This is a genomic window from Streptomyces clavuligerus (genome assembly GCF_005519465.1).
Taxonomy (GTDB): domain Bacteria; phylum Actinomycetota; class Actinomycetes; order Streptomycetales; family Streptomycetaceae; genus Streptomyces; species Streptomyces clavuligerus.
Genome location: NZ_CP027858.1, coordinates 1611702 through 1669372, shown reverse-complemented (window position 1 = coordinate 1669372; position 57671 = coordinate 1611702). Strand labels below are relative to the sequence as shown.

Annotated in this window: 45 protein-coding genes and 1 riboswitch (2 of these 46 cut by a window edge); of the genes, 32 read left to right on the top strand and 13 right to left on the bottom strand. The window is 71.6% G+C overall.

The features are described from left to right. The 5 genes from CRV15_RS06640 to CRV15_RS06610 form a co-directional block, all read left to right on the top strand. On the top strand, positions 1 to 124 hold the 3' portion of the coding sequence (locus CRV15_RS06640; protein WP_003955817.1) for an FxLD family lanthipeptide. The gene continues 71 nt to the left of window position 1, outside the view; only the last 124 of its 195 coding nucleotides appear in the window; the start codon falls outside the window, past its left edge; the stop codon is at positions 122 to 124. An 87-nt stretch (positions 125 to 211) separates the two neighbouring features. Then, on the top strand, positions 212 to 3268 hold the full coding sequence (locus CRV15_RS06635; protein ID WP_003955818.1) for a lantibiotic dehydratase: 3057 nt from the start codon (positions 212 to 214) through the stop codon (positions 3266 to 3268). Then, a complete protein-coding gene (locus tag CRV15_RS06630; RefSeq protein ID WP_003961918.1) occupies positions 3265 to 4488 on the top strand; it encodes a lanthionine synthetase C family protein in 1224 nt (407 codons plus the stop codon). The genes CRV15_RS06635 and CRV15_RS06630 overlap by 4 nt, the downstream gene beginning before the upstream one ends. Then, positions 4470 to 5498 carry a thiopeptide-type bacteriocin biosynthesis protein gene (locus CRV15_RS06625; RefSeq protein WP_003961919.1) on the top strand — a complete coding sequence of 343 codons (1029 nt, stop codon included), beginning with the start codon at positions 4470 to 4472 and terminating at the stop codon, positions 5496 to 5498. Before CRV15_RS06630 ends, CRV15_RS06625 begins: the two co-directional genes overlap by 19 nt. A gap of 1753 nt (positions 5499 to 7251) precedes the next feature. After that, a complete protein-coding gene (locus CRV15_RS06610; RefSeq protein WP_231405987.1) occupies positions 7252 to 8322 on the top strand; it encodes an SAVED domain-containing protein in 1071 nt (356 codons plus the stop codon). Positions 8323 to 8418: 96 nt separating this feature from the next. On the opposite strand, the gene CRV15_RS06605 is transcribed toward CRV15_RS06610, so the two are convergent. The 8 genes from CRV15_RS06605 to gcvT form a co-directional block, all read right to left on the bottom strand. After that, positions 8419 to 10182, bottom strand: a complete 1764-nt coding sequence (locus CRV15_RS06605) for a ThiF family adenylyltransferase (RefSeq protein ID WP_003955823.1) — start codon at positions 10180 to 10182, stop codon at positions 8419 to 8421. Further along, entirely contained in the window at positions 10179 to 11180 is a 1002-nt protein-coding gene (locus CRV15_RS06600) for an SMODS domain-containing nucleotidyltransferase (protein WP_003955824.1), read from the bottom strand. Before CRV15_RS06600 ends, CRV15_RS06605 begins: the two co-directional genes overlap by 4 nt. Positions 11181 to 11840: 660 nt before the next feature. After that, the gene (locus CRV15_RS06595; RefSeq protein WP_003955825.1) at positions 11841 to 12359 is read right to left on the bottom strand and encodes an ImmA/IrrE family metallo-endopeptidase; all 519 of its coding nucleotides are present in this window, start codon (positions 12357 to 12359) and stop codon (positions 11841 to 11843) included. Next, entirely contained in the window at positions 12346 to 12663 is a 318-nt protein-coding gene (locus CRV15_RS37850; protein ID WP_003955826.1) for a helix-turn-helix domain-containing protein, read from the bottom strand. Before CRV15_RS37850 ends, CRV15_RS06595 begins: the two co-directional genes overlap by 14 nt. Before the next feature lie 244 nt (positions 12664 to 12907). Beyond that, positions 12908 to 14275, bottom strand: coding sequence for an L-serine ammonia-lyase (locus CRV15_RS06585; RefSeq protein WP_003955827.1), 1368 nt, complete (start codon positions 14273 to 14275; stop codon positions 12908 to 12910). A gap of 360 nt (positions 14276 to 14635) precedes the next feature. Further along, positions 14636 to 15895: a serine hydroxymethyltransferase gene (gene glyA / locus CRV15_RS06580; protein WP_003955828.1), complete on the bottom strand. Its 1260-nt coding sequence runs from the start codon at positions 15893 to 15895 to the stop codon at positions 14636 to 14638. A 79-nt stretch (positions 15896 to 15974) separates the two neighbouring features. Further along, positions 15975 to 16352, bottom strand: a complete 378-nt coding sequence (gene gcvH / locus CRV15_RS06575; RefSeq protein WP_003955829.1) for a glycine cleavage system protein GcvH — start codon at positions 16350 to 16352, stop codon at positions 15975 to 15977. A 201-nt stretch (positions 16353 to 16553) separates the two neighbouring features. Continuing rightward, positions 16554 to 17669, bottom strand: a complete 1116-nt coding sequence (gcvT, locus tag CRV15_RS06570) for a glycine cleavage system aminomethyltransferase GcvT (RefSeq protein ID WP_003955830.1) — start codon at positions 17667 to 17669, stop codon at positions 16554 to 16556. A 158-nt stretch (positions 17670 to 17827) separates the two neighbouring features. Next, a riboswitch (glycine riboswitch) is annotated at positions 17828 to 17922 on the bottom strand. 308 nt (positions 17923 to 18230) lie between these two features. On the opposite strand from gcvT, the gene CRV15_RS06565 reads away from it, so the two are divergent. From CRV15_RS06565 to CRV15_RS06505, 12 genes are all read left to right on the top strand, one after another. Then, a complete protein-coding gene (locus CRV15_RS06565) occupies positions 18231 to 18908 on the top strand; it encodes an AAA family ATPase (RefSeq protein WP_003961923.1) in 678 nt (225 codons plus the stop codon). A 154-nt stretch (positions 18909 to 19062) separates the two neighbouring features. Continuing rightward, on the top strand, positions 19063 to 19881 hold the full coding sequence (locus CRV15_RS06560) for an enhanced serine sensitivity protein SseB (RefSeq protein WP_003955833.1): 819 nt from the start codon (positions 19063 to 19065) through the stop codon (positions 19879 to 19881). Between the two features lie 182 nt (positions 19882 to 20063). After that, on the top strand, positions 20064 to 20858 hold the full coding sequence (locus CRV15_RS06555; RefSeq protein WP_003955834.1) for an enhanced serine sensitivity protein SseB C-terminal domain-containing protein: 795 nt from the start codon (positions 20064 to 20066) through the stop codon (positions 20856 to 20858). Between the two features lie 611 nt (positions 20859 to 21469). Next, positions 21470 to 22471: an ABC transporter permease gene (locus CRV15_RS06550; RefSeq protein WP_003955836.1), complete on the top strand. Its 1002-nt coding sequence runs from the start codon at positions 21470 to 21472 to the stop codon at positions 22469 to 22471. Positions 22472 to 22581: 110 nt separating this feature from the next. After that, positions 22582 to 24357, top strand: a complete 1776-nt coding sequence (locus CRV15_RS06545; protein WP_003955837.1) for an ABC transporter substrate-binding protein — start codon at positions 22582 to 22584, stop codon at positions 24355 to 24357. Between the two features lie 210 nt (positions 24358 to 24567). Further along, positions 24568 to 25542, top strand: a complete 975-nt coding sequence (locus CRV15_RS06540) for an ABC transporter permease (RefSeq protein ID WP_009997612.1) — start codon at positions 24568 to 24570, stop codon at positions 25540 to 25542. Continuing rightward, entirely contained in the window at positions 25539 to 26669 is a 1131-nt protein-coding gene (locus tag CRV15_RS06535) for an ABC transporter ATP-binding protein (protein WP_003955839.1), read from the top strand. The genes CRV15_RS06540 and CRV15_RS06535 overlap by 4 nt, the downstream gene beginning before the upstream one ends. Then, positions 26666 to 27967 (top strand): dipeptide ABC transporter ATP-binding protein, encoded by a 1302-nt coding sequence (locus tag CRV15_RS06530; protein ID WP_003955840.1) that lies wholly within the window; start codon positions 26666 to 26668, stop codon positions 27965 to 27967. Before CRV15_RS06535 ends, CRV15_RS06530 begins: the two co-directional genes overlap by 4 nt. A 111-nt stretch (positions 27968 to 28078) precedes the next feature. Continuing rightward, entirely contained in the window at positions 28079 to 28741 is a 663-nt protein-coding gene (locus tag CRV15_RS06525; RefSeq protein ID WP_003961926.1) for a trimeric intracellular cation channel family protein, read from the top strand. 150 nt (positions 28742 to 28891) lie between these two features. After that, positions 28892 to 29734, top strand: a complete 843-nt coding sequence (locus tag CRV15_RS06520) for a thioesterase family protein (protein WP_003961927.1) — start codon at positions 28892 to 28894, stop codon at positions 29732 to 29734. Between the two features lie 155 nt (positions 29735 to 29889). After that, positions 29890 to 30798, top strand: coding sequence for an SRPBCC family protein (locus CRV15_RS06515; protein ID WP_003955843.1), 909 nt, complete (start codon positions 29890 to 29892; stop codon positions 30796 to 30798). 1062 nt (positions 30799 to 31860) lie between these two features. Beyond that, positions 31861 to 33024, top strand: a complete 1164-nt coding sequence (locus CRV15_RS06505; protein ID WP_003961929.1) for a cysteine desulfurase family protein — start codon at positions 31861 to 31863, stop codon at positions 33022 to 33024. A 31-nt stretch (positions 33025 to 33055) separates the two neighbouring features. On the opposite strand, the gene CRV15_RS06500 is transcribed toward CRV15_RS06505, so the two are convergent. Then, a complete protein-coding gene (locus tag CRV15_RS06500) occupies positions 33056 to 33805 on the bottom strand; it encodes an N-acetylmuramoyl-L-alanine amidase (RefSeq protein ID WP_003955846.1) in 750 nt (249 codons plus the stop codon). 59 nt (positions 33806 to 33864) lie between these two features. Between CRV15_RS06500 and mnmA the strand changes: the two genes are divergently transcribed. Then, positions 33865 to 35010: a tRNA 2-thiouridine(34) synthase MnmA gene (gene mnmA, locus CRV15_RS06495; protein WP_003961930.1), complete on the top strand. Its 1146-nt coding sequence runs from the start codon at positions 33865 to 33867 to the stop codon at positions 35008 to 35010. A gap of 91 nt (positions 35011 to 35101) precedes the next feature. On the opposite strand, the gene CRV15_RS06490 is transcribed toward mnmA, so the two are convergent. After that, positions 35102 to 35899 carry an alpha/beta fold hydrolase gene (locus tag CRV15_RS06490; protein ID WP_003961931.1) on the bottom strand — a complete coding sequence of 266 codons (798 nt, stop codon included), beginning with the start codon at positions 35897 to 35899 and terminating at the stop codon, positions 35102 to 35104. 118 nt (positions 35900 to 36017) lie between these two features. On the opposite strand from CRV15_RS06490, the gene CRV15_RS06485 reads away from it, so the two are divergent. From CRV15_RS06485 to gatB, 9 genes are all read left to right on the top strand, one after another. Next, a complete protein-coding gene (locus tag CRV15_RS06485) occupies positions 36018 to 36557 on the top strand; it encodes an LOG family protein (protein ID WP_003955849.1) in 540 nt (179 codons plus the stop codon). A 20-nt stretch (positions 36558 to 36577) separates the two neighbouring features. Further along, positions 36578 to 37285: an SDR family oxidoreductase gene (locus CRV15_RS06480; protein ID WP_003955850.1), complete on the top strand. Its 708-nt coding sequence runs from the start codon at positions 36578 to 36580 to the stop codon at positions 37283 to 37285. A 178-nt stretch (positions 37286 to 37463) separates the two neighbouring features. Further along, complete coding sequence (locus CRV15_RS06475; RefSeq protein WP_003961932.1) at positions 37464 to 38465, top strand: methionine synthase; 1002 nt, start codon at positions 37464 to 37466, stop codon at positions 38463 to 38465. A 153-nt stretch (positions 38466 to 38618) separates the two neighbouring features. After that, positions 38619 to 40811 (top strand): NAD-dependent DNA ligase LigA, encoded by a 2193-nt coding sequence (gene ligA, locus CRV15_RS06470; protein WP_003955852.1) that lies wholly within the window; start codon positions 38619 to 38621, stop codon positions 40809 to 40811. A 316-nt stretch (positions 40812 to 41127) separates the two neighbouring features. Then, the gene (locus CRV15_RS06465; RefSeq protein WP_003961934.1) at positions 41128 to 43299 is read left to right on the top strand and encodes a putative bifunctional diguanylate cyclase/phosphodiesterase; all 2172 of its coding nucleotides are present in this window, start codon (positions 41128 to 41130) and stop codon (positions 43297 to 43299) included. A 237-nt stretch (positions 43300 to 43536) separates the two neighbouring features. Then, on the top strand, positions 43537 to 43833 hold the full coding sequence (gatC, locus tag CRV15_RS06460) for an Asp-tRNA(Asn)/Glu-tRNA(Gln) amidotransferase subunit GatC (protein ID WP_003955854.1): 297 nt from the start codon (positions 43537 to 43539) through the stop codon (positions 43831 to 43833). Positions 43834 to 43841: 8 nt separating this feature from the next. Then, on the top strand, positions 43842 to 45335 hold the full coding sequence (gene gatA, locus CRV15_RS06455; RefSeq protein ID WP_003955855.1) for an Asp-tRNA(Asn)/Glu-tRNA(Gln) amidotransferase subunit GatA: 1494 nt from the start codon (positions 43842 to 43844) through the stop codon (positions 45333 to 45335). Further along, positions 45332 to 45571, top strand: coding sequence for a hypothetical protein (locus tag CRV15_RS06450; protein WP_003961935.1), 240 nt, complete (start codon positions 45332 to 45334; stop codon positions 45569 to 45571). Before gatA ends, CRV15_RS06450 begins: the two co-directional genes overlap by 4 nt. Positions 45572 to 45587: 16 nt before the next feature. Beyond that, entirely contained in the window at positions 45588 to 47099 is a 1512-nt protein-coding gene (gatB, locus tag CRV15_RS06445; protein ID WP_003955857.1) for an Asp-tRNA(Asn)/Glu-tRNA(Gln) amidotransferase subunit GatB, read from the top strand. A 395-nt stretch (positions 47100 to 47494) separates the two neighbouring features. Here gatB and CRV15_RS06440 read toward each other — a convergent pair whose 3' ends face one another. Beyond that, the gene (locus CRV15_RS06440; RefSeq protein ID WP_009997620.1) at positions 47495 to 48394 is read right to left on the bottom strand and encodes a hypothetical protein; all 900 of its coding nucleotides are present in this window, start codon (positions 48392 to 48394) and stop codon (positions 47495 to 47497) included. A gap of 247 nt (positions 48395 to 48641) precedes the next feature. Here CRV15_RS06440 and CRV15_RS06435 point away from each other — a divergent pair, with 247 nt between their 5' ends. The 5 genes from CRV15_RS06435 (at position 48642) to CRV15_RS06420 (ending at position 55937) form a co-directional block, all read left to right on the top strand. Beyond that, positions 48642 to 51014, top strand: a complete 2373-nt coding sequence (locus tag CRV15_RS06435; RefSeq protein ID WP_003961937.1) for an MMPL family transporter — start codon at positions 48642 to 48644, stop codon at positions 51012 to 51014. Between the two features lie 76 nt (positions 51015 to 51090). Then, positions 51091 to 51666, top strand: coding sequence for a GNAT family N-acetyltransferase (locus CRV15_RS06430; protein WP_003961938.1), 576 nt, complete (start codon positions 51091 to 51093; stop codon positions 51664 to 51666). A 97-nt stretch (positions 51667 to 51763) separates the two neighbouring features. Beyond that, complete coding sequence (locus CRV15_RS06425) at positions 51764 to 52414, top strand: hypothetical protein (protein ID WP_003961939.1); 651 nt, start codon at positions 51764 to 51766, stop codon at positions 52412 to 52414. Positions 52415 to 52660: 246 nt separating this feature from the next. After that, complete coding sequence (locus CRV15_RS35850) at positions 52661 to 52828, top strand: hypothetical protein (protein WP_009997621.1); 168 nt, start codon at positions 52661 to 52663, stop codon at positions 52826 to 52828. Positions 52829 to 52886: 58 nt separating this feature from the next. Beyond that, positions 52887 to 55937, top strand: coding sequence for a helix-turn-helix transcriptional regulator (locus CRV15_RS06420; protein WP_009997622.1), 3051 nt, complete (start codon positions 52887 to 52889; stop codon positions 55935 to 55937). Positions 55938 to 56225: 288 nt separating this feature from the next. On the opposite strand, the gene CRV15_RS06415 is transcribed toward CRV15_RS06420, so the two are convergent. Continuing rightward, positions 56226 to 56447, bottom strand: coding sequence for a DUF6191 domain-containing protein (locus CRV15_RS06415; protein WP_009997623.1), 222 nt, complete (start codon positions 56445 to 56447; stop codon positions 56226 to 56228). Positions 56448 to 56585: 138 nt separating this feature from the next. Next, on the bottom strand, positions 56586 to 57671 hold the 3' portion of the coding sequence (locus CRV15_RS06410; protein ID WP_003961943.1) for a PQQ-dependent sugar dehydrogenase. 54 nt of this gene lie beyond the right edge of the window; 1086 of the gene's 1140 nt are visible here — the last part of the coding sequence; the start codon falls outside the window, past its right edge — the gene reads right to left on this strand; it ends in the stop codon at positions 56586 to 56588.

The following is a 57671-nucleotide window of genomic DNA, read 5'->3' as shown; positions in this document are numbered from 1 at the left end:
TGTACGGGTCGTCATCGCGGAACACCCGTACGGCAAGCTCATGTGCTCCACCGGTGACGGCTGCGGACCGACCTGTCAGGGCGGGGCCTCGGCCTGCAACTCGTTCGTGGAGGACTCGGCCTGACCCGGCACCTCCGGTGGACCGGGCCGTCTTCGGTCCGGTCCACCGGACCGTTCCCCGCTCACGCGCCGCCCGAAGGGTTTCCCTTTCATGACCGCCACGACCGGGGCCGGCCACCGGTGGCAGGGCGTGGCCCTGCTTCGCGCCACCACGAGCACGGGCACAGCCGACCTGCCCCGCACACTGGACCTGGACAACACCGTGCTCCTCCAGGGCTGGCTCGCCCGGATCTGGCAGCGCGATGACGTTCGGGAGGCGCTTCGGTTCACCGCGCCAGTGCTGTGCGAGACCGTCGAGGCCGTGATCGAGGGACGGCAGACTCAGGCCCGGAAGATCCGCCGCGCCGTGCTCTCGATCGCTTCCTACCTTCTGCGCTGGCAACACCGCCCGACACCTCTGGGCCTCTTCGCCGGTACGGCCCCGCTCCTCGTCGGGCCGGATCCTTCGGTGAGCTGGGGTACGAAGCCGAAGGCGACGGTCCGAGCCGACGCCGACTGGCTCACCGAGATCATTCAGCGCCTCCAGGCAAGCCCCGGGCTCCGCGACCGGCTGCCCGTGATGGCCAACGCCCCAGTCCGGATACGTGATGACCGGCTCGTCGCTCCTGGCTCGCCCGCCGACGCCTATGCGTCGCACCTGGCGCCGGAAGAGATAGCCGTATGGAACACGCGCTCGCTCGCGGCTGCGATGGAGGCGGCCCGGCTCCCCATCCCGTACCGGGAGCTACGTGAATGCCTCCGCACCCGGTTCCCACGGGCCGCCGCCGGGCAGATCGACACCCTGCTCCAAGAACTCGTCTCGCACCACCTCCTCATCACGAGCCTGTGGGCACCCATGACCACCGTCGACGCCTTCGGCCACCTCTGCACCGAGCTGAGGAAGGCCGACGCGGAGACCGTGGACGAGGTCCGGGAAACGGTGCAGGAGCTATATGCCATTCACGCTGAGCTGTCCAGGCCGCGGTCCGACCGTACGACCCTCGGCGCCACGATCGCGCGGATGCAGACGGTCTCCTCAGTCACCCGGACCCCGGTTCTCCTCGACACAGCCCTCGACTGCGAGGTCCGGATCCCCCAGCTGGTGGTGGACGAAGTCCAGCGCGCCGTCGCGGCGCTCTACCGGATCACCCCGCAGCCGTACGGCTACCAGCACTGGCGCGACTACCACCACGAGTTCCTCGCCGAGTACGGCACCGGAACGCTCGTCCCCGTCCTGGATCTGGTGTCGGACACGGGCCTCGGCCTTCCTGCCGACTACACCGGATCAGTCCGCGAGCGAGCACCGAAGCAACTGACGGACCGGGACGGAATCCTTCTCCGCATGGTCCAGGAGACCGTTATGGCGGGCCGGGACGAACTGGTCCTCACCGATGCCATGACCGAGACTCTGGCCAAGGCCGTGGGTACCGACGACCGGACGCTCGTCCCTCGTGTGGAAGTCGCCTTCGAAATCCACTCCGCCTCCACCACGGCACTCGCCCGGGGCGACTTCCAGCTCCTGGTCACCGGCGTACCGAGACCAGGCAGCAGCATGGCCGGCCGCTTCGCTCACCTGCTCCCCACAGAGCATCGGGAGGCGCTGGCCGCCACGTTCACAGACAACACCGGCGCGGTAGCTACGCAGCTCAGCTTCGCTCCCCGCCGACGGCGCAACGAGAACGTCGCCCGCGTTCCGCACCTGCTCTCCCATGTCATCCCGCTCGCCGAGCACCGCGAGCCGGAGGACGGCTCCATCCCCCTCACTGATCTCGCCGTCACCGCGGATGACCGCAGCTTCCACCTCGTCCAGATCTCCACCGGCAGGCCGATCACCGTCCGGGTCCCGCACGCCCTCGAAGCCGCAGTCCAGACTCCGCCGCTGGCCCGGTTCCTCGCCGAGATCGCCACGGCCCGGCACGCCGTCTACAAGCCGTTCGACTACGGCGCCGCCGCCCGCCTGCCGTATCTGCCCCGGGTGCGCTACCGCCGTACCGTCCTCACTCCGGCCCGCTGGCTGCTCGCCGCCCAGGACCTTCCGAGCCAGACAGCCACGACGAAGGAATGGGACCACGCTTTCGACGCCTGGAGGGAGCGGCTCCGTGTCCCGGAGCACGTCACCATGACCGAACACGACCAGCGCCTCCCCTTGGACCTGACCCACAGCGTCCACCGCCACATCCTCCGCACTCACCTCGACGGAGCCGACCGCCTGGTCCTGCGCGAATCACCCGGCACCGATGCCTATGGCTGGATGGGCCGTGCTCACGAGGTCTGGCTACCGCTCCACACGGTTCCTGGGGAAGACGACAGCGAGCGCCCTGCTCGGATCTCAACCGCCCTGGTCTCCGAGGGGGAAGCTCACTTACCGGGCGCCGGCACCGTCCTGCGCGCCCGGATTTACGCTCACCCCCGGCGCTACGACGCGATCCTCGTCCGGCACCTGCCCCGCCTCGTCGGCCGCTTCGGCTCCGCCCCGCCGATGTGGTGGTTCACCCGCCGCTCCGACGTTACGCCGCACCTGGACCTCGTCCTTCACATCGAACCTGGCACGTACGGGACGGGGGCGGAACACGTCCATGAGTGGGCCCGCTCCCTTCACGACAAGGCCCTGGTCTCCAACCTCACCCTGACCGACTTCCGCCCGCACCCGGGCGAGTACGGTCACGGACCGGCACTGGACGCCGCCCACCAGCTTTTCGCCGCCGACTCGGCGACCGTCCTCGCCCAGATCCGATTCACCGACCAGAACCCCGACCTCTCACCCCAGGCCCTGGCAGCGGCCAGCATCCTCGACCTCGTACAGAAATTCGCTGCCACTCCCGAACATGGGGAGGAATGGTTCATCGAGCACACACCCCAGGGAAGCGGGCGACTGGACCGCAGCCTGCGCGAACAGGCGCTCGGCCTCTCCACCCCGGGAGACCGGGCCGCGCTCAGCGCCCTCCCTGGCGGCACCGAGGTAGTAGAAGCATGGACCACCCGTGCCACCGCCGTACGCGCCTACCGGCGAGCCCTGATCGACCAGCGCGAGCCCCTGACCGCCGCCCGCTCACTGATCCATCAGCACCACGCTCGCGCCCTCGGCCCGGACACCACCACCGAAGCCGCCACATTGCGACTTGCCCGCACCACTGCGCTGCACCACCGACACCGGAGGCAAACGCGATGACGGCCCTCCCCGCCGAACTCCTCCTACGGCTCACCGACCGCTTGACCGACCCCGTTCCGCCGCCTGCGGACGAACCCTGGCGAGCCCAGTCCCTTGCCGAAGGATCAGCGGGAATCGCCTTGCTCCACATCGAACGCGCCCGCCTCGGCCTGGCACTCTGGAAGCACGCTCACCACTGGATCACCGAAGCAGTGGCCGGAGAGGTCAGCGCCGCCGATACCACCGGACTCTTCCTCGGGGCGCCGGCCGTTGCCTTCCTCCTCAGCACAACGCTCCCGTCCGTCGAGCACCTCTACGCCGACGCACGGGCCACCCTGCACCGGCACATCACGGAGCTCGCCCACCGTCGGACCGACGCCGCGTTCGAACGAATCCACCATGGATCACTGCCTTCGTTCGCCGAGTACGACGTCTTCTACGGACTCACCGGAATCGGCGCCTATCTCCTCCGCACCGACCCCGGAGGCAGGGCCCTGGAACGAGTCCTCGGCTACCTGGTCGCTCTGACCCGCCCGCTCGGCGAAGGCCACCGCGGCCTTCCCGGATGGTGGGTCGACCACGGCCCGAACCGCGAGCACTCCGCCGACTTCCCCGGCGGCCACGACAACCTCGGCGTCGCCCACGGCGTCACCGGCCCCCTGCTCCTCCTCGCCCAGGCCCTCCGCAGGGGCATCGCCGTCCCCGGCCAGTCCGAAGCCATCCGTACGATCAGCGACCACCTCGACACCTGGCGACAGCAGAGCGAAACCGGCCCTTGGTGGCCGGAGCACCTCACCCGCCACGACCTCGCCACCGGTCACCCCCACCAGCCCGGCCCCGCCCGCCCGAGCTGGTGCTACGGCACCACCGGCATCGCCCGCGCAGGGCAGCTCGCCGGCATCGCCCTGAACGACACAAAGCTCCAGGTCACCCACGAAGACGCTCTCCACCGGGCACTGACCGACCCCGCTCAGCTCGCGAGCATCACCGACAACGGTCTCTGCCACGGATGGGCGGGCATCTACCAAACTGCCGTCCGGGCCGCCAGCGACGCGCTCGACCCCCGCCTCCGCGCTCTGCCCGCTCTCCTCAGCACCGCCTTCCGGGACCGTACGCACCCTTCCGAAGATCGGAACCTCGGCTTTCTGAACGGCGACGCGGGTACGGCGCTCGCCCTGACCACCCTGACCGCGCAGCACACCCCGACCTCGGGATGGGACGCATGCCTTCTGATCGACTGACCCGGACCGATCCGTCCCAGGCCACGGAAGCCGTCCTCGACGTCCTGGCCGGAACTGGGATCTCGGAGGCCGCCCGCAAGGCAGACATGGACCCGGCCGACCTCACCGACGCCGTCGAGCTCTTCCGGCGCGCGGGCACCGAGGCCCTCCGGAGCAGCTCGGCCGACTCCGAGTGGTGGCAGGTGAACCTCCACTTCGCCGAGTGGAGGATGGCCGAGACCTACTTCCTGGCCGCGATCATGCCGCTCCTGCGTGCCGCGGAGGCCGCGGGGGACATCGACGGCTGGTGGTACACGCGCAAGCACCCCTGCTGGCGCCTCCGTATCCGGCTCACGTCCACGGACCCGGCGGCAAGGGCCACACTGGCCGTCGGCTTCGACCGGCTCACCGCCCCAGGCGGGAGTTTCCTCGAACGGTGGTGGACCGGCATCTACGAACCGGAGACCACGGCCTTCGGCGGCCCGGTCAGCATGACGGCCGCGCACCGACTGTTCGTCGCGGACAGCCGGGAAATCCCCCGTATCGACGACCGCCACGACATTCCCCTCGGACGCCGAGAACTGTCCGTCCTCCTCTGCACCCTGATGATGCGCGCCGCCGGCCTCGAATGGTACGAACAGGCCGACGTCTGGCACCGCGTCATCACCGACGAACACCGCACCCCGGTCAACCCCATGTCCCCGGAGAAGCTCGAAGACATCACCGAGGACATCGGAACCCTTCTCCGAGCTGACCATGACAGCCTGCTGGGCCCCGGCGGGTCACTCGAATCCGTCAAGGAATGGGCCGCGGCTTTCGGGGAGACCGGCAGATCGCTCGCCGAGGCCGTCCGGCTCGGCACGCTCGACCGCGGCCTGCGCCGGGTCCTCAGCCTCCATGTGATCTTCCACTGGAACCGGATGGGGCTGAGCCTGCACTCCCAGGGCGTCCTGGCTCTGACCGCTCGCACCGCGATCCTGGGCCATTCACAGGATTCATCACGGCCTCCGAAGACCTCGTCCGGAGAGTGAGGCTGCCGTCGTCCGGAGCCGGCCATGAGGGCTCACGGAGTATGCGGTGAGGGCTCACTGAACACTCACTGAGGGCTCAGTGAGCCTCACGGAGCAATCAGTGATCCCTCCGTGAATCGTGAAATCGCAGGTCAAGTGGCATTCAGCGAGCCCTCACGGAGTACTCACTGAGCCGTCAGTGAGTACTCCGTGAGGGCTCATGGTCCGGATCTAGGACCTAGGAACCAGGATCTAGGAACTACTACTGCGGGGCGCGAGCGCCCCCACGCCTGCCCAACGTCTGGTTCCCTGCTCAGGGAGACCGTCTGATCGCCGGATGAAGCCTGAAACGTATTGGACCGGCCGGACTTCTCGACTATCGTCCCTGGTCACCGACCTGGCCCACCCGCGCCGTCCCTACCCGTCACCAACACCGAGGAGCTGCGATGCCCGCCCACGACATCCCGCTCATCGGGTTGCCTCGCCCCTATGCCCACCATCCGACCGGACCGACCGGGAGACTGACCGTCCCGCCGGACACCGACTGACCCGGCCACGGCAACCACCAGTACACCAGTGCCCGAAGTAACGGCACTTCGTCCTGACCGCCCGAGCGGCGGTCACCCGCGCACAAGGTCTCCCACCAGATCGTCGCGGACGCCACCCGCTGGCCAACGACCCGCTGACTTCCCTTGCCACACAGCTCCGTGCTGGCAAGCAACAGGCCCGGTCACTGTGACCAGCTGACCGACCGAGGGACAGGGGTGACCTGGCTGTGAACCGACCGGCCCGGTCACCCCACCCGGGACACCCGGAAACCGAACCCAGCCTCTGCCCGTACCGGAGGTCACCCTGGCCGAAGCCGACGCCTGGATCACCACCCTCTACCGTCACGGTTGCCTCCACCGCGCCGAGCGCGGCCCGGACGGGCTCTGGGCCGTCCGCCGCACGGCCAGCGATGAGTCGTGGATCCTGCACCACCCGGCCCTCGCCCTCGACTACGCCGCCGAGATCCTCCGAGACCTCCGGCGAACCGCCCGGAGACCCGTCGATGACCCGACCCGAACCAGCCGACCCCACCACCGTGGAGGGGGAGGCGACTGCCCGGCGCGAGGCCGAGCAAGCTATATCGTCCGAAACTCCTTGGCAGCACGAGGCCGCCAAGGATCCTCGGACGCGCTCGCCCCCACCCCGGACGGGACGGGGAAACCCTTCCGGCACCAGGGTGCACCGGGAGGGAAGGCTGCGACCAGGGCAGAACAACCTGTTGCCTCCGCCGCAGCAGCGTCCGCGCCTGCACCAGACCGTTCACCGTGACCACGTCCGCAGCCGTCCGCCCGCTTCACCACCGTTGGGCACGCGGCCGGTACGGGTTGGCTGACCATTGCCGGGTTCCTCGCCGTCGCCACCCTTATCCGCCTCATAGCTGCATGGATCTGTATGACAGACCAGTGGACACCCGTCGAATGGCGGATGATCGGGACTACCGACCTCGCGTGTAGGTGTGGGGCTTTCATGCATCCCACCTCTGAACACCAACCTGTTCTTGTCAAGTTGGGTCAGTGAGAGAGCAGACATCGCCTAGCGTCTGATGTGATGAACGAGGGTGAGCGGGAGCGGCAGAGTGGGCGGGGACGGCAAGGTGCGCAGAGGGCGTCGATCGGCGGAGCAGGCGGCTCTGGAGGTGTGGGTTCGCAGCGGCGGGCGCTGCGTCCTGTGTAACTCGTACCTACTGGATGGGCCGATGTCTGGCCGCACAGTCCGGCTGGGCGAGATGGCTCATATCGTTGGACGGAGCACTCATGAGCGCTCGCCTAGGGGGTCGGATCCGCTGAGCGAAACTCTGCGGGACGAGGCGGATAATTTGATGCTGTTGTGTGCTCAAGAGCACACTGAGATTGACGCCAAAGCCACGCAGGACATGTTCACCGTCGCGTGGCTGAGAGGGCTGAAGCAGGACCATGAGGACCGCATCAGACATGTGACGGGACTCGGTCCCGATCGAGCCACCACAGTGGTCCGGATGATGGGGCCGGTGCACGGAAATGCAGTGGAACTGTCGCGACAGACGGCCGCGAGTGCAGTGACAGCGCGGCGTCGGTTCCCGCTGTTCTTGGAGTCCTACTCCCGACATGGAGTGGAGATCGATCTTCAGAACACGCCTGGTGAGGGGCAAACGGTCTCCGGGAATGCTCTGTCTGCGGCGGCTGCGAGTCGCAGCTACTACCAGCAGGCAGTGAAGGTCATCGACGGGGTAATCCAGTATCAGCTGCAGCCGGGAATCGAGAGTGGTTCCGTGCAGCACGTGAGCGTGTTCGGGTTTGCGCGCCTGCCGCTGTTGGTCTACTTAGGGTCTCGGCTTGACGATACGGTACCGACGGACGTCTATCAGCGTCATAGGTCCGAGCAGTCCTGGGTCTGGCCGACTGAAAGTGGCGCAGGTGTGGAGTTCAGCGTGCGGTTGACCCAGGCGGAACCGGCCGGCGATGAAGCTGTAGTGATCATGAATGTCTCGGGAGCGATCGCTTCTCGCGAGGTACCAGCAGAGATCGCGGCCTTGCGGCGGTACGAAATCAGCCCAGTGAACGCGGAGATCTATCCGGATATATTGCGTCAACCGGCTTCCCTGTGCCACCTAGAGGCCGCATTTCGAGGCATTTTGGCACGGCTTGAGATCGAGGCCAAGGGTTTGCGACGGCTGCACATGCTGCCTGCTATACCCATGTCTGCTGCTGTGACGCTAGGACGTATCCATCATCCGCAGGTTCATCCGCAGTTAGTGATCTACGAGAGGCTGGCCGGAAGCTACGCGCCGACTCTTGAAGTGGGGCAGAGTATCGATTGACGAAGCGGCGGGCGACTCTGTGCTCGCGCAGATTGCGAGGGCAGAGTCGCCCGCGTTCCTCGTGTTCCCGTTGAGGATGGGGTCGTGTCGGCCCGGCTATTGGTCCGGAGCCGTGTGGGTGATGAAGTGGTGGGCTGGGAGAACGCCGGTGTGGGGTTGAGCGCACAGATGGGTTCCCGATTGGGGGTGGCGCATCTGGATGCCCAGAAGGTTGACTAAGGTCGCGGTTGTTGCCATGAGATCGGCGGCGGAACCGTGGAAGGTGGGGACGGAACAGCCGCGGGTGGGAAGTAGTTCGTCGCCTGGGGCTGGTTCGGCCCACAGTTGGTGGTAGGGTTCAAGGCTTGAGGTGGCCAGGACACGCTGACCACTGATGTGGTCAATCGTGGAGAGGCTTGCGGGGGTGCCGGGGGCGGCTACCGTGAGGATTCCCAGGCTGGCGCTCAGGCTGTCAGTAGCCATCTGAGCGAGAACTGCTTTGCGGTGGGGACGCTGGGCGAGGAGGTCGAGGAAGCGTCCTGCGGGCATGCTGACGGTGGCATCGATGATGAGGTCCGCGTGGTCTGCGGCCTCAATCAGAGCGGAGTCCGGTGGCGGGCTGGCGATTTCGATGGTGACGTCGTCCCGGATAGTGCGCAGACGCTGGGCCAGAGCGACTGCCTTGCTCGTCCCGATGTGGTTCTCTGTGTAGTTCTGCCGTACGAGGAGACCGCCGGTGATAAGACCGGGGTCGCTGAGGGTGATACGTGCGGCTCCTGCTCGGGTTACCAGCTCTGCAGCCCATGAGCCGATTCCGCCGCAGCCCCAGATGTGTATGTGGGTCCCTTGAAAGATATGGACGGGACGCTGGGTGTCTCGACGGATGGTGATTTCAGGGCGTTCATCGGAGAGGTAGCACCATTCGATGGTGGCCTGGAGGAGTTCGTCGGAGAGACGACCCAGTCGGCCTGGTGCTCTGCGGCGCGTAAGCAGGCGCAGCATGTCGCTAAAGGGAGGCTTCAATCGGCCGGCGAGAAGGAAAGGAGCGCTTGCTGGTATGGCAGGGTGGCGGACGGCCAGGATGAAGTACTGGGCAGTTCCCTCGGGGGCGCGTACGCAGCTTGCTGCGAGTGCTGTGAGTAGTGCCTGAGATAGGGCGCCCGACTGGGGCACCACCTTAGGTATGTCTAAGTCGGTTGAGTCGATGAGCGTCATCAGTTCGGCCAAGGTGCTGCCGGCTCCCAGGGGGAGGGAGTGATCTACCGGCAGGATCGGAGCACGGTGGCTGTCCGCGTTCACAGGCCCCGTGGTGAGGTCGAGTCGGTGAGGGCTGCGAGGGGTGAGCCATCCTGTGCTTGGCGTGTGGTACGGGAGTGCTTCTCGCGCGACCACCGTCGGAGCGCCCGCCGTGTAGTGCAGAACGCCACCGACCGGGTGGTAGAGGGCGGTTGTGGGATCGAATTTGTTGGCCGTCGCGTCGGTTATCCATTCCCACAGCCGATTCACGACGGAGGCGATTCCGGCCCTGGGGTCCCATTCACGGGTTGGGTCAAGGTAGATACACAGTCGGTTGCCCTCCAGCACGTGCGGGGTGCCGGCGAACCGGGTGTGCCTGGTCTGCACCCAGGGCGGGGCTGCAGGTGTGGGGGGAAGAATGAGATCGAAGTCCTCGACTTCTTTCACGGGCAGGCCCCCCTGCACCTGTGGTATGTCGGCAGTACGGATGCTGATGGGCACGGTGACCAGGTTGTCGGGACCAGTGCGAGGGCGGCCGGTGACGCGCAGGTCTTGGCGGTGCCCGGCCGCGAGAGCCGTGAGCTGACCCAGTAACTCTTGCTGCCACGAGTTGGGCTGATCCCGAGGCTTCTTGCGCTTACTCATCCGGCGCGCCCGGTGCGGGAGGTGGAGGTAACGAGCAGGGGGCTCGCGAACTTGGCCGCCGAGGCAATTGAGGCGGTGGGGCGCGGAACGTCGGGGAAGGCGTTGCCGAACAGGCTCCTCCACAGTCGCACGCTTCGGTCGTAGTCCGGCTCATCGTATGCTTCGCGGATCTGGCGGGCGTGGGTATGGATGCGGTCGCGGAAGTAGGCGTAGGTGTCCTGGTTCCATCGGTGATCGAAGGTCACACCCGATCCAGAAGGGTCAGGGATGGAGGGCTTGAAAGGGTGGTCCTGCAGCCAGGTGTCGAGATCCTTGATGATGGTGAGCAGAGCGGTGGGCACGTTGCTGTAACAGCCCGGCTCGCTGACGGCCTTGGTCTCGCTCACGAGCTCGCCGAGCAGAGTGGTGAGGATGATAGACCGAGTGCCGGTGAATGATTCTCGGTGGTTCCGCAGGTACTTCATCAGACGGATGACCTTGCGCAGGTTGCCATCAGCGATGCCGTCTTTCTTCTGCATCCAGGCGGTGAAGCCTGCCGGGTTGGTCTCCTCCCACACGTTGTCGTCACGGTTGACGATTACCTCGCGGCCGTCCTTAAGGCGGAGGTAGGGCACGATGTCGACGTGCATGGATTTCGCGTAACTGAGCTGTACGCAACGACACTTACGATGGTGTTCCATGCCACCGTAGACGCTGTGGCGATGAAGTGCGGCGTAGACCATTTCGATGTACGTCTTCGGATTGTCGGCCCACTCCGCGACCTCATCGAGTTGGAGCATGAAGTCCGCGTCGAACTCGCTCTCGCCGACGGGGTTGATGATGGTGCGCTGCGCCCAGGAGCCCTGTCGCTTCTTAGCCAAGACCAAGGGGCCGAGCTCGGGGTCCGCCTTGAGCGCCCTGTAAATAGCCTCGACACAGTTGGCGAGGAGATCGAGCTTGGCCTGGCTGAGATTCACGGTGTCTCGAAGGAAGGCGTCGAAGCCTGTGCTGTGCTGCATGGCGATGATTCCGTTCTGTACTGGGCCAACAGGGGCGCGCAGGTGGTGGTTGTCTGGATATGGCGAGGCCCTATGGATGTTTGGGGCCCACGCCGGTGGGCGCGGCGAAGCAGGTCGCCGCAGGAGTGGTAGGGGAAATGAAGACGCACGGTCATGCCCGCAGGGGCGGGGCGCACTCACCCGTATTAACAGTGTTGCGGGCGCGAGGACCTGGGATCGGACTCCCGAAGGAGCTTGCGCGACGCTTTGAAAGGGGAAGCCGATGAGCGGCATCAGCGAATGACTGTTCGCGAGGGCAAATCAATCGATGGAGATCGGTGCAGTCCGGTCAGTGGTGCCGAAGGCCATCATGGCCGGGCACATGCGCGCGGTACGGCCCGCAGGCGGATTCCCGTCAGGCTCACGCCGAGGAGAGCTCGCCTCATTTCACAAAGAGCCCGTCAGCTCTCTGCGGTAACTAGTGGACCACATAGAGCGACACCGCCGCAAGGCATATTTTGAGTGACAGTTTCGCTGGCGCTGTCGGGGTGGGACGCGCGTGGATTACGAGCCGAGCTTGGTCGGCCGGTGCCGCCGCTGAGAAGGGCCGTCTCTGTGCGGGCGCGAGGCTCGCTGCCCTCCCTGTGGGCAGGTCGTTCCATGCCCGGCTGGAGCTTGCCGTCAGTGGGCTGGACCGGAGACGATGCCGAGATTCATCAGGCGGTACGTCATGGCCATCTCGCTCAAATGGAACTGGCTGGCCAACACCCTGACGAGGTCGTGTGTCGTTCGGAAGCTGATGCGCTGAGCCGCGCGACGGACCATGCTCTCAGGTGCCAGCAACGCTGCGGCGAATCGGTTGGCGTCGATCTCCTCGCGGTCGGTGGCCATGCTCGAGACCGCGTTGCGGTAGTTCACACGTGCGTCGGTATCCAGGATCAGCGGTCGGCCTTCGTGCAGGCGTAGATGTCCCAGTTCGTGCGCCACGGTGAATCGCTGTCGCTCGTGCGAGTGAGACTCGTTGACGCCAATGACGCAGCGGCCGTCCTTGCGCAGGAGCATGCCTGAGACGTCATCATCCATGCGTTGGGGGACGACGATGACGCCGAGGGCTCCAGCCAGCTCGAAGGGGTTCACCGGGGGCGCATCAATGCGAAACTCCAGCAGTAGCGCGCGTGCCGCGATGTCAGCCTTCGCCATGATCGCCCCTCATCTTGGATGCTTGCGCCCAGACTGCGGCGACATCGGCAGCATGCCGAGCCGGAAGGTCAGCGGCTTCGTCGGGTTGCAGAGGGGGAAGCAGCTCGGCTGGCTGCACGTTCAACGCCAGTGCGATAAGAGCGAGCCGATAGAGCGGGGGCACCTGTGTCCCGGCCTCGATGTTTGCGATCGAACCACGGGAAAGCCCAGCTCGGCGTCCCAGGTACACCTGCGTTACCCCTGCCCGCTTCCGTGCCTCTCGGATCAGCCCAGCCACAGCCGTGTTGAACGCCTGTTCCTCCATGCTGCCCCCAAGCGCTGCCAGTCTCCCTGACAACCTAATACCCCACGTGCGGCGCTGCACAGGTCCAAGCTCGACCAGAGCGTGTCCGGGCGTGCATCTCACGGTGGGTGTGGCCCTGTCGGCAGGGACTTTTCAGGGACTTTCACGCTTGCCCCAGGGCTGATCCAGGGACTTTCCACCGCGTAAGCAGGGAACGCCCTGACAGCGCTGAAAGATGTAAACACGCTGGTCAGGGCCTATAGCCTCAGCACTCGATGATGTTCACCGCGAGCCCGCCCCGCGCCGTCTCCTTGTACTTCACCGACATGTCCGCCCCGGTCTCCTTCATCGTCTTGATGACCTTGTCGAGGGAGACCAGATGATTGCCGTCGCCGCGCATCGCCATGCGGGCCGCCGTGACGGCCTTGACCGCCGCCATGCCGTTGCGTTCGATGCAGGGGATCTGGACGAGGCCGCCGACGGGGTCGCAGGTCAGGCCGAGGTTGTGTTCCATGCCGATCTCGGCCGCGTTCTCCACCTGCTCGGGGGTGCCGCCCAGGACCTCGGCGAGGGCGCCCGCGGCCATGGAGCAGGCGGAGCCGACCTCGCCCTGGCAGCCGACCTCGGCGCCGGAGATGGAGGCGTTCTCCTTGAAGAGCATGCCGATCGCGCCCGCCGCCAGCAGGAAGCGGACCACGCCCTCGTCGTCGGCGCCGGGGACGAAGTTCATGTAGTAGTGCAGCACCGCGGGGATGATGCCCGCCGCGCCGTTGGTGGGGGCGGTGACCACCCGGCCGCCGGCCGCGTTCTCCTCGTTGACGGCCATCGCGTAGAGGGTGATCCACTCCATGGCGCGGGCCTGCGGGTCGCCCTCGGCGCGGAGCTGGCGGGCGGAGCCCGCGGCCCTGCGGCGGACCCTCAGGCCGCCCGGGAGGATGCCCTCGCGGGAGAGCCCGCGCGAGACGCACGACTGCATCACCCGCCAGATCTCCAGCAGCCCGGCGCGGATCTCGTCCTCCGTGCGCCAGGCCCGCTCGTTCTCCAGCATCAGGGCGGAGATCGACAGACCGGTCTCCCGGGTGAGCCGCAGCAGCTCGTCACCGGTGCGGAACGGGTACTTCAGCACGGTGTCGTCGAGCTTGATCCGGTCCTCGCCGACCGCGTCCTCGTCCACCACGAAGCCGCCGCCGACCGAGTAGTACGTCTTGGTGAGCAGCGGCTCGCCCCGCTCGTCGTGGGCGGCCATCGTCATGCCGTTGGCGTGGTAGGGCAGGGCCTTGCGGCGGTGGAGCACCAGATCGCGGTCGAAGTCGAAGGCGATCCCGTGCATGCCGAGCACCTCGATCCGCCCGGATTCCTTGATCCGCTCCACCTCCGCGTCGGCGGTCTCGACGTCGACCGTGCGCGGGGAGTTCCCGGCGAGGCCCAGCAGCACGGCCTTCGGGGTGCCGTGGCCGTGGCCGGTCGCGCCCAGGGAGCCGAACAGCTCGGCCCGGACGGAGACGGTGTGGGCGAGCAGGCCCTCCTTCTTCAGCCGCTGGGCGAACATCCGGGCGGCGCGCATCGGGCCGACCGTATGGGAGCTGGAGGGGCCGATACCGATCGAGAAGAGGTCGAAGACCGAGATGGCCACGGGAACTCCTAGAGCGTGGTAGACGCCGTTGTCTGCCAGGTTCCGCGTCGGCGTGGTGCGCCGGGTGCGGGGCGGGCGTGCGGGTGGTGCGACGGTGCGGTGCTGCGGTGGTGCGGACCGTGCCCCTGCGATGGGTGGCACGGGTGGTGCGGTGGCCCGGTTCGGCCGGGACGGGCGATCGGCGGGCGAGCGACGGACGGTGGCCGACATGGGGCGGGGCACCGCGCCCACTGCACTTCTCCAGTGTGCGCGGTGCCCCTGGCTCCGTACGAACCGTACGGGACCACTCCAAGCAGCCTTCAACCGTACGGGACCGCCACAAGCGACCCTTGAACCGTACGGGACCGGCGCAAGCGATCCTTACAGCCCCGGGTACAGCGGGTGCTTCGCCGCGAGCGCCGAGACCCGGTCCCGCAGCGCCCGCGCGTCGTAGGACGGCTTCAGCGCCTCGGCGATGATGTCGGCGACCTCACGGAAGTCCTCCGCGCCGAAGCCTCGGGTGGCGAGCGCCGGGGTGCCGATGCGCAGACCCGAGGTGACCATCGGGGGCCGCGGGTCGTTCGGGATCGCGTTGCGGTTGACGGTGATCCCGACCTCGTGCAGCCGGTCCTCGGCCTGCTGGCCGTCCAGCTCGGAGTCGCGCAGGTCGACCAGGACGAGGTGGACATCGGTGCCGCCGGAGAGCACGGAGACGCCGTACTCCCGGACGTCGCCCTGGACCAGCCGCTCGGCGATGATCCGCGCGCCCTCCAGGGTGCGCTGCTGGCGCTCCTTGAACTCCTCGGACGCCGCGACCTTGAAGGAGACCGCCTTCGCCGCGATCACATGCTCCAGCGGGCCGCCCTGCTGACCGGGGAAGACCGCGGAGTTGATCTTCTTGGCCAGCTCCTGCGTGGAGAGGATCACACCGCCGCGCGGGCCGCCCAGGGTCTTGTGGGTGGTGGTGGTCACCACATGGGCGTGCGGCACCGGGTTGGGGTGCAGCCCCGCCGCGACCAGGCCCGCGAAGTGGGCCATGTCGACCATCAGATAGGCGCCGACCTCGTCCGCGACCCGGCGGAAGGCGGCGAAGTCGAGCTGCCGGGGGTACGCCGACCAGCCCGCCACGATCAGCTTCGGCCGGTGCTCCTTGGCGAGCTGCTCCACCTGCGCCATGTCGACCTGGCCGGTGGCCTCGTCCACGTGGTAGGCGACCACGTTGTAGAGCTTGCCGGAGAAGTTGATCTTCATGCCGTGGGTCAGGTGCCCGCCGTGGGCGAGGTTCAGACCCATGATCGTGTCGCCGGGCTTGAGCAGGGCGAACATCGCCGCCGCGTTCGCCTGCGCGCCGGAGTGCGGCTGGACGTTCGCGTGCTCGGCGCCGAACAGCTCCTTGATGCGGTCGATCGCGATCTGCTCGACCACGTCGACGTGCTCACAGCCGCCGTAGTAGCGGCGGCCGGGGTAGCCCTCGGCGTACTTGTTGGTGAGGACCGAACCCTGGGCCTCCATGACGGCGACCGGAGCGAAGTTCTCCGAGGCGATCATTTCCAGGGTGGACTGCTGACGGTGGAGCTCGGCGTCGACGGCGGCGGCGACATCGGGGTCCAGCTCATGGAGAGGGGTGTTGAGGAGCGACATCTCGGGTCCCTGTCATGTGGTCGTGGGCGGGCGGTGGGGCGGAGCCGGGCCGGCCCCGCCGGGGCCGGCCAAGGGCGCCTCAGCTCGCGGTGAAAGCCTCGTACTCGTCGGCGGTGAGCAGGTCGTCCGGGGTCTCCCCGACCCGCACCTTGAACAGCCAGCCGCCCTCGAACGGGTCGCTGTTCACCAGCGACGGGTCGTCCACCACGTCCTGGTTGGCCTCGACGACCTCACCGGAGACGGGGGAGTAGAGGTCGCTCACGGACTTGGTGGACTCCAGTTCGCCACAGGACTCGCCCGCGGTCACCGTGTCACCGACCGCGGGGAGCTGGGCGAAGACCACGTCACCGAGGGCGGTGGCGGCGAACGCGGTGATCCCGACCGTCGCGACGCCGTCCTCGGTGGCCGACAGCCACTCGTGCTCCTTGCTGTAACGGAGCTGCTGGGGGTTGCTCATGAGCTGAATTCTCCTGTACGCGGGTAGGGGGAAACGACGTGGTGGGGCGGTGTGCGGGGTGCCGCTGGTCACTTTTGCCACAGACCTGTCAAGGACGGTGGCACAGACCCGGCGGCCCGGGACGGGGCGTCCGGCAGGCGGGCACGGCGGACACCCGGTCGGCGCTGCCGCGGCCCGCCGCACGGGCGGACCGCGGAAAGGTCACTTCCGGCGCTTGTAGAACGGGAGCGCCACGACCTGGTACGGCTCATGGCTGCCGCGGATGTCCACACCCACGCCCCCGGTGCCGGGGGCGGCGTGCTCCTGGTCGACATAGGCCATCGCGATCGGCTTCCCCAGCGTGGGGGAGGGGGCGCCCGAGGTCACCGTGCCGATGACCGTGCCGTCCGCCACCACGTCGTACCCGGCCCGGGGGACCCGGCGGCCCTCGGCGACCAGACCGACCAGGACCCGCGGCGGGGCGGTCCGCGCCCGCTCCGCGGCCTGCTCCAGCGCCGCCCGGCCCACGAAGTCGCCCTCCTTCTCGAACTTGACCACCCGGCCGAGCCCGGCGTCGAAGGGGGTGAGCGAGGTGGTCAGCTCATTCCCGTACAGCGGCATGCCCGCCTCCAGGCGCAGGGTGTCCCGGCAGGACAGCCCGCAGGGCGCCAGACCGGCCTCGCGGCCCGCCTCGGTCAGCGCCGACCACAGCTTCTCGGCGTACCGGGGCTCCACGAACAGCTCGAAGCCGTCCTCGCCGGTGTACCCGGTCCGCGCGATCAGCGCGGGCACCCCGGCGACCGTGCCGGGCAGCCCGGCGTAGTACTTCAGCCCGTCCAGATCGGCGTCGGTGAGCTGGGCGAGGATGCCGGGGGACGCGGGTCCCTGCACGGCGAGCAGCGCGTACGCCTCCCGGTCGTCCCGGACCTCCGCGTCGAAACCGGCGGACCGGGCGGTGAGCGCGTCGAGGACCGTCTGCGCGTTGGAGGCGTTGGCGACGACCATGTACTCGGTCTCGCCGAGGCGGTAGACGATCAGGTCGTCCAGGATGCCGCCGTCCTCCTGGCAGATCATGGTGTAGCGCGCGCGGCCGACGGCGACCGAGCCGATGTTGCCGACGAGGGCGAAGTCCAGCAGGGCCGCGGCCTGCGGGCCGAGGACGGTGATCTCCCCCATGTGGGAGAGGTCGAAGAGTCCGGCCCGGGTGCGGACCGCGAGATGCTCGTCGCGCTCGCTGCCGTAGCGCAGCGGCATGTCCCAGCCGGCGAAGTCGGTCATGGTCGCGCCCAGCGAGCGGTGCAGGGCGTCGAGGGCGGTCTGACGAGGGGCATTGCTCATGAAACGGGCTCCCGGGACAGGTCGGGCGAGGACGGTCCTCCCCATCTGTCATCGGAACCTGAGAGGTTCGTCGCGACCCCGCGCTCTCGTCGCTCGCGCGGTCGTGACTTGCACCTTGGGTGGAGCCGCACGGCGGCGGCCCGCTTTTCAGATCTGCCTCGTCACGCGCGGTACGGGGCCTGAGAGATTCAAGGGAGGGACTTGCTCCTTCGGCGCCCGGCACACAGTGCCGGAACTCTCCCGCGCGGATTCAAACGGCCGGTATGCAGTTGGCGGGCACATCATTGCACGCATCCGGGGCGTGTGGGGGATCGCTCCCGCCCGGCTTCAGCGGGCCCGCCGGAGAGCCGGACCCCCGGGGCGCCCGGGGCCCGGCCCCGTCCGGCCGCCCGCCCGGCCCCCGCCCCGCCGGGGGCGCCGGACGCCCGTCCCGGCCGGAGAGGGCGGGCGGCGCCCCGCCACGCGCCGGACGCACTTCCAGGGGAAATCGGTTGTGTCCCATTACCATTTCTTTACGCTTCTTGGGCAAGTGTGTGGTGAGCCGACAAGGGGGAGGGTGTGATGACGTCGCAGTACTCCAGCGCGTACACCACGACGGCCGCGACCAGGGGTGCGCCCACGCGACCACGGGTGGGCCACGCCCGCCGGGGCGCCGCCGCGGCGCCCGTGGTGCGGGACCTCAGAGGCCGAGCGGGGCGCTGCCCCCGGCGGCTGGTCTTCGCGGCGGGGGATCTGGCCGTCGTCTCCGGGCTGCCCGGCAGCGGCAAGTCCACCCTGATCCGGCAGGCGGCACGGGGCAGAGCCCTGGACTCCCAGGACACCCGGGACCGCTGGGACGCGCGGACGCCCTCCTTCCTCCCGTACACCGTCTACCGCCCCCTGGTCCGGCTGGCCCACTACGCCCGGCTGTGGCGCGCCCTCCGCTCGGGGGAGGGCGTCGTCGTCCACGACTGCGGCACCCAGGCATGGGTGCGGCGCTGGCTCGCCCGGGAGGCCCGCCGCCGGGGGACCGCGCTCCATCTGGTGCTGCTCGACGTGGAGCCGGAGGTGGCCCGGCAGGGCCAGCGCGAGCGCGGCCGGGGCGTCTCCCGCCCTGCCTTCGCCCGCCACCGCCGGGGCGTCGGCCGGCTGATCGCCCAGGTGGAGGCGGGCGATGTGCCGGGCGGCTGCGCCTCGGCCGTCCTGCTCGACCGGGACGCCGCGTCCGCGCTCACCCTGCTCGGCTTCGGGCAGGGCTGAGCGGCCATTAGGGTCGGGGGGTCAAGAGGGCCGGAGGGGTGAGGTGTCACGTCGTCACAGACGTCACACCGAGGGGAAACCGGTCCGCCGCGCCGGGAACCCGCACCAGCGGGCCGCCGGGGACCCGCACCGCCGGGGGAGAGGCCAGCACACCATGACCATTCCGGAGCAGGTACGTCCGCACAGCGCGGGCTGGCCCGCCAACGAGCTCGAAGAAGCCCTCGCCGCCTCTCTCGGCGACCCCTCCGCCGGGGCCCGGCTGCTGGAGGTGCTCGGCCGCAGCCCGGTCTGGGTGCCGCTGCCCGAGGGCGGCTCCACGGAGAGCCGCCATCTCGACCTCCCCACGCTGGAGCTGGACGGCGCCCCTTATGTCCCCGTCTTCAGCTCCGAGGGACAGTTCCTCGACTGCGTGGGCACGCACATGTCGTACACGGTGGCCCCCGCCCGGGACTTCGCCCGCGGGCTGCCGCCCCAGCTCGGCATCGCCGTGAACCCGGGCGGGGCCGTCGGCGCGCCGCTGCCCCCGCCCGCCGTCGCCGAGCTGTGCCGGGCCGGGACGCTCTCGCCCGACGCGCCCGGGGCGGGCGGCCGGGTCCGGATGTACGAGCCGGACTGGCAGGAGGAGCCGGTCGACTTCCTCGCCGCCGCGGCGCAGGAGTTCCGCGAGACCGGCGTCGTCCTCAGCGCCCGCCGCGTCCTCGCCTCCGTGGAGGGCGACCCGCCCGCCCTCTTCATCGGCGTCCAGCTCCTGACCCCGCCGGTTCCCGAGCCCTGGGAGGGGCAGGGCCCGGCGGGCGCCGAGCCCTGGGAGAGCCCCGAGCGCACGGCGCCCCTGGACGCGCTCGGCCGGGCGCTCGGCCGGGTCCAGGTGCCCTGGCCGGTCCATCTCGTCCTGCTGGACCTCGCCGGACAGGACCCGGTCGCCCAGGCGATGCTGGAGCGCGTACGCCCCTTCCACCAGCACGGAGACTGACCGCGACGGCCCGGCCCGGCCCGTACGGCGCGGAACGGACAGCGGCGGCGCGCCGCCGCCGTCCCGTCGACATCAAGTCCGCGTAAGGGCGGCCGATTAAGCTGGGGCCGTGGCCCGGCCTCCCGCCGGGCCCGAGATTCGGTTGTGCTGACAGTGGAGTCAGGAGACGAAAGGACCCCAGGGTGAGCCCGTCAGGCACCGCGGCGGCCGGCCAGGTCGAGCACATGCTGCGCCAGGTGACGCCCGGACGCTACGACGCGTACGAGGCACTGCTCACGGCGCTCGCCGACCCGGCCCGGGGCAGGGTCTGGATGCTGCTCTGGCACGGCACCCCGGGCTCCCCCGAGGCCCAGTACGGAAATGTGGAGATCGACGGCCTCGGTTACGCCCCCTGCGCCACCTCCGCCGAGGAGCTGGCCGGCTCCGGCTGGACCCGCGCCCACGAGGTGGTGTCCGGGGTCGACATCGCCCGCACCCTGTTCCCCGAGCGCTGGGGCATCTGGCTCAACCCGCACGCCCCGGGCGGCGGGGTCGGCATCCCCTGGACCGATCTGCGCCGGATCGCCACCGGCCTGGACCGGATGCCCGCGGGACCGCTGCGGCTGTCCGAACCGGCGCTGGAGATCCCGCACTTCTACGCCCTGCTCGCGCAGAACGCCCACCGTACCCCCGCCGTCCGCTCACTGCGCCGGGCCTGGGTGCAGCCCGCCCTGGGCGCCCCCTATCTCGCCGTCGGCCTCGACCTCTACGACACCGGCCCGGCCTCGGTGGACACGGTCCGCGCGATGATGCAGCAGTCCATCGCCGCCGTCCCCGAGGGGCTGCCGGTCTCCACGGTCGCCATGTCCGACGAGTACGACCCGGTGGCGATGTGGATGCGGGCGCTGGCCCGGCCCTTCTACGACCGGGAGGCGCACGGCGGCGGCGCGGAACGCCCCGGCGGCTACGGCTACCCCCCGGCCGCCCCCGCCCACTGAGCCCCGCCCGCCCACCGTCCGCCCACCGGCCAGGGCCCGCCGACCACCGGGCCCTCGCCCGACCGCCGGCCGCCGCCCGCCGGGCCCTCGTCCGGCCACCGGCCACCGGCCGCCGACCGCCGGGCCTCGTCCGGGCCCGCTCCACCGGCCCCCACCCGGGCGCCGCGCCCGCGGCGCCTCTTATCCCTGCGCCGTTCCGCGCCCTCACCGAGGAAAGCCGCTCCCGGACCGGCCCCCACCGGCGAAAACATTCTCGAATTTCCATCCCACCTTCGAAACCGGGAATCGGCCACCTGTCCGCATTGCCGAGACTGTCGCAACTATCCATCGGTAATGGGTACATGGCGTTCCGCTGAGCTTGTGCCGAAGTCCGGATAACGGAACTCATCTACACGCATCACGTTTGGGCAACCATTCCCCGAGGGGGCTGGCGGCTGATCGCGTGACCATTGAAGACTCCCGCAGCAAGGGAAGTTTGGCCGGGTGTGCGTCCCAGTTCATACGGACATCTCGCTCCAAGTGCCCCACGTACGCCAGAAGTTGTGAAAGAAGCCGCTCCAGCGGCGGGTACGGGCCGGTGAATCAGCCGGTCGAGAGGGGTTCCCACCACGATGACGGCACCAACGCACGACACGAGCGCGGACACGGAGAAGTCCACCTCCGGCAGCGCGGAGCCGGCGGTCGCCCGGAAGGTCGAGGGGCGGTCGCTGGGCCGGATCGCCTGGACCCGTCTCAAGCAGGACAAGCTGGCGCTCGCCGGCGGAATCGTCGTGGCCCTCCTCATCCTGGTGGCGGTCTTCGCGCCACTGATCGTCTCGCTCTTCGGACATCCGCCGAACCAGTTCAACCAGGACAAGATCGACCCGCTCTTCGGCACCCCGAAGGGCGCCTTCGGCGGCATCAGCGGCGAGCATCTGCTCGGCGTCGAGCCCAACAACGGCCGCGACGTGTTCAGCCGTATCGTCTACGGCGCCCGGATCTCGCTGCTGGTGGCCTTCCTCGCGGCGCTGCTCGCCGTCGTGCTCGGCACCGTGCTCGGCGTCGTCGCCGGATACTTCGGCGGCTGGGTCGACGCGGTCATCAGCCGGGTGATGGACATGCTGCTCTCGTTCCCGCAGCTCCTGTTCATCATCTCCCTGGTCGCGGTCCTCCCGAACGATCTCTTCGGACTGACCGGAAGCAGCGTCCGAATCACCATCCTCGTCTGTGTCATCGGCTTCTTCGGCTGGCCCAACGTCGGCCGGATCGTCCGGGGCCAGACCCTCTCGCTCCGGGAGAAGGAGTACGTCGAGGCCGCCCGCAGCCTGGGCGCCGGACGGCGCTATGTGCTCTTCAAGGAGCTGCTGCCCAACCTGGTGGCGCCGATCACCGTCTACGCCACCCTGATGATCCCCACCAACATCCTCACCGAGGCGGCCCTCAGCTACCTCGGAGCCGGAGTGCGGCCACCGACCGCCTCCTGGGGCCAGATGCTCTCCACCGCGGTGGACACCTACGAGTCCAATCCGACCTTCATGGTCGTACCCGGTCTGGCGATCTTCGTGACGGTGCTGGCCTTCAACCTCTTCGGCGACGGCGTGCGGGACGCGCTCGACCCCAAGGGCACCCGCTGAACACAGACCCGCTGTCCCTGACCACACCGCCCCGGCCCGGCGCCGGAGGCGGTACCCGAAGGCCCCCCGCCAGGCGGGGAAACCCAGTTCATCCGGAGGTTGCAGCAACCATGACTCCCCAGCGTTCGTCCCGGACCCGGCGCGCCGCCGGAGCGGCACTCGTCGTGGCCGCCCTCACCGCCACCGCGGCGTGCGGTGGCGGAGGTTCCGACAGCAAGGGCGAGAGCGGCAAGGGCGCGGGCTTCAACGCCGCCGTGTCCGGCATCGCCAACGCGTCCACCACGAAGGGCGGGACGCTCAAGTTCATCGGCAAGCAGGATCTCGACTCGGCCGACCCGCAGCGCCAGTACTACGGCATGGCCTGGGACTTCTCCCGCTTCTACGCCCGTCAGCTCGTCAGCTACGCCCCCAAGCCGGGCACCGGGGGCACCGAGCTGGTGCCGGACCTGGCCAAGGCCAACGGTGTGGTCTCCGACGGCGGCAAGACCTACACCTACCAGCTCCGGGACGGGATCACCTGGGAGGACGGCTCGCCGATCACCTCCAAGGACATCAAGTACGGCATCGAGCGCATCTGGGCCAAGGAGGTCATCACCGGCGGCCCGGTCTACCTCCAGCAGGTCCTCGACCCCGAGGGCACCTACCCCGGCCCGTACAAGGACAAGTCCCCGGACAAGCTGGGTCTGAAGGCGATCGAGACGCCCGACGACAAGACCATCGTCTTCAAGCTCCCCAAGCCCAACGGCGACTTCGAGCAGATGCTCGCCATGCCCGCCGGCTCGCCCGTCAAGCAGGACAAGGACACCGGGGCCAAGTACCAGCTGAAGCCCTTCTCCTCCGGGCCGTACAAGTTCAAGACGTATGAGCCGAAGAAGCGGATCGTCCTCATCCGCAACGAGAACTGGAAGAAGGAGACCGACCCGATCCGCGCCGCGCTGCCGGACGAGGTCACCGTCACCATCAACACCAACCTCGAAGCGATCGACGAGCTGCTGATCAAGGGCGAGTACGACCTCGACCTGAACGCCACGGGCATGACCCAGGCGGGTCGCACCAAGGCGCTCAAGCAGCACAAGGGCAACGTCGACAACATCGAGACCAGCTTCGTCCGCTATGTCGACATCGCCACCAAGGTGGCGCCGTTCAACAACATCGAGTGCCGCAAGGCCGTGATCTACGCCACCGACTACAAGTCCATCCAGTCGGTCCGCGGCGGCCCGGACGCCGGTGGCAACATCGCCCCCAACATGCTGCCCAAGTCCATCAAGGGCTCGGACGGCTACGACCCGTACGGCGTCCTCGCCCGCGAGGGCAAGCCGGACGCCGCCAAGGCCAAGGACGCGCTGAAGAAGTGCGGCAAGCCGGAGGGCTTCTCCACCAACATCAGCGCGCGCACCAACCAGCCGGGTGAGGTCCAGGCCGCCGAGGCGCTCCAGGAGGCCCTGGGCAAGGTCGGCATCAAGACCCAGGTCGAGACCCTGGACGGCGCCGAGTCGGCGAGCATCACCGGCTCCCCGTCCGTGGTCAAGAAGCGCAACCTCGGTCTGGTCATGACCGGGTGGGGCCCGGACTTCCCGACCGGCCAGGGCTTCTCCCAGCCGCTGGTCGACGGCCGCTTCATCCAGCCGAACGGCAACTACAACGTCTCCGAGACCAATGACCCGAAGATCAACAAGCTCTTCGACGACGCGCTCGCGGAGACCGACCCGGACAAGGCCGGGAAGATCTACCAGCAGATGAACCACGCCGTGAGCGACCTCGCCGTCCAGATGCCGTTCCTGTACGACAAGAACTTCACCTGGCGCAGCTCGCGGCTGACGAACGTCTACTCCACCCACGCCTACAACGGCCGCTACGACTACGTCTCCCTGGGCGTCGTCAAGTAGCCGTGAAGACGGCGGCTGTCCGGCATCCCTGCCGGGCCGCCGCCGGGAGTAGCCCGCCCCCGGTGCCGCTTCACACCCCACCATCGCCCAACCCGCCAGTCCCGAAGGGCAGGTGATGGCCTCGGGCGGCGGCCCGTCCGACCACCGTCAGCGCTGGTCGGACGGGCCGCCGCCGGGCCGAGCACAGTGCTTGCTTATCTCATCCGGCGCTTGTTCGCCGTCGCCATGATGCTGATGGTCGTGCTGCTGACGACCTTCTGCATCTTCTTCGTCCTGCCCAAGTGGGCGGGCCAGGACCCGGCGTACCTCTTCGCCGGAAAGCAGACCGACGAGGCCGCGATCGAGGGCATCCGGGAGAAGCTCGGACTCGCCGACCCCGTGCTGGTGCAGTTCTGGCACTTCGTCCAGGGCCTGGTCATGGGCCGGGAGTACAGCAGCGGTACGGATGTCACCCAGTGCCCCGCACCCTGCTTCGGCTACTCGTTCCGCACCGAGCAGGAGGTGTGGCCGCTGCTGACCGAGGCGATCCCGGTGACGCTCTCGCTCGCCGCCGGGGCCTGTCTGCTCTGGGTCACCGGCGGGGTCGCGGCCGGTGTGGTCTCCGCGCTGCGCCGGGGCACCGTCTGGGACCGGGCCGCGATGACCGTCGCGCTCGCCGGTGTCTCGCTCCCCATCTACTTCACCGGCCTGATCTCGCTGGCGGTCTTCAGCTACCAGCTCGACTGGGTCAGCGGGGAGTACACCCCCATCGAGGAGAACCCGGCCCAGTGGTTCCAGACGCTGATCCTGCCCTGGATCACCCTCGCCTTCCTCTACGCGGCGATGTACGCCCGGCTCACCCGCGCCACCATGCTGGAGATCATGGGTGAGGACTACATCCGCACGGCCCGCGCCAAGGGCCTGACCGAACGGGTGGTCATCGGACGGCACGCCATGCGCTCCACCTGGACGCCGGTCCTGACCCTGCTCGGCCTGGACCTCGGGGCGCTGCTCGGCGGCGCCGTGCTCACCGAGTCCACCTACAACCTGCCCGGCCTGGGGCGGCTCGCGATCGACGCGATCAGCAGCAAGGACCTGCCGCTGATCCTCGGGGTCACCCTCTTCGCCGCGCTCTTCATCTGTGTCGCGAACCTCCTCGTGGACCTTCTGTACGCCGTTGTCGACCCGCGAGTGAGGATCGGATGACCAGCCCCGACCCGTCCGACACGTCCGGCGCGGCCGGGCCCGCCGCCGGGCTCGCGCCCGGAGAGGTCGCCCCGGCAGGTGCCGCGGCGCCCACCGCCTTTCTCGAAGTGCGCGACCTCAGGGTGCACTTCCCCACCGACGACGGTCTGGTGAAGTCCGTCGACGGCCTCAGCTTCCGGCTGGAGAAGGGGAAGACCCTCGGGATCGTCGGCGAGTCCGGCTCCGGCAAGTCCGTCACCTCGCTGGGCATCATGGGACTGCACACGGCCGGTCAGTACGGCCGCCGCAAGGCCAGGATCTCCGGGGAGATCTGGCTCGACGGCCAGGAGCTGCTGGGCGCCGACCCCGACGAGGTGCGCAAGCTGCGCGGCCGGAACATGGCCATGATCTTCCAGGACCCGCTCTCCGCGCTCCACCCGTACTACACGATCGGCAAGCAGATCGTGGAGGCGTACCGCGTCCACCACCCCGTGGACAAGAAGACCGCGCGGACCCGGGCGGTCGAACTCCTCGACCGGGTGGGCATCCCCCAGCCCGACAAGCGGGTGGACAGCTATCCGCACGAGTTCTCCGGCGGGATGCGCCAGCGGGCGATGATCGCCATGTCGCTGGTGAACAACCCCGAGCTGCTGATCGCGGACGAGCCGACCACCGCGCTCGACGTGACCGTGCAGGCGCAGATCCTCGATCTGATCCGCGATCTCCAGAAGGAGTTCGGCTCGGCCGTCATCGTCATCACCCACGATCTGGGGGTCGTCGCCGAGCTGGCCGACGACATCCTGGTGATGTACGGGGGCCGGTGTGTCGAACGCGGCCCCGCCGAGGAGGTCTTCCACGCCCCGCAGCACCCCTACACCTGGGGTCTGCTGGGCTCGATGCCCCGGATCGACCGGGACCAGACCGAGCGGCTGATCCCGGTCAAGGGCTCGCCGCCCAGCCTGATCGACATCCCCGACGGCTGTGCCTTCCACCCCCGGTGCCCGTACGCCGACCTCCCCAAGGGGAATGTGACGCGCACCGAGCGGCCCGAGCTGCGGACCGTCGGCGAGCGGCACTTCTCCGCCTGCCACCTGGAGCCGCAGGAGCGGACGCGGATCTGGACCGAAGAGATTGCGCCCAAGCTGTGAATGACAACGTGAAGATTCCCGGGCAGAAGTCGGCGCCGTCTTCGTCGTCGTCGCGTGAGGACGCGCCCTCGTCATCGGCGGCCTCGGCCTCGGCGGCCTCGCCCTCGTCCTCGGCGGAGGCGCTGCTCACCGTGGAGGGGCTGGTCAAGCACTTCCCCATCCGGACGGGGATGCTGCGCCGGCAGACCGGTGCGGTGCAGGCGGTCGACGGGCTGAGCTTCGACGTGCGCCCGGGGGAGACGCTGGGCGTGGTGGGCGAGTCAGGCTGCGGCAAGTCCACCATGGGACGGCTGATCACCCGGCTGCTGGAGCCCACCGGCGGGAAGATCGTCTTCCAGGGCCATGACATCACCCATCTGAACACCGCCGGGATGCGTCCGCTGCGCCGCGATGTGCAGATGATCTTCCAGGACCCGTACTCCTCGCTGAACCCCCGGCACACGATCGGCACGATCGTCTCGGCCCCGTTCCAGCTCCAGGGGATCACCCCCGAGGGCGGGGTGAAGCGGGAGGTCCAGCGGCTGCTGGAGCTGGTCGGCCTCAACCCCGAGCACTACAACCGCTATCCGCACGAGTTCTCCGGCGGACAGCGTCAGCGCGTCGGCATCGCCCGGGCGCTCGCGCTCAAGCCCAAGCTGGTGGTGGCGGACGAGCCGGTCTCCGCGCTGGACGTCTCCATCCAGGCCCAGGTCGTCAATCTGCTGGACGACCTCCAGGACGAGCTGGGACTCACCTATGTGATCATCGCGCACGATCTCTCGGTGATCCGGCATGTCTCGGACCGGATCGCGGTGATGTACCTCGGCAAGATCGTCGAGCTGGCGGACCGCGCCTCCCTCTACTCGGCGCCGATGCACCCGTACACCCGGGCGCTGCTCTCCGCCGTGCCGGTGCCGGACCCCCGGCGGCGCGGCGGGAAGAGCGAGCGGATTCTGCTGAAGGGCGATGTGCCCTCGCCGATCGCGCCGCCGCCGGGGTGCCGTTTCCACACCCGGTGCTGGAAGGCGACGGAGCGCTGCCGGACGGAGGAGCCGCCGCTGATCGAGCTGCGGCCGGGGCAGCGGGTGGCCTGCCACCACCCGGAGAACGCACCGGACCAGGCGCCGGACGATCCGGCTCTGGGGTCGGCGCGGGAGGCCGTCGAGATCGTGACGGCGGTGCCGAAGGCGGCGGAGCCCGCGCCGGAGCCCGTACCGGAGGCGGACCCGGAGTCCGCTGCCGGAGAGCCGGAGGGCACGGACGGCGCGGAGGGGACGGACGGGACAGAGGGCGCGGACGGGGAGCGGCGGAAGCAGTAGGCCGCGGAAGGCTGGCGGACGAAGGCCGCGGGCGGGCGGCGGACCGGGTTCCGGGCCGCTCCCGCCCCCGCGTGGCCGGGTGCACCGGCACAAAGGGGGCACAATCGTTCGGTGCTCCAAGAATTGTTCACCCCCTCCGTCCAGCATGCGCTCGACCTCGCCGGGATCTTCGTCTTCGCGATATCGGGCGCGCTCCTCGCCGTCCGCAAGAACTTCGATGTCTTCGGCATCGCGGTGCTCGCCGAGGTGACCGCGCTGGGCGGGGGGCTCTTCCGCGACCTGATCATCGGGGCGGTCCCCCCGGCCGCGTTCACCGATCTCGGCTACTTCCTGATGCCCCTGGTGGCCACGGCCATGGTCTTCTTCCTCCACCCGGAGGTCGAGCGGATCCAGGTGGGTGTCAATGTCTTCGACGCGGCGGGCCTCGGACTGTTCTGTGTGACGGGCACGGTCAAGGCGTACGAGTACGGCCTGGGGCTGACGATGTCCGCCGTGCTCGGGCTCGCCACGGCGGTGGGCGGCGGTGTGCTGCGGGACGTCCTCGCCAACGAGGTGCCCTCGCTGCTGCGCTGGGACCGCGACCTCTACGCCGTACCCGCGATCGTCGGCGCGACCATCGTGGCGCTCTGCATCCGCTTCGACACGCTGAACGCGGCCACCGCCGGAGCCGCCGCGCTGACGGCGTTCACCCTGCGGCTGCTGGCGATGCGCTTCCACTGGCGGGCGCCGCGCGCGTGGAACCGCCGCTCGGCGACGGCGGACGACGGCCAGTGAGCCGCCGGGCCGGGTGCGCCGCCGGTCCGGCGCGGGTGCCGACGGTCGCCGTGCGGCGGGTGGTGACTCCCGGTGAGCGCCGGGTGCGGCCCCCTGGAGAGTGACTCGATTAAGCTACCGCTCAGTAGTGGACTGTTGTACGGTGCGGCCATGGCACAGGCAGTTCAGGCATCCATCGGGGACAGCGAGTTCGACCGCGACACCGCCGTCACCCTCCGCGCGCCCGGCGTCCACGAGGCGCGCCTCTCGGCGGGCTGGACCATCTTCGGGGCCGTCAACGGCGGCTATCTGCTGGCCCTGACCGGCCGCGCGCTCAGCGGGACGCTGCCCCACCCCGACCCGTTCACCGTCTCCGCCCACTACCTCAGCGCCTCCCGCCCCGGCCCGGCGGTGATCCGCACCGAGACGGTCCGCACCGGCCGGACCCTCTCCACCGGACAGGCGTCCCTCGTGCAGTACGAGGAGGACGGCACCGAGGTCGAACGCATCCGCGTGCTGGCCACCCACGGCGACCTCGACGGGCTCGCCCCCGAGGTGCGCACCTCGGCCCGGCCGCCCGCGATCCCCCCGTACGAGCGGTGCCCCGGACCCGCCGACGCGCCGGTGTCCCTCCCCGGCGGCGCGGAGATCATGGACCGGCTCGCCGTCCGGCTGGACCCTGCGACCGCCGGATGGGTACTCGGCGCCCCCTCCGGCCGGGGCGAGATGCGCGGCTGGTTCGGTCTCGCCGACGGCCGCGACCCCGACCCCCTGGCCCTGCTGCTCGCCGTCGACGCGCTGCCGCCGACCTCCTTCGACCTGGGGCTGAAGGGCTGGACCCCGACCGTCGAGCTGACCGTCCACATCCGCTGCCGCCCCGCGCCGGGACCGCTGCGGGTCGCGATCTCCACCCGCAACCTCGCGGGCGGCTTCCTGGAGGAGGACGCGGAGATCTGGGACAGCGCGGACCGGCTGGTCGCCCAGTCCCGCCAGCTCGCCAAGGCGCCGCTGTGACCCCTGCCGGGGCGCCCGGCCCCTGACCGGCCCCGCCCGGCGCGGCGGGGGAGCCCGGCGGGCGGCTGCCGGTTAGGGTCGGCCGTGCCCCGGCCGGTCCCGCCTCTGGCTGCCCACGCCGCCCACCGCCGGGGCGCGAGGGAGGACCGCTCCTCATGGACGCGCACCCCGACGCCATCGCCCCGGCCGGTGCGGGACGCACCGCGCTGCGGCTGGAGCGCCGTGTCGACGAGCCGCCCGCCCGGGTCTGGGCGGCCCTGACCGAACCGGAGCTGCTCGCCCGCTGGTTCCCCGCCCGGGTGGCCCTGGAGCCGCGCGCCGGGGGGACGATCGGCTTCCTCGTCTCCGGCGCGTCCGGTGGGTCCGCCGGCGAGTCCGCCGATGGGCCACGCGGCGAGGAGGAGCCGACGTCGACCGGGACGGTCACCGCCTGGGACGAGCCCCGGCTGTTCGCCTTCACCTGGGGCGAGGACGAACTGCGCTGGGAGACGGCCCCGGACGGGGACGGCACCCTGCTCACCCTGACGCACACCTTCGGCGACCCCTGGGGCGCGGCGAGCTTCGCCTCCGGGTGGCACCTCTGCCTCACCGCGCTCTCCCAACTGCTCGCCGGGCAGGAGATCACCGCGGGCCGGGACAGTGCCGGGACGCTGCACGAGGAGTACGTCCACCGCCTCGGCCTGGACCGGGGAACGGTCGAACCCACCGGCGACGGCGGGCGGCGCATCCGTTACGAACGCCAGCTCGTCCGGCCCGCCACGACGGTCTGGGACGAGCTGACCGGGCCCACCACCCCGCTGCTGAGCGGCCCGGTGCCGCCCGGGTTCACCGTCCCCGGGGCCCGGCCGGGCCGGATCACCGAACTGCGCCCGCCCCGGCTGCTGGCGTACGAGCCGCCGTCCGGGGGAGAGGTCCGCTGGCGGCTCCAGGAGGGCACCGGCCACGGCGCCCGGCTGATCCTGACCGCGACCGTCCCCGGGGAGGCCGAGGACACGGCCGAGGCGACCCTGGAGTCCTGGCGGACCCGGATCGAACGGCTGGCGGCGGAGCTGACGCGCCGCTAGGGGGTTGCTGTCGGCGTCCTGCCCGCGCCGTGGCTGTTCGTCGGCTGCCCGTGTGCCGCGGGGAGTTCGGGGGAGCGTCCCGGCGGGCTCGGGAGGCGTCCCTCCGCGGGCGGATTCCTTCCGCCGCTGTGCGGTGCTTCTCCGCACGCGGGAGGTGCCCTCGGCCGGGTGGGCGGCGGTCCTGCGGCGGTGCTTCCTGGTCAGGTGGTGCGGTGGGCGTTCTGTTCGCGCCGCGACGGCTCGCGCGCTCCCTGTGTGCCGGGGGCTCGGGAGGCGTCCCGGCGGGCCTGGGAGGTGTTCCTTCCGTTGTGCCCCTCCGTGGGTGGATTGCTTCCGCCGCCGTGCGGTGTTTCCCCGTACGCGGGAGGTGTGCCCTCGGCCGGGTGGACGGCGGTCCAGCGACGGTGCTCCCCGGCCAGGTGGTGCGGTGGGTGTCCTGTCCGCGCTGCGACGGCTCGCGCGCTCCCTGTGTGCCGGGGGCTCGGGAGGTGTCCCGGCGGGCCTGGGAGGTGTTCCTTCCGTTGTGCCCCTCCGTGGGTGGATTCCTTCCGCCGCCGTGCGGTGCTTCCCCGCACGCGGGAGGTGTGCCCCCGGCCGGGTGGACGGCGGTCCAGCGACGGTGCTCCCCGGCCAGGTGGTGCTGTGGGCGTCCCGTCCGCGCCGCGACCGCTCGCAGGCTGCCCGTGTGCCTGGCGGCATGGGGGAGGTGCCCCGGCCGCACGCGGATTCCTGCCTCCGTACCGGCCCCGCAGGCCGCACCGCCTCCCGGCGGACGGCGTTCCTCCGGCGGTGCTCCCCGGCCGGACGCGGCGTGCCGCCACCGCCGTGGCGTCCGGGCCGGTGGCCGGGCGGGCCGACGGCGCGACCGGGGGTACGGGGGCCGCTTCGGACCGCCTCCCCGGGCCGGGCCGTCGGCGGCGGGCGGCCCGGGCGGGCGTCGTGGACGGCGCCTTCCGGCCCGGCCGAGGAGGTGCCGCGGCCGGGGTGCGGGCGGGTGCGCACCGGCGTACACCCCTGCGCCTCGTCCGTGCTCCAGGGGCGCCTCGTAGAATCGTGGCCACCATGGCTTACCTCGACCACGCCGCGACCACTCCGATGCTGCCGGAGGCCGTCGCGGCGATGACCGCGCAGCTCACCGTCACCGGCAATGCCTCGGCACTGCACGCAGCCGGGCGCCGGGCCCGCCGGACCGTCGAGGAGGCCCGCGAGACCCTGGCCGACGCCCTCGGCGCCCGCCCCAGCGAGGTGGTCTTCACCTCCGGCGGCACCGAGGCCGACAACCTCGCCGTCAAGGGCCTCTACTGGCAGCGCCGCGACGCCGACCCCGCCAGGACCCGCGTCCTCGCCAGCCCCGTCGAGCACCACGCCGTCCTCGACGCCGTCGACTGGCTCGGCGGGCACGAGGGCGCGACCGTCGAGTATCTGCCGGTGGACCGCTACGGCCGGGTGCGCCCGGAGGCGCTGCGGGAGGCCATCGAGCGCGACCCCGACGATGTGGCGCTGGCCACCGCGATGTGGGCCAACAACGAGATCGGCACCGTCACACCGGTCGGCGAGCTGGCCGCCGTGGCCGCCGAGTTCGGGGTGCCGCTGCACTCCGACGCCGTCCAGGCGTTCGGACAGGTCGAGGTCGGCTTCGCCGGGTCCGGGCTCGCGGCCATGACGGTCTCCAGCCACAAGATCGGCGGCCCGTACGGCATCGGCGCGCTGCTGCTCGGCCGCGAGTACACCCCCGTCCCCGTGCTGCACGGCGGCGGACAGGAGCGCCATGTCCGCTCCGGCACCCTCGACGTCCCCGCGATCGCCGGTTTCGCGGTGGCCGCGCGGCTCGCCGCCGAGCGCCGCGCCGACTTCGCCCGGGAGGTCGGGGCGCTCCGCGACGAACTGGTCGCGGCCGTCCGCGCGGCGGTCCCGGACGCGATCCTCGGCGGCGACCCCGTGGACCGGCTCCCGGCCAACGCCCACTTCACCTTCCCCGGCTGCGAGGGCGACTCGCTGCTCCTCCTCCTCGACGCCCAGGGCATCGAGTGCTCCACCGGCTCCGCCTGCACGGCGGGGATCGCGCAGCCCAGCCATGTGCTGCTCGCCACCGGGACCGATCCCGACCTGGCCCGGGGCACCCTCCGCTTCAGCCTGGGGCACACCTCCACGCGCGAGGACGTGGCCGCCCTCGCCGCCGCGATCGGCCCCGCCGTGGAACGGGCGCGCACCGCAGGACTGAGCTGACCCGCCCGCCCGGCCCGCGCGGCGCCCGCCCTCAGCCCCGGTGCGCCGTACGGGCCGCGGGCAGTGCCGCCCGCACCAGCCGCAGATAGCGGTCCCAGTCCCAGTGCGGCCCGGGGTCCGTGTGGTCGGTCCCCGGCACCTCCACATGCCCGATGATGTGCTCGCGGTCCGCCGGCAGCCCGTAGCGGACGCAGATCCCCGCCGTGAGCCGCGCCGAGCCCTCGTACATCGCCGCCGTGAAGTCCTCGGGCCGGTCCACGAACCCCTCGTGCTCTATCCCGACACTGCGTTCGTTGAACGGGCGGTTGCCCGCGTGGAAGGCCACGTCCAGCTCGCGGATCATCTGGGCGACATGGCCGTCCTTGCGGACGACATAGTGGGTCGCCGCCCCGTGCCCCGGGTTCTTGAAGACCCTCAGGGCCGTCGGATAGCTGCCCTGGACCACATGGATGATCACCCGGTCGATGCGGTAGTCGTCGGGGCGGTCGGCCAGCCGCCAGTTGGCCCGGGACGCCGGGGTCCACTCGGCGCCCTTGTGGTCCAGCGTGCCCTCCTCGCGGGGCTTCGTCACCCCCGGTATCTGCCACCACAGCCGCCGCAGCTCGTCCTGGGCGAGCACCGCGCCCGTGCCCACCGCCGCCGCGGCGCCGCCCAGCAGCAGCCCGCGCCGGCTGACCCGGGGCGCGGGCCGTCCCGCGCTCCGCCCGCCCGCACCGCCACGGCGTCCGCCGCCGTGCCCGCCGTCACCGCTCGTGCCGCCACGGGCCGTATCGCTGTCCATGCGCTGTACAACGCGGACACGCGCTGCCGCGGTTCCCGGCCCCGTACCCTGGTAGGGCTATGACTCAGACACCCCCGCGCCCTCTCCGTGTGCTCGCCGCCATGTCCGGCGGTGTGGACTCCGCCGTCGCCGCCGCCCGTGCCGCGGAGGCCGGCCATGATGTGACCGGTGTGCACCTGGCGCTCTCCGCGAACCCGCAGTCGTTCCGCACCGGCGCGCGCGGCTGCTGCACCATCGAGGACTCGCGCGACGCCCGCCGCGCCGCCGATGTCATCGGTATCCCCTTCTACGTCTGGGATCTCGCCGAACGCTTCCGTGAGGACGTCGTCGAGGACTTCGTCGCGGAGTACGAGGCGGGCCGCACCCCCAACCCCTGTCTGCGCTGCAACGAGAAGATCAAGTTCGCCGCGCTGCTGGACAAGGCCCTCGCGCTCGGGTTCGACGCCGTCTGCACCGGCCACTACGCGACCGTGGTGACCCTCCCGGACGGCGGCCGGGAGCTGCACCGCGCCAGCGACATGGCGAAGGACCAGTCGTATGTCCTCGGGGTGCTGGACGAGCGCCAGCTCGCCCACGCGATGTTCCCCCTCGGGGACACCCTCACCACCAAGGACGAGATCCGCGCGGAGGCCGAGCGGCGCGGTCTGGCCGTCGCGAAGAAGCCGGACAGCCATGACATCTGCTTCATCGCGGACGGCGACACCCAGGGCTTCCTCGCCTCCCGCCTGGGCCGCGCCGAGGGCGACATCGTGGACGAGTCCGGTACCCGGCTGGGCACCCACGAGGGCGCCTACGGCTTCACCATCGGCCAGCGCAAGGGGCTGCGCATCGGCCACCCCGCCGCCGACGGCAAGCCGCGCTATGTCCTGGACATCTCCCCGGTGGACAACCGGGTGACGGTGGGCCCCGCCGAGGCGCTGGACGTGGTCGGGCTGACCGCGATCAGGCCCCGCTGGTGCGGGACCGCCCCGGCCGGAGCGGGCGCGTACACCGCGCAGCTCCGTGCCCACGGCGGTGAGACGCCGGTCACGGCCGAGCCGGTCGGCGACGGGCTGAGGGTGGAGTTCGCGGAGCCCGTGCGCGGGGTCGCGCCCGGGCAGGCGATCGTGCTCTACGACGGCACCCGGGTGGTCGGCTCCGCGACGATCGCCTCGACCCGGCGGCGCACGGCGGCCCCGGCGGAACCGTCCGCCTCGGCGGTCTGAACGGCCCGTGACGACGGGCGGGGCCGACGGGCGGGGCCGACGGGCGGGCCCGCTCCCCGTCGCCCCGGCCCGTCCGGTCGGGCCCCGGCCCCTACGCCGCGAAGAAGTCCCCCACCAGCGGCGCCAGCACATGGGGGGCGACCTCGTGGGTCTGCCCCGTCAGCGTCCGATGGCGGCCCCGGGGCAGCGCCAGGGCCACCAGCCGGGCCGCCTCCCGGGTCGCGGTCGGGCTGGCGCCCCCGTCGACGACCATCACCCGGATGCCGACCCGGCGCAGCAGCGCGGTGGGCACCGACCCGTTGCCCGTCACCCGGTGGTCGTAGGGCAGGGTGTGCGCCACGGACTCCAGGACCTCCCAGTGGGCCGAGCCCCGCACCCGGGCCACGGTCTGCTCCGGCATCCCCGCCCCGTTCAGGAAGACCGCGAGCGCGTCGCCGCGCCGCCCCGACGCCAGCAGTCCGAGGATGCGCCGCACCTGCTCCGGGGGGCGCTGCCCCGCCCGTACCGAGGGCAGGAACGGGGGCTCGTACAGCGAGAGCTGGGCGATCGGCACCCCGGCCGCCGCCGCCCGCAGCGCGAGCGCGCCGCCCGACGAGGTGCCGTGGACGCAGACCGCTTCGCCCGCCTCCTCGATCACCGCCGCCAGGTCCTCGATCTCCCGTTCCACGGTGTGGCCGGAGCGGTCGCCGCTGGCGGCCCGGCCCCGCCGGTCGTAGGTGAGCACCCGGAAGCGGTCCGAGAGCAGCCCGGCGAGCGGCGCGTCCGTCGCCGCCGTGCTCAGCGGGCCGCCCACCAGGACCACCGGGGGGCCGTCCCCCCACTGTTCGTACGCGATCAGCGTGCCGTCCGTCGACCGTGCCTTGGCGAGCGTGCGGCTCATGTTCTCCATGGAAGTGCTGACCGGACCCCGGCACGGAACTCATCGTCCCCGGTCAAGATTTTTTCTGGAACTTCCGTTGAAGAGATGACAGTTCACACCTGAATCGCGCGCCGCGTACGGTGGCTCCGTGAACATCTGTGTCTTTCTCTCCGCGGCCGATCTGGACGAGCGTTATACCCGCCCCGCCCGGGAATTCGCCGAACTCCTCGGAAAGGGCGGCCATACGCTCGTCTGGGGAGGCTCCGAAAGCGGTCTGATGAAAGTGGTGGCCGACGGGGTGCGGCGGTCCGGCGGCCGGCTGGTCGGGGTCTCCGTCGACTTTCTCGCCCAGGTCGCGCGGGCGGACGCCGACGAGATGGTGGTCACCCGGGATCTCGCGGAGCGCAAGGCCGAGCTGCTGGCCCGGGCGGACGCCGTGGTGATCATGGTCGGGGGCGCCGGGACGCTGGACGAGGCCACCGAGATCCTGGAGCTGAAGAAGCACGGCAAGCACACCAAGCCGGTGGTCCTGCTGAACACCGAGGGCTTCTACGACGGTCTGAAGCAGCAGTTCCGCCGGATGGAGGCCGAGGGATTCCTCCCCGTCCCCCTCGCCGACCTGGTCTTCTTCGCCGAGGACGGGGCCGGGGCCCTGGAGTATCTCCTCGGCCCGGCCGGTTCCCGGTAGGGCGATCCCGGGGTGCGACCATGGTCCGCATGGCAACTCATGTGATCACCGGGGCGGGCTCGGGCATCGGCGCGGCCGTCGCCCGGCGGCTCCACGCCCGGGGCGACGACCTCGTCCTGCTGGCGCGGAACGCGGCCCGCGCCAAGGAACTGGCGGGCCGCTTCCCGGGCGCCCGCACCCTCGTGGCCGATCTGGCCGAACCCGAGCGGATCTCCTGGGCCTTCTCCCACCAGGAGCTGCCCGACCGGGTCGACTCGCTGCTGCACAGCGCGGGCATCGTCGACCTCGGCCCGGTGGGCGAGCTGCGGCCCCGGACCTGGCTCCAGCAGCTCGGCACCAATCTGGTGGCCCCCGCCGAGCTGACCCGGCTGCTGCTGCCGCAGCTCCGGGTCGCGCGCGGCCAGGTGATCTTCATCAACTCGGGGGCGGGGCTCGACGCCCGCGCCGAGTGGGGCGCGTACGCCGCGTCCAAGCACGGACTGAAGGCGCTCGCGGACGCGCTCCGCGCCGAGGAGCGCGCCCAGGGCGTGCGGGTGACCACGGTGTACCCGGGGCGCACCGCCGGTCCCATGCAGGCGAAGGTGCACTCCCAGGAGGGCCGGGAGTACGACCCGTCCCGCTGGATCGACCCGGAGTCCGTGGCGACGGCGGTCGTCACCGCGATGGACCTGCCGCGGGACGCGGTGATCGAGAACGTGACGGTCCGCCCGGGGCCCGACGCGGGCTGAGCCCCCGGGCACCCGGACGCGGGCCCGGTGACCCGGCCCCGGTCCTCGGCGCGGGCACCCCGGGCGCGGGCCGGCGGGCCCGCCGTGTGTCCGCCCGGCCGCGCGGCCCGGACGCCCGGCTGCCCGGCCACCCGGAGGCCGGGCCGTCCGGTGCGCCGGGGGCACGTACCCTTCCCGGGTGAGCGACGAGAAGAGAGCGTTTGACTGGGGCCCCGCGACCGGTGTCGGGTCCATGCCCGGCGGCGACGCGCGGGAGGCCGCGAAGACCGTCACCGGGTCCTTCGAGGACTTCCCCCATCTGCCCGAGCTGCCCGCGCGCGGCCCCGGGGCCGACATGATCGGGCGGACCATCGGACTGCTGGTCGAGATGTACGCCCATGTCGAGCCCAGCGGCTGGCGGATCAGCGACCGGCCGGGCCGCGACACCCGGCGGGCCCGCTCCTGGCTCGGTGAGGACCTCGACGCCCTGGAGGAGTTCACCCAGGGGTACGCGGGCCCGCTCAAGGTCCAGGCCGTGGGGCCGTGGACGCTCGCCGCCGCGCTGGAGCTGCGCGGGGGCGAGGCGGCCCTCTCCGACCTCGGGGCCTGCCGCGACCTGGCCGCCTCGCTCGCGGAGGGGCTGCGCGCCCATCTGGCCGAGGTGCGCCGCCGGGTGCCCGGCGCCCGGATCGCGCTCCAGCTCGACGAGCCCTCGCTCACCGCCGTGCTGCGCGGGCAGATCCGTTCCGCCAGCGGCTACCGCACCCACCGGGCCGTCGACCGGCAGCTCGTCGAGGCCACCCTCCGCGAGGTGATCGGCGCGGAGACGGCCGTCGTGCACTCCTGCGCCCCGGACGTCCCCTTCGCCCTGCTCCGCCGGGCCGGGGCGGCGGCGATCTCCTTCGATCACACCCTCCTCACCGAGCGTGACGACGACGCCATCGGGGAGGCCGTGGAGGCCGGGACGAAGCTCTTCGCCGGGGTGGTGCCGTCCACGGACACGGCATTGTCCGACCCGGCAGGTAGCGTCATGGGGGTACGGACGCTGTGGCGCAGGCTGGGGCTGAATCCGGGGACTCTGGCGGAGTCCGTGACAGTTACCCCGACCTGCGGTCTGGCGGGCGCCTCACCGGCGTACGCCCGGGCCGCGCTCGCCCACTGCGCCCGTGCCGCGAGATCGCTCGCAGACAACCCTGAGTGAGGGGTGCCCGGAAGCGGGCCGGGAAACGGGAGGACGAGAACGGTGGCTGGCGAAGAGCTGACGGAGCCGACGGAGCCGAGGGAACGGACGGAGCCGCAGGCGCCGTCCGACGAGGGGACCGGGGCGGCGGGGGAGCGGGCGCGGGGCGCGGAGCTGCCCGCGCAGGACACCCCCGGGCTGCCCGCGCGGGCACGGGAGCGCCACGCGGAGCTGGCCGAGCAGATCGAGGAGCACCGCTTCCGCTACTACGTCAAGGACCAGCCGGTCATCAGCGACAGCGAGTTCGACCGGCTGCTGCGCTCGCTGGAGGAGCTGGAGGAGCGCCACCCCGCGCTGTGCACGCCCGACTCGCCGACCCAGAAGGTCGCCGGGCAGTACGAGACGGACCTGGCGAAGGTCGAGCACCGCGAGCGGATGCTCTCGCTGGACAACGCCTTCGACGAGGAGGAGCTGACCGCCTGGGCCGAGCGGGTCGAGCGCGAGGTCGGCAGCCCGGACTTCCACTTCCTGTGCGAGCTGAAGGTCGACGGCCTCGCCGTCAACCTGACCTATGAGAAGGGGCGGCTCACCCGCGCGGCGACCCGGGGCGACGGCCGGATCGGCGAGGACATCACACCGAACATCCGCACCATCGCCGATGTGCCCGACCGGCTGCGCGGGGACCGGATTCCGGAGCTGGTGGAGATCCGGGGCGAGGTCTACTTCCCGATGGACCAGTTCCAGCAGTTGAACGAGAGACGGATCGCGGCCGGGGAGCAGCCCTACGCCAATCCGCGCAACTCCGCCTCGGGCTCGCTGCGGCAGAAGGACCCCAAGGTCACCGCGACGCTCCCGCTGCACATGGTGGTCCACGGCATCGGCGCCCGGGAGGGCTTCGACATCGACTGTCTCTCCCACGCCTACGACCTGCTGCGCGAGTGGGGGCTGCCCACCGCCCGGCACAACAGGGTCGTGGACTCCCTGGAGGGTGTGCGGGAGTTCATCGCCCACTACGGCGAGAACCGTCACTCGATGGAGCACGAGATCGACGGCGTGGTCGTCAAGCTGGACGAGATCCCGCTCCAGGGGCGGCTCGGCTCCACCGCGCGGGCCCCGCGCTGGGCCATCGCCTGGAAGTACCCGCCCGAGGAGGTCAACACCCGGCTGGTGGACATCCTGGTCGGCGTCGGCCGCACCGGCCGGGTCACGCCGTACGCCCAGGTGGAGCCGGTGCAGGTGGCGGGGTCCGAGGTCGAGTTCGCCACCCTGCACAACCAGGACGTGGTGAAGGCGAAGGGCGTCCTCATCGGGGACACGGTGGTGCTGCGCAAGGCCGGTGATGTCATCCCCGAGATCCTGGGCCCGGTGGTGGAGCTGCGGGACGGGACCGAGCGGGAGTTCGTGATGCCCGCCGAGTGCCCCGAGTGCGGCACGGAGCTGCGGCCGATGAAGGAGGGCGACGTCGATCTGCGCTGCCCCAACGCCCGGTCCTGCCCGGCACAGCTGAGGGAGCGCCTGTTCTATCTCGCGGGCCGCAGATCCCTGGACATCGAGCACTTCGGCTATGTCGCCGCCGCCGCCCTCACCCGGCCGCTGGAGCCCGCCGAGCCGCCGCTCAAGGACGAGGGCGACCTCTTCTCCCTCACCGTCGAACAACTGCTGCCCATCCGGGCGTATGTCCTGGACCCGGACAGCAAGCTGCCCAAGCGGGACCCGAAGACCGGCGAGGAGAAGATCGCCACCGTCTTCGCCAACCAGGAGGGCGAGCCCCGTAAGAACGCCCTCGCGATGCTGCGGAACATCGAGGCGGCGAAGACCCGTCCGCTGGCCCGTGTCCTGACAGGGCTGTCCATCCGCCATGTGGGCCCGGTGGCGGCCGAGGCGCTGGCCCGGGAGTTCCGTTCGGTCCAGCGGATCCAGGAGGCCACGGAGGAGGAGCTGGCGGCGACGGAGGGCGTCGGCGCCATCATCGCGGCCTCGCTCAAGCAGTGGTTCGCGGAGGAGTGGCACCAGGAGATCCTGCGCAAGTGGGAGGCCGCCGGGGTGCGGATGGCGGAGGAGGGGGCCGACGAGGAGCAGGGCCCCCGGCCGCTGGAAGGAGTCACCGTCGTGGTGACGGGAACGCTCCAGGACTACACAAGGGATGGCGCAAAAGAGGCCCTTCAGAGCCTTGGCGCGAAAGTGACCGGTTCTGTTTCCAAGAAAACCGCTTTTGTGGTTGTCGGTGACAACCCTGGTTCCAAGTTCGACAAAGCCATGCAGTTGAAGGTGCCGGTTCTCCGTGAGGACGGCTTTACCCTTCTGCTGGAACAAGGGCCTGATGCGGCACGTGAGGCTGCTGTGAAGGAAGAGCCGGAAGAGGAATGACCCGGGGGGCGTGCGCGGGGGGCGGACAGGGCCTGCCCCCGGAGCCGAAGGGCGCACGCACGACGGGAACAAGACGCCCCCAGAGGATGCGGAACGACCGGTACAGGTCACCCGTTCAGCGCATAGCAGATGGATAAGGGTGGTCGGGTCGCATTCGGGCAAGAGCTGTAGAGCGCTGCCCGTCGGAGCCCAACGCCGCCTACTGTTGAGATGTGCGCCTGTCGTGCACGGCTGCGTGGTGGGAATTCAGTCGTGGTGGCATGACGAAACGAACCATCGCCAGGCCTCGGCACCGCCGGCTGTGAGAGGGACGGGAATGGAACCGACCGAGAGCGCCGCCCCGGTCCCACGGCCGCGCGGATTCGCGGCCCTGGCGGGTCTCGCTGGCATGACACCCGGGCTGCCCGCCGCCGTCGTCGCCGGGGCCGTGCTCGTCCTCGTCACCGGGATCGCCGGGGCGGTGCGGGACGAGCGCGCCCTCTTCCCCGGCTCCACCGAGGGCTGGGGCTTCGCCATCCTCACCGGGATCGTCGTGGGACATCTGGTCGCGCTCGGCCGCGACCGCTGGTGGGGCGGGACGGGCTCCGGCGCCGCCCTCACCCTCGCCGTCCTCCTCCTCTACGGCTGGGTGCCCGCCGGACTGGTCTCGCTGGCCGTCGTCACCCTCGTCGGCACCGTCCGCAGACAGCGCCGCAGGCATGGCGTCCTGCACGGCTCCGCCGACCTCCTCGGCATCGGGGCCGCCGCGCTCGTCCTCGACGCGTTCGGCGTCCGGCCCACCGTCGAGACCCCCTGGGAACCACTCGACTGGGGCATCGGGGCCGCGCCCGAAGTACTGCTCGCCGCCGCGGCGTATCTCGGGGTGAGCCGGCTGCTCCTGTGGTATGCGCTCGCCCCGCAGGGCGGCGGCCTGCCCACCATCGCGCGTACGGCCCTGCTGCGGCAGGGCCTTGTCGCGGTCGCGCTCCTCGGCATCGCCCCGCTGATCTGCGTGGTCGCCGTCGCCCTGCCGCTGCTGCTGCCCCTGTTCGCGGTCCCGCTCATCGCCCTGGACTCCACCCTGTGGATCGCCCGGGCCCGCGCCGAGGAACAGCTCCGCGACCCCCTGACGGGGCTGCCCAACCGGCAGTGGCTGCTGGAGCGGACCTGGGCCGCGCTGGAGGAGGCCGAGAGCAACGGCACCCGCTCCGCGCTCGTCCTCATCGACCTCGACCGCTTCCGCTCCGTCAACGACACCCTCGGGCATCTCGCGGGCGACCGGCTGCTGTTGCAGATAGCCCACCGGCTGCGGCACGCCCTGCCGCGCGGCGCGGAGGCGGCGCGCCTCGGGGGCGACGAGTTCGCCGTCCTGCTGCCCGCCGCCGACTCCATCACCAGCGCCCAGCGGGTGGCCCGGCAGCTCGCCGGGGAGCTGTCCTCACCGCTCGACCTCGACGGGCTCACCCTCGTCCTGGAGGCCAGCGCCGGGGTCGCCGTCTTCCCGGAGCACGCCCTCGACGCGGAGGGGCTGCTGCGCCGCGCCGACGTGGCGATGTACCAGGCGAAGCGGGACCGCACCGGCGTGGAGGTCTACGAGTCCAAGCGGGACAGCAACACCCCCGACCGGCTCGGCCTCCTCGGCGATCTGCGCCGGGCGCTGGACGCCCACGAGGTGGAGCTGCACTACCAGCCGAAGGTCCGCTTCGACGGCCATGTGGCCGGGCTCGAAGCCCTGGTCCGCTGGGTCCACCCGGACCGGGGACGGGTGCCCCCGGACGAGTTCATCGCCATCGCCGAGTCCTCGGGGCTGATGCCCCACCTCACCGAGTACGTCCTCGACACGGCCCTGGCGCAGGTCGCGAAGTGGCGCGCCCAGGGGCTCAAGGTCCCCGTCGCCGTCAATGTCTCGCCGCGCGACGTCCACACCCCCGGCTTCGCCGGTTCCGTCGCCGCCCGGCTCGCCCGGCACGGGGTCCCGGCGGGCGCGCTCCAGCTGGAGATAACCGAACACGTCCTGCTGGAGGACCCGCAGCGGGCCGCCGACACCCTCGCCGGGCTCACCGACCACGGCGTGCGGATGTCCCTGGACGACTTCGGCACCGGCTACTCCTCCCTGGTGCATCTGCGGCGGCTCCCGGTGAGCGAGCTGAAGATCGACCGCTCCTTCGTGGCGCGCCTCGCCGTGGACACCGAGGACGCCGAGATCGTCCGCTGCACCGTCGACCTGGCCCACTCGCTGGGGCTGCTCGTGGTCGCGGAGGGCGTCGAGGACGACGAGACCTGGGAGCGCCTGCGGGACCTGGGCTGCGACGCGGTCCAGGGCTGGCTGGTGGCCGCCGCGATGCCGCCGCAGGAGGCCACGGCCTGGCTCCGGGCCCGGGGCGAGCGCGGCTGGCACCGCACCCGCCCGGCCGACCCCGCCCCGCCGCCGCCTCCGCACCCCCCGCCGCCCGCCGCCGCCGGGGCGGACACACCCTCCGGCCAGTCCTCCGGCCAAGTGGTGCCCTGACCGCGACCGGCAGGGCGGGCGGGAGCGGCCGGGCACGGACAAGAGCGGCCGGGAACGGGCAGACGGGCGCGTTCGGGCGGAGCGGCGGGAGCGGGTCGGGAAGGGGGCGCGGGAACGCGTCCGGGGGGAGCGGCGGGGAGGTCCCGGGAGGGCCGGGGCGAACCGTTTCGTGGTCCGGGGCACCTGCCCCATAGGATTGGCCCCAAACCACACACACTCACCCCTGAGGATCGCTGCATGCCTGGCATCACGCGCGAGGAGGTCGCCCACCTCGCCCGGCTGGCACGCCTGGAACTCTCCGGCGATGAACTCGACCACTTCGCCGGTCAGCTCGACGACATCATCGGCGCGGTCGCCCGCGTCGCCGAGGTCGCCGACCAAGACGTGCCCCCGACCTCCCACCCGCTGCCGCTGACCAATGTCATGCGCGCGGACGAGGTCCGTCCGTCGCTCACTCCCGAGCAGGCGCTCTCCGGAGCCCCCGCCCAGGAGCAGCAGCGTTTCAAGGTGCCGCAGATCCTCGGGGAGGACTGATCATCACCATGACGGACATCATCAAGCTCACCGCGGCCGAGATCGCCGCCCGGATCGCCGCGGGCGATCTGACCGCCGTCGAGGTCACCGAGGCGCACCTCGCACGCATCGAGGCCGTGGACGAGAAGGTCCACGCCTTCCTCCACGTCGACCGTGAGGGCGCGCTCGCGCAGGCCCGCGCCGTCGACGCCAAGCGCGCCGCTGGCGGGAAGCTGGGCCCCCTCGCGGGTGTCCCGCTCGCGCTGAAGGACATCTTCACCACCGAGGGCGTGCCCACCACCGTGGGCTCCAAGATCCTCGAAGGCTGGATTCCGCCGTACGACGCCACCCTGGTGCGCAAGCTGAAGGAAGCGGACGTCGTCATCCTCGGCAAGACCAACATGGACGAGTTCGCCATGGGGTCCTCCACCGAGAACAGCGCCTTCGGCCCGACCGGCAACCCCTGGGACCTGACCCGGATCCCCGGCGGCTCCGGCGGCGGCTCCAGCGCCGCGCTGGCCGCCTACGAGGCGCCGCTCGCGATCGGCACGGACACCGGCGGCTCGATCCGCCAGCCCGCCGCCGTCACCGGCACCGTCGGCGTCAAGCCCACCTACGGCGGGGTCTCCCGCTACGGCATGGTCGCCTTCTCGTCCTCCCTGGACCAGGGCGGCCCCTGTGCCCGTACGGTCCTGGACGCGGCCCTGCTGCACGAGGTCATCGCCGGTCACGACCCGCTGGACTCCACCTCCGTCGACGCCCCGGTCCCCCCGGTGGTCGAGGCCGCCCGCAACGGCAGCGTCGCGGGGATGCGCGTCGGTGTCGTCCAGCAGTTCCGCGGCGAGCACTACCAGGCCGGTGTGATGCAGCGCTTCGACGAGTCCGTCGCCCTGCTCCGGGAGCTGGGCGCCGAGATCGTCGAGCTGGACTGCCCCTCGTTCGACCTGGCCCTGTCGGCGTACTACCTGATCGCGCCCTCCGAGTGCTCCTCGAACCTGGCCCGCTTCGACGCCATGCGCTACGGCCTGCGGGTCGGCGACGACGGCAGCCGCTCCGCCGAGGAGGTCACCGCGCTCACCCGTGAGGCGGGCTTCGGCGACGAGGTCAAGCGCCGGGTCATCCTCGGCACGTACGCCCTCAGCTCCGGCTACTACGACGCCTACTACGGCAGCGCGCAGAAGGTCCGCACGCTGATCAAGCAGGACTTCGACGCGGCGTTCGAGCAGGTCGACGTGATCGTCTCCCCGACGACCCCGACCACCGCCTTCCCGATCGGCGAGCGCGCCGACGACCCGATGGCGATGTACCTCGCGGACCTGTGCACCATCCCGACCAACCTGGCGGGCAACGCGGCGATGTCCCTGCCGTGCGGCCTGGCCCCGGAGGACAACCTCCCGGTCGGACTTCAGATCATCGCCCCCGCGATGCAGGACGACCGGCTGTACACGGTCGGTGCCGCGGTCGAGGCCGCCTTCGTGGAAAGGTGGGGGCACCCGCTGCTGGAGGAGGCTCAGTCCCTGTGAGTGCACTGACGAAGGCCAAGAGCTTCAAGAAGTCCAAGGCCGGTACCTATCTGTCGATCGGCACCACCGCGTTCGGCGCGCTCGGTGTCGCCAAGCAGATCAAGGCCGCCCGTAGCGAGCACGACACGCTCCGGCTGATCGACGCCGCGATCACCGGTGCCGCCATCGTCACGGGTATCGCCCTGCTGGTGCGCGAGCTCAAGCGCCTCGGCGACGACGACGTCCTGCTGGGCTGAGAGGGAAAGTTTCACCGTGACCGTCACTGAACTGGTGTCGTACGAAGCGGCCCTCGCCGGCTACGACCCTGTCATGGGCCTGGAGGTCCATGTCGAACTCGGCACCAGGACCAAGATGTTCTGCGGCTGCTCCACCGAGCTGGGTGCCGAGCCCAATACGCAGACCTGCCCGACCTGTCTGGGTCTGCCCGGCTCCCTCCCGGTCGTCAACGCGACCGGCGTGGAGTCGGCCATCACGATCGGCCTCGCGCTGAACTGCGAGATCGCCGAGTGGTGCCGCTTCGCCCGGAAGAACTACTTCTATCCGGACATGCCGAAGAACTTCCAGACCTCGCAGTACGACGAGCCGATCGCCTTCAACGGCTATCTGGACGTCCAGCTGGAGGACGGCGAGATCTTCCGCGTGGAGATCGAGCGCGCCCACATGGAGGAGGACACCGGCAAGTCGACGCACGTCGGCGGTGCCACGGGCCGTATCCACGGCGCGTCCCACTCCCTGCTGGACTACAACCGCGCGGGCATCCCGCTGATCGAGATCGTCACCAAGCCGATCACCGGCGCGGGCGAGCGCGCTCCCGAGGTCGCCAAGGCGTACGTCGCGGAGCTGCGCGAGCTGATCCGGGCGCTGGGCGTCTCCGAGGCCCGGATGGAGATGGGCCAGATGCGCTGCGACGTGAACCTCTCGCTGATGCCCAAGGGCAGCGAGGTGTTCGGCACCCGCAGCGAGACCAAGAACGTCAACTCGCTGCGCTCGGTCGAGCGGGCCGCCCGGTTCGAGATCCAGCGGCACGCCGCGGTGCTGGAGTCCGGCGGGACGATCGTCCAGGAGACCCGTCACTTCCACGAGGACGACGGCTCCACCACCTCCGGCCGGATCAAGGACAACGCCGAGGACTACCGGTACTTCCCGGAGCCGGACCTGGTGCCGGTGGCCCCCGCCCGCGCGTGGGTCGAGGAGCTGCGGGCGGGCCTGCCGGAGCTGCCCCGGGTGCGCCGCAACCGGCTCCGTGAGGAGTGGGGCGTCTCCGAGCAGGACATGCAGTCCATCCTCAACGCGGGCGCGGTCGATCTGATCGTCGCCACGACCGAGGCGGGCGCCCCGGCCGAGGCGGCCCGCAAGTGGTGGACGGGCGAGCTGGCGCGCAACGCCAATGAGTCCGGCCGCGCCCTGGAGGAGCTGCCCATCACCCCGGCGCAGGTCGCCCGGGTGGCCGAGCTGGTCTCCTCCGGCGACCTCAACGACAAGCTGGCCCGTCAGGTCATCGAGGGTGTCCTCGCGGGCGAGGGCGAGCCGGACGCCGTGGTCGAGCGGCGCGGACTGAAGGTCGTCTCGGACGACGGCGCGCTCGGCACCGCCGTGGACGAGGCCATCGCGCAGAACGCGGCCGTCGCGGAGAAGATCCGCGGTGGCAAGGTGGCGGCCGTGGGCGCGCTGGTCGGCGCGGTCATGAAGGCCACCCGGGGTCAGGCCGACGCGGCCCGCGTCAAGGAACTGATCCTGGAGAAGCTGGGTGTGACGGAGGGCTGAGCCCTTCCGCCGCGCACCTCCCGGGGGCGATCGCACCACATCGGCGCGGTCGCCCCCGGGTGTGTCTCCGTGTGCCTCGGGGGCGTGTCCCGCGCCCGGCCCAAGGTGCGCGCCCGGGCCCCGGGTGTGCGCGCTGCGGCGCCGGGGGATTCCGCCCTCCCGCGCGGGCACGCCTTGCCCGCGCCGCAGGCGGTCCCCGGGCCGGTCCTGACACGGCGCCCGGCACATCCGGGACGCGTGGGCCGTGTCCCCGGTACCCACGTGTGCGCTCCGCCCGTGTCCCACAGCAGCGCCGGACTGTTCGCCGACACGGCTCCGCACAGGCTGTGTCCGCGTCCCGGATGTGTGCCGGGCCGGGATGCCGCCCCTGCCCTCTGTCCGCCCGCCGCGGGCGGTCAGTTGCGTATGCCCAGGCCCGGCAGAAGCAGTTCGCCCCGGTCCTTGCAGCTCGCGTCCCGGGCACGCAGCTCCTTGGGGTCGGTGGTGCCCCGGGCGCGCAGCTCCGTCAGGGCGAGCCGGGCCGCCCGAGCCGTCTCGGGGCGCTCGGGGTGCGGGAACTCCGTCTGCCACCAGCCCCGGTCGCGGGAGTGCCAGCCGCGGGCCCGCATCAGCGCGGCGCGCTCCGGGGTGTCCTCGCCGTCCCGGTCGTCGACCCCGACATGCAGCCCGTCCGCGAGGGCGTAGGAGAGCTGCACCTCGCGGCCCCGGTCGGCCCCGCTGGTCAGCGCGAACCCGGCCCAGTCCGTGCCCACCTGCGCCGGAAGCTGCTCCACCCAGGCGGTGAGCATCAGCTCCAGCGCGTGCCCGAAGTGCTCCAGCGAGGACGCCATCCGCCCGGCGGTGCGCTCGGCCGGGCGCTCACCGGGCCCGCCGCGGTCGAGCTGCCAGATGTACGGCAGCAGGTCGAAGTCGTGCGGCTCCTCCGCCGACCAGGCCCCGCCCCAGGCGAAGACCCTCAGCTCGTCCGCCTCCAGCGCCTCCGTCCCGTGGACGGAGAGCCGGGCCCCGGCGCGGTCCCCGGCGAGCAGCACGGTCCGGTGGGCGTCCCGCCAGCGGACGCTGGGCCCGTGCGCCGAACCCCCGTACAGCGTGGGCTCGCCGATCCGGGCGACGATCGCCCCGTACACCTCCCGGAAGGACTCCCGGCGCTCCCGCAGCGAGGCCCCCGGCTCATGCGCGAGAACGGGCACCGGGGCGCGGCCGATATGGGCTCCGGGGGTGTCGTGCAGCGTCAGAGCGAACGCCGCGGCGGCGCCGGGCGCGGGAATCTGCTGGTCGTTCCCTGTCGTCTCCATGCCGCCCATCGTGCCAGCCGGCACGGACAACGTCCGTGCCCCGAAGGGCCGTTGCCCCGCTCCGGCGGGGTCCGCCGGCCCTGGGCCCGTATCCCCCGCACACCCTCCCGCATGTGATCAATCCCACGAAAAGCGGCTCAAGGGGCAAATGATCTCTTTTCACTGACAGAGTTCTCCTCGGTCAGTCATATGTTCTTCCGGGCCATGCCCGTTCGAAGATCTACAAGGTACCCAGGGAGCAGGTCCGTTGGCAGCCCTCGCCCGGTGGTGCGTCACCCACCGACTCGTCGTCGTCCTGCTCTGGCTGGCCGTCTGCGCGGGTACCGCCCTCGCGGCGGGAGTCGCCAAGACCGCTTACTCCAACGACTACGACGTCCCCGGCACCGAGTCCGGCCGGGCCGCCGCCCTGCTGTCGGAGGGCTTCCCCGGGCTGGACGGCGACAGCGACACCGTCGTCTGGCACACCGAACGGGGCACGGTCGGCGCCCCCGGGGTGCGTGAGCCGATGACCCGGATGCTCGAAGCGGTCGGCCGCCTCCCCGAGGTGGCGTCCGTGAGCGGCCCGTACGGCCCCGGCCCCGGCGGCGGCGAGCGGATCAGCCCCGACGGACGGACCGCCTACGCCACCGTCACCTATGAGCGGCGCGCGGCCGACCTCCCCGCGGAACGGATCGACGCGGTCGTCGACACCGCCCGCGCGGCGGCGACCGAACAGATCCGGGTCGAGGTGGGCGGGCCCGCCGCCGGGCGGATGCAGACCCCCGGCGGCTTCACGGCCGAAGCGGTCGGCGTCGCCGTGGCCGCCGTCGTCCTCTTCCTCGCCTTCGGCTCGCTCGCCGCCAGCCTGCTCCCGCTCATCACCGCGGTGATCTCCGTCGGCACCGCCTACGCGGGGACCGTCCTGCTCGGCCACACCATGACCGTCGCCGACTTCGCCCCGATGCTCGGCGTTCTCATCGGTCTCGGCGTGGGCATCGACTACGCCCTCTTCATCGTCACCCGGCACCGCCGCGGGCTGCGCGCCGGGCTCCCCGTCGCCGACGCCGCCCGCGAGGCCGTCGTCACCACCGGCCGGGCCGTCGTCTTCGCCGGGGCCACCGTCTGCATCGCCCTCCTCGGCATGCTGGTGCTGCGGCTCGACTTCCTCGACGGGGTGGCGATCTCCGCCTCGCTCACGGTCGTCCTCACCGTCGCCGCCTCCGTCACCCTGCTGCCCGCGCTGCTCTCGTTCATCGGAACGCGCGCGCTCAGCGGGCGCGAACGGCGGGCGCTCGCGGAGCACGGGCCCCTGGCCGAGCCCGTCCCGGGGCTGGCCGCCCGCTGGGCCCGGCTGGTGGAGCGGCGACCCCGGCTGCTGGGGGCGGTCGCGACCGTACTGGTCGCGGTGCTCGCGCTGCCCGCGCTCTCGCTCCGGCTCGGCACCTCCGACCAGGGCAACCACCCGGCGGGCTCCACCACCCGCGCCGCCTACGACCTGCTGGCCCACGGCGGCTCCGCGCCGGACGGCGCCGGGGCGGCGGGCGGCTTCGGCCCCGGGGTCAACGGCCCGCTGACCCTGGTCGCCCGGATCGACGGGCCCGCCGAGCGCCGCGCCATGGACCGGCTGCCCGCCGTCCTCGACGGTGCCCGGGGCGTCGCGTCCACCGGCCCCGTCGTGGTCAACGCCGCCGGTGACACGGCCCTGCTCAGCGTCGTCCCGGACTCCTCGCCGCAGTCGGAGGAGACCAGCGAACTCGTGGACCGGCTGCGGCGGACCGTGCTGCCCGCCGCGGCCGACGGCACCGGGCTGCGGGTGTACGTGGGCGGCGTGACCGCCGGTTACGACGACTTCGCCGCCCTGATCATCGGCAAGCTGCCGCCGTTCGTCGGGGTGGTGATCGGGCTCGGCTCTCTGCTGCTGCTGCTCGCCTTCCGCTCCTTCGCGATACCCCTCAAGGCCGCCGCCATGAACATCGCCGCCGTCGCCGGTGCCTTCGGCGTCGTGGTCGCGATCTTCCAGTGGGGCTGGGGCAGCGAGCTGATGGGGCTGGGCGCCGCGGGGCCGATCGAGCCCTTCCTGCCGGTCATCATGGTCTCGGTGCTCTTCGGCCTCTCCATGGACTACCAGGTCTTCCTGGTGGGCCGGATGTACGAGGAGTGGCTGGCGACGGGGGACAACCGCAGGGCGGTACGGGTCGGGCTCGCCGAGACCGGACGGGTGATCAACTCCGCCGCGGTCATCATGATCTCGGTCTTTCTCGCCTTCGTCCTCACCGGCGACCGGATCATCGCCATGTTCGGCATCGCGCTGGCCGCCGCCGTCGCCCTCGACGCCTTTGTCCTGCGCACCCTGCTGGTCCCGGCCCTGATGCATCTGCTCGGCGGCGCCAACTGGTGGCTGCCGCGCCGGGTGGACCGGCTGCTGCCCCGCATCACGATTGAGCCGCCCTCGGACGGCGGGCATGCGAAGATCGTGGAACAGCGCACCGGTGACCACACACATCACACAGGATGCACTGACCACATAGATCACACAGGTCACACAGATCGCGTGGATCACATGGGGCGTACGGACCACGCCGAACGCGGGGGCCGTGAGGAGTGCGAGGGCCGGGAGGACCAGGTCCGGACCGCGCCCTGATCGACGTGCCGCGCACCCGTGGCACGAGCAGGCGGGAAGCGAGCGGCGCGAGACAGCGCGAGAAGGAAAGAGCACCATGTTTGCGATACCCCTGGGGTCGGACGCCGACGGAACCGGCGCGGAGCTGCGTCCCCTGGAGCCCTGGCAGGCCGAGGAGTTCTTCGCCCACATCGAGCGGGGCCGTGAGCACATCGGCCGCCATGTCCCGCTCCCGGACGTCAACCGCACCGTCGAGGAGTCGCGGGCCTTCCTGGAGCGGTACGCGGAGAAGCAGGCCGCCGACGGCGGCCGGATCTACGGCATCTGGCAGGGGGGCACCCTCGTCGGCGGGGTGCTGTTCCGGCTCTTCGACGCCGGGCAGGGCACCTGCGAGGTGGGCTGCTGGCTGGAGCCCGCCGCCGTCGGCCAGGGGCTGGTGACCCGGGCCCTGCGGCTGCTGATCGACTGGGCCGTCGACGTCCGCGGCATCCACCGGGTCGAGTGGGTCGCCTCCGCCGAGAACGCGCCGAGCCTCCGGACCGCCGAACGGCTCGGCATGCGGTGCGACGGTGTGCTCCGCGACGGCGACCTCCACCGGGGGAAGCGGACCGACCTGGAGATCTGGTCGGTCCTGGCCCCCGAGTGGCGACAGGCGCGCGCGTCCGCCTCCTGACGCGCGCCGCCCTCCGGCACGCACCGGCCCCGGTCCTGGGCCGCTCCCGGGCCGGGTTCTCAGCCCGCTCTCAGACGGGCCGCCTAGCGTGCGCACCATGGACCTGACGAAGACCGAGAAGAACGACGGCATGCCGGACGGCGCCGGAACGGACCCGGCCCCGGAGGCCGCGGGCACACGGACGGCCGCCCCGGCCGAGGACACGGGGGCGGCGGGCCCTGAGGCCGCGGCGCACGAGGACGGCGGGCCCGGGGCCGGGAACGGTGCCGAGGCGGAGGCCGAGGACGGGACCGAGGACGGAACCGACGATCAGGGCGAGGACCAGGGCGACGGGGAGACCGAGGGGGAGACCGAGGAGGAGGCCCCTGTCTCCTCCGGGGTGCTCTCCGCCGCCGCCGCGGTGGTCGCCGCCGGGCTCGCCGTCGTCGGGCTCAGCGGCAGTTGGGTCGGCCGGATCGCCGCCGAACGCCAGACCCTGCTGGGCCAGATCGAGACCGCCCAGGGCGGCTCGGCCGCCACCCAGATCTCCGCCATCTACGGCGACGCCTGGCACACCACCGCCCTCGTCAACGGCATCTTCGCGCTGATCGCCCTCATCGTCGGCATCGCCGTCCTCACCCGCCCCGGCAAGCCGGGCTGGGTCCGCGCCTGCGCGACCGGCGGGGCCGTCCTCGGCGGCATCGGCGTCTTCCTGGCCACGGGCATGTACTTCGATCTCTTCCTGGCCCTCCCCGAAGCGGGCTCCTGACCCTGCCCGTCCGAGACATCCGAAACATCCGAGACGGCTGAGACAGCTGAGATGACCGAGGAGGTCCGAGGCGTCTGAGGTGTCTTAGGCCGTGAGGGGCGCACCGGCCGCCCCGCGCGGGCGCGCCTAAGGACCCTGCCCCGGTGCACATGCGGAACTCTCCCGATGTGCCGCACCCCCCTGGGCGGCCAGAGTGGACGAGCACGGCAGCACACCGCTCCGTCCCGACACCCAGGGGAGAAACCGATGTCCGGTCACCGCCGCCAGCCGCACCAGGACCGCCACGCCGACCTGATCCAGGAGGCCGAGGCCCACCGGCTCGCCCGGTGGGTGCGCCAGGCCCGCCGGGAGGGCGCCGGCGATACCGGCGACCCCGTGCCCGAGGACCCCGGGCACTACGCGCCCGCCGCCTGACCAGATGGCTCTTGAGCTGGTACGGAGCCCCCGGATCAGCACGGCGGACCGCTGTGCGATGCTCGGCACCGTGGAGACCAGGTCCGTCAGTCCGGTATTCGTCGGCCGCGCCGGTGAGCTGTCCACGCTCACCGGCGCGCTCGCCCGAGCGGGCACCCGCGGCCCGGGCGAGCCGCAGGCACTGCTCATCGGCGGCGAGGCGGGCGTCGGCAAGACCCGGCTCGTCGAGGAGACACTCGCCGAGGCCCGGCGCCGCGGCGCCGTCGTCGCGGTCGGCGGCTGTCTGGAGATCGGCGCGGACGGACTGCCCTTCGCCCCTTTCGCGGGCGCCCTGCGCGCCCTCGACCGCGCCCTGCCCGGGGAACTGGCCTCCGCCGCCGCCGGACAGGAGGACGAACTCGCCCGGCTCCTGCCCGAACGGGGACGGCGTCCCCGCGGCGAGAGCCCCGGGCGCGGCGAGGAGGACCGGGCCCGCCTCTTCGAACTGACCGCCCGGCTGCTGGAGCGGATCGCCGCCGAACGCACCGTCGTCCTCGTCCTGGAGGATCTGCACTGGGCGGACGCCTCCACCCGTCAGCTCCTCGCCTATCTCTTCCGCACCCTGCGCCGGGGACGGCTCGTCCTCGTCGCCACCTACCGCTCCGACGACGTCCACCGCCGCCACCCGCTGCGGCCCTTCCTCGCCGAACTCGACCGGATGCGCACCGTCCAGCGCATCGAGCTGACCCGCTTCACCCGCGGTGAGGTCCACCGCCAGCTCACTGGCATCCTCGCCGGTGAACCCGGCGCCACCCTCGTGGACCGCGTCTTCGAACGCTCCGACGGCAACGCCTTCTTCGTCGAGGAACTGGCCCGCAGCATCGCCGACGGCGGCAGCCCCCACGGCCTGCCCGACTCCCTCCGCGACATCCTCCTCGTCCGGGTCGAAGCCCTCTCCGACGACGCCCAGCGCGTCGCCAGGACCGTCGCCGAGGGCGGCTCCACCGTCGAGTACGGACTGCTGCGCGCCGTCGCCCGGCTCCCCGAGGACGACCTCATCGAGGCGCTGCGCTCCGCCGTCGGCGCCCACCTCCTGCTCGCCACCCCGGACGGCGACGGCTACCGCTTCCGGCACTCGCTGGCCCGGGAGGCCGTCGCCGACGACCTGCTGCCCGGCGAGCGCTCCCGGATCAACCGCCGCTACGCGCAGGCGCTGGAGGACGACCCCCTGCTTGTCCGGGAGGACGAACGGGCCACCCGGCTCGCCAGCTACTGGTACCACGCGCAGGCCCCCGCCAAGGCGCTCCCCGCCGTTCTGCGCGCCTCCGTCGAGGCCCGGCTCCGGCACGCCTACGCCGAACAGCTGAGCCTCCTGGAACGGGCCATGGAGCTGTGGGACGCCGTCCCCGACGACATCCGCGCGGAGCTGCGCCCCCTCGACTACGCCGAGGTCTACCCGGCCTGCGGGGACCCCGCCCAGCCGCTGCGCTTCCTCGATCTCATGGCGGAGGCCGCCGTCGCGGGCCGCCTCAGCAGCGAGCGGGAGCGCGCGCTCAAGATCACCAGACGGGGGCAGCGGATGGCCGCGGCCGAGGGCGACCCGCTGCGCGCGGCCTGGTTCGCCGTGGAGAGCTCCCGGCTGGTCCCGGCCCTCGGCCGGGGCGACGGCTGGACCGAACTCGCCGAGGCCCAGAACCTGGTGCGCGGCCTGCCGCCGTCCGCCGTCCACGCCGAGGTCCTGGCGGAGGTGGTCGGCTGGCAGCGGCTGCACACCCCCGGCCCCGACAGCGTGGAGACCGCCGAACGCGCCGTCGCCTACGCCCGGATGGTCGGCGAGGAGGAGATCGAGCTCAAGGCCCGCTTCGTCCTCGGTGTCCTGCTGACCGACTCCGGCGACGTCACCGGCGGCCTCGCCGAGATGTACGCCGTCCGGGAACGCGTCGTCCGCCTCGGACTGCCCGCCCTCATCGGACGCGTCCATGTGAACCTCCCCGCCGTGCTCGAAGGACTCGGCCGCTCCCAGGAGGCCGTGGACCTGATGGCCGAGGGCATCGAGCTGATGCACCACTACGGCCTGCTGGACTCCGAGGCGTGGATTCTCGGCAACCTCGCCGAGTCCCACTACTCCCTCGGCCGCTGGGACGACGCCGTCACCGCCGCCGAGGACGCCCTGCGCAAGGCCCTCAGCCCCCGGCCCCGCGGCTACGCCTCCCTCCAACTCGGCCTGGTGGACCTGGCCCGCGGCGACACCGCCGCCGCGGGCCGCCGACTGGAGGCCGCCCACGGCCACTTCGGCGCCCACAACGCCATGCCCCAGAACATCCTTCCGCTGGCCTGCATCGCCCTCGGGGTCGCGGCGGCCGAGGGCCGGATCGACGAGGCCCGGGAGATCTTCGCCCGTGCCGTACGGGCCGGTCTGTCGGCCTGCACCCTCCGCTACGCCTGGCCGCTGGTCCGGGCCGCCGCCTCGCTGGAGGCCGACACCCGGGCGCTGCCCGCCGCCGAGCCCGGCCGGGCCGGGGCCCTGGACCTCATCGGCCGCACCATGCGCCCGCTCGCCGCGGCGCTCCCGGTCTGGCGGGCCCATGAACGCTGGGTCCGCGCCGAACTGCGCCGGGCCTCGGGCGAGGACACCGCCGCCGACTGGGCCGAGGCGGACGCCGCCTTCGAGACCGTGGGCTTCCCCCGGGAGCGGGCCATGGTCCGCACCCGCTGGGCCCGGGCGCTGCTGCCGTCGGACCGCTCACACGCCCGCGAACTGCTGCGCTCCGCCGCCGACACGGCCCGCCGGGTGGGCGACCGGCCCCTCACCGAGGAGATCGCGCTGACCGCCCGCGGCGCCCGGCTCGCGCTCCCCGCCTCCGCGTCCGGCCCGGACGGCCCCCACGGGCCCGCCGCCGCGCCCGAGCCGGGCCCCGGTCTGGGGCTCACCCCGCGCGAGGAGGACGTCCTCCGGCTGGTCTCGGCGGGCCGCAGCAACCGCCAGATCGCGCAGACGCTCTCCATCTCACCGAAGACCGCCAGCGTCCATGTCTCGAACATCCTTGCCAAACTGGGCGTCTCCGGGCGCGGCGAGGCAGCCGCCCTCGCCCATCGGCTGCGCCTCTTCCCCCCGGCCCCGGAGGGCTAGGGAGTGTCGTCAAAATAGCTTCGTCCGTCCGGAGGACGGGCGGTGCGGCGCATGGTGCGTGCAGATGCAAGGCGGAGGAGGGAGTCCATGCGGTGGGGGTCCCTCCCGGGCCGCCAGGCCCAGGGGGCCATCGGCGACCGACGACAACGCAGCAGATGTGCGTGCAAGGCGTCGCGACGCAGACGGGATTTTGACGACACGACTTAGGCCCCAAAGCGCCGGTCCCGGGCGTCGGCAGCCCGCCCGACCGGCCCTGGTCCCGGGAGCCGGGGGTCGGCGGACGGGGGATCAGGGCCCGGGTATTCCGGTGCCCTCGGTGTCCTCGGGCTCCGGCGGGCCCTCGTGCGGCTCCTCCGCGCGGCGGACGAGGACCAGGCCCGAGCCGAGGTCGACGGGGCCCCGGCACGGGTCACCCGTCCCGGCGTCCTCCCGGGTCAGCTCCAGCCGGTTGCGCTCCTCCGTGAGATGTCTGGTGCCCGGGACGAAGAACTCGTCGAATGTCTGGAACATCGGCCCAACCCCCTGTCGCCCGCCCTGTCCTGCCCGCTCGTCCCGCCCGTTCGCCGCCTGCGCGGCCACCCGCCCCGCCCGGACGGCCCCCGCCGCACGGGACACCGGCCCGGCCCGCCGTCCGCCGGGGCGCCCCGGCTAGCTCACCGTCAGCCGGAGCACCCGGTCGTCACCCGCCCCGGGCGTTCCCCGTCCGTCGGTCTCGCTCGTCAGCAGCCAGAGCGTGGAGCCGCCCGCGGCCACCACCGTGCGCAGCCGTCCGTACTTCTCCTCCAGGAACGCCTGGGGTTCCGCGGAAGGTTCCGCACCGGCGAGGGGAATCCGCCAGAGCCGTTCACCCCCGAGCCCGGCCATCCAGATCGACCCGCGGGCGTGGGCGATCCCGCTCGGTGACGCCTCGTCCGTCCGCCACTGGGCCACCGGGTCCACGAAGCGGGAGCCGCCGCCCCTGCCCTCGGCCTCCGGCCAGCCGTAGTTCTTCCCCGGCTCGATCAGATTCAGTTCGTCCCAGGTCTTCTGCCCGAACTCCGCGGCCCAGAGCCTGCCTTCGGCGTCCCAGGCCAGGCCCTGCACATTGCGGTGCCCCAGGGAGTAGACGGGGGAGGACGGGTCCGGGTTGTCCGGCGCGGGGCGCCCCTCCGGGGTGATCCGCAGGATCTTGCCGCCCAGCGACTCCGGGTCCTGGGAGAGCCCGGTCTCGCCCGCCTCGCCCGTGCCCGCGTACAGCATCCGGTCGGGGCCGAAGGCGATCCGCCCGCCGTTGTGGACGCTGCCCTTGGGGATGCCCCGCAGAACGACGTCGGGGGCGCCGAGCCGGCGGCCCGCGGGCTTGCTCGCGTCGTAGCGCAGCCGGGCCACACGGTTGTCCGACGAGGTGGTGAAGTAGGCGTAGAGCCGGTGGTCCGAGGCGAAGTCGGGGGAGAGGGCGAGCCCCAGCAGACCGCCCTCGCCCCCGGGGGAGACGCCCGGGACCGTGCCGACCTCGGTCTGCTTGCCGTCCTTCGCGGAGACCCGGGTGACCGTGCCCTCGTCGCGCGAGGACACCAGCAGGTCCCCGTCGGGCAGGACGGCCACGCCCCACGGCGAGGCCAGCCCCTCGGTGAGCGTGGCCGCGACCGTGACCGAGCCCTTCGCGGGGACCCCGGACGCCGACGGCCCGCCGGAGGAGGGGGCGGCCCGCGCCGGGCCCGGGGGCCCGTCGCCGCCGTTCGGCGAGCACCCCGT

Bases quoted from the DNA above. Each gene is read 5' to 3' on its own strand.
- CRV15_RS06610 (WP_231405987.1), top strand. From the start codon at position 7,252: ATGGCTCATATCGTTGGACGGAGCACTCATGAGCGCTCGCCTAGGGGG.
- CRV15_RS06625 (WP_003961919.1), top strand. From the start codon at position 4,470: ATGCCTTCTGATCGACTGACCCGGACCGATCCGTCCCAGGCCACGGAA.
- gcvH (WP_003955829.1), bottom strand. From the start codon at position 16,352: ATGAGCAACCCCCAGCAGCTCCGTTACAGCAAGGAGCACGAGTGGCTG.
- CRV15_RS06560 (WP_003955833.1), top strand. From the start codon at position 19,063: ATGACCATTCCGGAGCAGGTACGTCCGCACAGCGCGGGCTGGCCCGCC.
- CRV15_RS06415 (WP_009997623.1), bottom strand. From the start codon at position 56,447: ATGTTCCAGACATTCGACGAGTTCTTCGTCCCGGGCACCAGACATCTC.
- CRV15_RS37850 (WP_003955826.1), bottom strand. From the start codon at position 12,663: ATGGAGGAACAGGCGTTCAACACGGCTGTGGCTGGGCTGATCCGAGAG.
- gcvT (WP_003955830.1), bottom strand. From the start codon at position 17,669: ATGAGCAATGCCCCTCGTCAGACCGCCCTCGACGCCCTGCACCGCTCG.
- CRV15_RS06490 (WP_003961931.1), bottom strand. From the start codon at position 35,899: ATGGAGAACATGAGCCGCACGCTCGCCAAGGCACGGTCGACGGACGGC.
- CRV15_RS06535 (WP_003955839.1), top strand. From the start codon at position 25,539: ATGACCAGCCCCGACCCGTCCGACACGTCCGGCGCGGCCGGGCCCGCC.
- CRV15_RS06545 (WP_003955837.1), top strand. From the start codon at position 22,582: ATGACTCCCCAGCGTTCGTCCCGGACCCGGCGCGCCGCCGGAGCGGCA.
- CRV15_RS06600 (WP_003955824.1), bottom strand. From the start codon at position 11,180: ATGCAGCACAGCACAGGCTTCGACGCCTTCCTTCGAGACACCGTGAAT.
- CRV15_RS06520 (WP_003961927.1), top strand. From the start codon at position 28,892: ATGGCACAGGCAGTTCAGGCATCCATCGGGGACAGCGAGTTCGACCGC.
- glyA (WP_003955828.1), bottom strand. From the start codon at position 15,895: ATGTCGCTCCTCAACACCCCTCTCCATGAGCTGGACCCCGATGTCGCC.
- CRV15_RS06500 (WP_003955846.1), bottom strand. From the start codon at position 33,805: ATGGACAGCGATACGGCCCGTGGCGGCACGAGCGGTGACGGCGGGCAC.
- CRV15_RS06635 (WP_003955818.1), top strand. From the start codon at position 212: ATGACCGCCACGACCGGGGCCGGCCACCGGTGGCAGGGCGTGGCCCTG.
- CRV15_RS06565 (WP_003961923.1), top strand. From the start codon at position 18,231: ATGACGTCGCAGTACTCCAGCGCGTACACCACGACGGCCGCGACCAGG.
- CRV15_RS06605 (WP_003955823.1), bottom strand. From the start codon at position 10,182: ATGAGTAAGCGCAAGAAGCCTCGGGATCAGCCCAACTCGTGGCAGCAA.
- CRV15_RS06515 (WP_003955843.1), top strand. From the start codon at position 29,890: ATGGACGCGCACCCCGACGCCATCGCCCCGGCCGGTGCGGGACGCACC.
- CRV15_RS06480 (WP_003955850.1), top strand. From the start codon at position 36,578: ATGGTCCGCATGGCAACTCATGTGATCACCGGGGCGGGCTCGGGCATC.
- mnmA (WP_003961930.1), top strand. From the start codon at position 33,865: ATGACTCAGACACCCCCGCGCCCTCTCCGTGTGCTCGCCGCCATGTCC.
- gatA (WP_003955855.1), top strand. From the start codon at position 43,842: ATGACGGACATCATCAAGCTCACCGCGGCCGAGATCGCCGCCCGGATC.
- CRV15_RS06420 (WP_009997622.1), top strand. From the start codon at position 52,887: ATGCTCGGCACCGTGGAGACCAGGTCCGTCAGTCCGGTATTCGTCGGC.
- CRV15_RS35850 (WP_009997621.1), top strand. From the start codon at position 52,661: ATGTCCGGTCACCGCCGCCAGCCGCACCAGGACCGCCACGCCGACCTG.
- CRV15_RS06425 (WP_003961939.1), top strand. From the start codon at position 51,764: ATGGACCTGACGAAGACCGAGAAGAACGACGGCATGCCGGACGGCGCC.
- gatC (WP_003955854.1), top strand. From the start codon at position 43,537: ATGCCTGGCATCACGCGCGAGGAGGTCGCCCACCTCGCCCGGCTGGCA.
- CRV15_RS06595 (WP_003955825.1), bottom strand. From the start codon at position 12,359: ATGGCGAAGGCTGACATCGCGGCACGCGCGCTACTGCTGGAGTTTCGC.
- CRV15_RS06430 (WP_003961938.1), top strand. From the start codon at position 51,091: ATGTTTGCGATACCCCTGGGGTCGGACGCCGACGGAACCGGCGCGGAG.
- CRV15_RS06440 (WP_009997620.1), bottom strand. From the start codon at position 48,394: ATGGAGACGACAGGGAACGACCAGCAGATTCCCGCGCCCGGCGCCGCC.
- CRV15_RS06505 (WP_003961929.1), top strand. From the start codon at position 31,861: ATGGCTTACCTCGACCACGCCGCGACCACTCCGATGCTGCCGGAGGCC.
- CRV15_RS06550 (WP_003955836.1), top strand. From the start codon at position 21,470: ATGACGGCACCAACGCACGACACGAGCGCGGACACGGAGAAGTCCACC.
- CRV15_RS06630 (WP_003961918.1), top strand. From the start codon at position 3,265: ATGACGGCCCTCCCCGCCGAACTCCTCCTACGGCTCACCGACCGCTTG.
- CRV15_RS06465 (WP_003961934.1), top strand. From the start codon at position 41,128: ATGGAACCGACCGAGAGCGCCGCCCCGGTCCCACGGCCGCGCGGATTC.